This is a genomic window from Nocardia sp. NPDC006982 (assembly GCF_042869435.1).
Classification (GTDB): Bacteria; Actinomycetota; Actinomycetes; order Mycobacteriales; family Mycobacteriaceae; genus Nocardia.
Genome location: NZ_JBIAFV010000003.1, coordinates 169,180 through 223,793 on the forward strand (window position 1 = coordinate 169,180; position 54,614 = coordinate 223,793).

Here is a 54,614-nt window from a genome sequence, read left to right on the forward strand (position 1 = left end):
CGCGGGAATCGCGGCCTGCCTCACGCTCGCGAGGCCGCTGGGTACCGGTGTCCGATGGTGTCTGGCCGCCTTCCACCTGCCACGAGGCCGGAGAACCGCAGTCGATGCCTGACCGGCACGACAGGCAGCGTGCCGCGACACGAGTGCTTCCGAACGACCCGGACTCCTTGTCCTTTTCGTACTTGCGCACCGCCCCGGTTTGCTGCTGCCTGCTCGGGCTGTTGTGTGCGATCCACTCGGGCCCGGCCGACTTTGCCGCCGTTGTCGGCCGGGAAACGTTCATCTGTCGACCGGATGTCGGTCGGTGGTGCGCAGGGGCGCGCCGACGTTGTGCATGTGCTGCAGTGCCTCGCGGTAGGAGGAGATCAGCCTGGTCTCGTGGTATGGCACGCCGATTTCGGCGCAGTAGTCGCGGACGATCACCTGGGCGTGACGCAGATTCGGCGTCGGCATGCTCGGGAACAAATGGTGCTCGATCTGATAGTTGAGCCCGCCGAGGGCGAGATCGGTCAGCACGCCACCTCGCACGTTGCGGGAGGTCAGCACCTGCCGCCGCAAGTAGTCGGGGCGGTCGTCGCCGGTCAGGGTTGGCATGCCCTTGTGGTTCGGGGCGAAGATGCAGCCCATGTACAGGCCGAACAGCGCCTGGTGGACAGCGAGGAAGGCGAAGGCTTTGTCGGCGGGCAGGACCGCGAACAATGCGGCCAGATAGGCGGCGAAGTGGCCGAAGAGCAGCGCGCCCTCCAATCCGCGGTATTTGACCGATCGATTTCTGAGCGCACGTGCGCCGGCCACATGGAGGTTCAGGCCCTCCAGCATCAGCAGGGGGAAGAACAGGAACGCCTGCGCCCTCCCGATGAGACGAGGCAGACCACGGCTGGCCCGCGCCTGCCGTTGTGACCAGACCAGAATGTCAGGCGCGACATCGGGGTCGAGTTCCTCGTGGTTCGGATTGGCGTGATGCCGGGTGTGCTTGTCCTGCCACCAGCCGTAGGCCAGGCCTATGCCGGCGTTGCCGACCACTCGGCCCACGACCTCCGTCGGCCGCCGTAACCGGAAGACTTGGCGGTGCGCGACATCGTGCATGACGAGTGCGACCTGAGCGCACGTCACGGCCATGAGCGCCGCGACCATGAGCGTCCACCAGGAGTCACCGACGAGGACGAACGCCGCCCAGCCTGCCGCGAACGCAATCCCGACGAGGCCGAGCCGGACGGTGTAGTAGACGGGACGCCGGTTCATCAGTCCCGCGTCGGAGATTCGGCGCAACAGAGGGGCATAATCACCGCCGGCGCCGCCGCGCCGCGATGACTGTGGGGCAAAGGCCGGTGTCGTCATAGATCTTCCTGAGAGCTGTGTGGGAGACGCCACCTCCGCCCGTCCTCGATGCCGACCGGTCGATGCCGATCGGAGATCGGGTCCAGCGGCCGCTACTCGGTGTGTCCGGGGCGGGTGACGATTTCGATACACCGAAGCTATCGGCCGGATTCTCATCCCATGTAATCCCTTGGTATGACATGGAATCGGACTGCGGTGTGATATCGGATGTCCACCGCATGCCGAGGATCCGGGATGCAGATCCGGACGTTATCCGCCTGAAGTCCGATGTCGATGGGCCGGCTGCACCGGCAGCGGGCACCATCAGGCCGGGCGCTGACTATCCGCACGGCGGTGGCACAGTGAACCCGAGGCGTGCCGGAGAGAAGAGGAACAGACCATGAGCGGACGTACCCCCAGCCAGTGGGAAGAGCTCACTGCTGCTGACCCTGCGCATTCGACGTGGTACGTGGAGCGGTTCCGAGCAATGGCGGCCGAAGGCACCGATATCGTCGGGGAGGCGCGGCTGATCGACGCGATGCTCGACCGCAGTGGCCGAGTCCTGGATGCGGGGTGCGGTCCGGGGCGTGTGGGTGCCTACTTGCACCGAGCCGGCCACGTCGTGGTCGGCGTCGACGTCGACCCGGTGTTGATCGCTGCGGCGGAGCAGGACTATCCCGGCCCCACCTGGATAGTCGGTGATCTTGCCGAACTGGACTTGCCGCGCCGTGGGATCGCCGGCGACTTCGATGTCATCGTGTGCGCGGGGAACGTGATGACATTTCTGGCGCCGTCCACCCGGGCGGCGGTGCTGGCCGGGTTCGCCCGCCATCTCGCCCCAGCCGGTCGAGTGGTTGTGGGGTTCGGCGCCAATCGTGGTTACGAGTTCCCACAGTTCCTGGCAGACGCCGAGAACGCCGGACTCACAGTGGATTTGCGGCTATCCACGTGGGATCTGCGTCCATTCACGGACGATTCGGACTTTCTAGTGGCAGTGTTCTCGCGCGCAGATTGAAGCCGCCCTGCTCCTAGGCATCGGTACGCCGGTCGCTGATCTTTCGGTTTCAGGCGGCCGCGTGTGGAACGCGTGTCTGCACAGTTTGGATCACGTGGACGCACAGCTCGCCGGACTCGTCGGTGATTCGCACACCCACCACCACCGCGGTGCGGCTGACGCGCACCGGCGCGGCGACCGCAAGCGCCGCGCCGCGGACCGGACGCAGGAAATGCGTCGTCGAATCGGTCGTCGCGGGCAGCGCCCCCGGAGTGGAATTCAGAACCGCGCAGACCGCGGCAGCCGCATCGGCCAACCCCATCAGGGCACCGCCGTGCAGGCCACCCCCTGTTGTCGACAGCTCGACTGTGTGGGTCAGGCGGGCGGTGACCGCGGAGGGTGTGAGTTCGGTGAACTCCACTCCGAGAGTGCGGACGAACGGAGCGAGCCGGTAGACGTCTTCGGCGGTGATGGTCATGGTTGAGCCTCTCATCGTTATAGAGACTTCACTCTACAACGATCTCTGGAGAGTACTCTCTACAGCGTGGTGAGATTCGTACACGACACCGCGGCAATCCTCGACGCTGCTGCGCGGCTGCTGGCCACGCAGGGTCCCGCCGGAGTCACGATGTCCGGAGTGATCCGGGAATCCGGTGCACCGAGCGGATCGGTCTACCATCGCTTCGCCGATCGGCCATCGTTGCTGGCTGCCCTATGGAACAGGGCCATCGGACACCTGCACCGCGACGCCTACACCCTGTTCGACGAAGACGATCCGATCGAGGCCGCCGCCGCGATCACCGGCCACATCGTGCAGTGGTGCCGGAGCAGCCCGCTCGACGCGCAGGTCCTGCTCGCAGGTGTCCACCAATTCGCTCCCCAGAGCTGGCCCGCCACCGCGCGTGCGGAGCGCGCCGCCGAAACATCCCGGTGGGATGCCGCCATCCGCGGACTCGTCCACTCGTTACGCGCCGAAACCGGATTGTCCACGGCAACAATCGTTCTCACCATCGTCGACCTGCCCTACGCCGCGGTGCGTCGATATCTCACAGCCGACCGGCCGATACCCGCAGAACTCGACGTCCAGGTACCCACCATGGTGCGCACGCTGCTGAACAGCATGCCTGCCGCAGAAGACAGAGCGGCTGTTCGACAGGGCTCCGAGAGAACCGCCACCAACGACCGCGGCGGTGAGCCGATCGGCCGACATTGACGATTTTCGGCCAGTTCGGCGACTACTTCCGCTTACGACGCCGCTGGGGCGAGCTCCGGTCCGACATGAGCGTAGTTTCCGGCCATCCGGTCGTCTCGTGGAATGGGAGCGGCGGGAAGTCTCGGGCGCAATCGCGGTCACGGTCGGCAGACGGGTACTGGTGTGGGCGGGCCGGTTCAAACACATCGATGTGCCGATGACGCATCCGCTATGGGCGGCAATCGAATTCAGACTCGATCGACCCGATCGAGTCTGCTTCGTCTACGACCCGGCGACGACCGATCCGCCGGAGCCGGAACGGGTCGAAGTGAGACTGAGAACATCGCAGGCGAAACAACTCGCTCAGCTGATGACACGACCGGCATGAAGCGGGTCACTCAGCCTTGGCGGGTCGGTCGGATGGTCAGGTCTCCGATTTCGACGTCGTCGGGTTGGTCGATCGCGAATGCGATCGCTCGGGCCACCGCCGTGGGGTCGATACCGAGGTCGGCCATGTTCTGCCTGGCCTGCTCGCGCACGGCCGGATCGTCGACGGCGTTGTCGATGAGCTCGGTGCGGACGTAGCCCGGGGAGATCGACGTCGTGCGCAGAACCCCGTCGGTGCTCTCCTGTCGCAGGCCCTCCATGAGGGTGCGTACCGCATTCTTCGTCCCGGCGTACACCGCCTGGGTGGGGACGATCTTCAGGCCGGAGGTCGACACGACCGTGACGAGGTGACCACTGCCCTGCCGACGGAATACCGGCAGGGCCGCGGCGATCCCGTGCAGAATTCCCTTGACGTTCACGTCGACCATGGCCGACCAGCCCTCGACGTCGAGATCGGCGATGGAGCTGATCCTGCTGATCCCGGCGTTGCCCACCAAGACGTCCAGGCGGCCGAAGCGCTCGACGGCGAGGGTGACGAGCGACCGGAGGTCGTCGGGATCGGTGACGTCCACGCGCGTGGCGACCGCCTTGCCGCCGTCGGCTTCGATCTCGGCAACCAGTCGGTCCAGCCGCTCGGTGCGGCGGGCGCCGAGGACTACAGCCGCACCGAGTGAGGCGAGGTGGCGAGCTGTCGCTTCACCGATTCCGCTACTGGCGCCGGTGATGGCGACGACCTTGCCGTGGATGGTCATAAAGATTCTCCGCCTAGAGTGGATACATGTCCGGTTACACCGAAGACCTTAGCGGACAGGTGTCCGCTTCTGTCAAGAGCGGCGGAACGCGGCGTGCTGATGCACAGCGCAACCGCGAACGAATCCTCCAAGCGGCACGCGATCTCGTGCACGAGCCGGGAGAGCTCAAGCTCAACGCGGTCGCGAAGGCCTGCGGTATCGGACAGGGCACGCTGTACCGGCACTTCCCGACACGAGAGGACCTCCTCGCCGAGGTGTACCGCCGTGATGTGGACGAGCTGGTCGCCGCGGCTCCGCGGCTGCTGGCAAATCGCCCGCCGCTGGATGCGTTGGCGGCGTGGTTCGACCGGGTGGCCGCCTACGCGCGGGTCAAGCGCGATGTGTTCGCCGCCGTGGAGGCAGCGACGTGGCGCGACCTCGCTGCTCACAGCCTCGGCCCGATCGGTGAGGCGGTGGAACTGCTGCTGGCCGCCGGTCGCTCGGCCGGCAGCGTCCGCGACGACGCGGAAGCCCGCGACGTCATCGTGCTCATCAGCTGGTTGTCGCGGCTTGACGACGCCGAACTCGACGCGCGGGGGCCGCGGTTGCTGTCGATCCTCGTCGACGGTCTCCGCGCCCACTGCCCCTGAGACGAATACGCCCGAGCGTGCTCAGCGTCCCGCGGCGGTGAGCTGGTAATCCGCTTCGAGCAGCATCCACCCGCTCAGCTGTACCGAGAGATCGCGGCTCAGGTTCGCCGACGAAGCGGTGGACGAATGCGGGAGCGGGGGAAGGGTTCCCGGAGGCTCCGGCACCGCGACCGCGCGGGTCCAGTCCGGACCGAACAGGGGTAGCCCGTCCACCTCGGCGCGATTTTCCCACGCCGCCCGCGCGGAAGCGTGCACGATATTCGCGGCGGTGGTGTCGTCCAAGGCCAAAGCGGCTTCGGCGAGATACCTGGCGAGGATACCCATGAACAACCCGGAGTCGTTCCCGGAAGCCGAGGCGATCACCCCCGCGTCCGTGAGCCGGTCCTCGGTTGCGGCAACGAGCGCTGCCACGCGGCTGCGATGGCTCGATTCGCCGGTGCGCACTGCCAACTCGGTTTCCAGCCCGATGGTCACGCCCTGGCTGTAGGTGTGGACAGTCCGGTCCACTCGTCCGCCGGGCTCATGGACACCGTCGAGGATCAGGCCGCTGTCCGTATCGCGCAATCGCGTGTACAGGAAATCGGCAAGTTGTCTGGCGCGGGACAATTCACCCAAACGCGCCATGGCGATTCCGGTCGGACCGATCGCAGGGGTGTTGTAGAAATCGTCGCCGGACCGCCAGGGCACCGCACCGACGACCGGGTTCCAGCCTTCGATCAAGGCGGCCCGCAAGTCCGCGATGGCAGCGCCGAACCGGACGCCGAGCAGCCGGTCGGCACGTTCGAGCGCCAGCACCAGCCAGGACATATCGTCGTAGTACCGGTTGGTCCAGCCGGTGAGATTGCGGGTCAGAATGCCGCGTGCGAGGGCGACGACCCGGTCGATGCGTTCGGGAGTGCGGGTGCGGTACGCGGCGTCCACCGCACAGTCGAGAAGGTGGGCTTGCCACCAGTAACACCATCGCACGAACGACTGGTCCAGCAAGGACGCCGGCCAGGCGAGGGCGCCCAACCGCATTCCCGACTGTCCCCAAAGCGGGCGCACGTGCCGCTGCACGATCGCCTGTTCCGCCAGCTCGGCCCGCTTCCCGGGCGTCTCGGGCCCGGCTGACACCTTCCGCGTGATCGTCCCCGCCTGCGTCGGCTGCGCCATTGCGGTGAGCGCGATCGAGGCTCCGCCCGCCAACAACACACCGCGCCGGCTGATCACCCTGTTCCGGCGATCCATCCGCTCGGACTCCCTTTACTGAACAACGTTCCCCGCAGCCGGAAACCGCGCAGCTACACCCTATCTCGCAGCGACCACGACCGCGCGCCGCCGACCGGCTACCCCAGGTGCAGGCGTCAACCGCCGAGCGTGGCTGCCGCCGCTGCGAGATCGAAGCACACCGTTTTCGCCGTTGGCTCGTCGAGGCCGTTCTTTCGGACAGCAGTCCTCACCCCTGTGACGGCGATGTCTCCCGGCGGGGCCCGCCTGGAGCGACTGATCGATGCGTGGATCGATTACCTGGTCGAATGCCCTTTTCCCGGAGGGTGTTTCGTCACCGCGGCGTCGACCGAACTCGATGGGCGGCTCGGAATGTTGCGGGACTGGCTGCGTGACGTCGTTGCCGGCTGGCGCACCTTTCTCACCGCCGAAATCGCTGCGGCACAAGACGAAACGGCCGCTTCGCATCGCCGCTCCGACGAGATCGCCACCGTGCTCATCGGCATCTCCATGGCGGTCAACCAGGAAATTCAACTGCTCGACGACGAATCCGCCGCCCAACGTGGCCGCGCGGCCATGCGCAACGCGGCCGGACTGCCTCCGTCACCATAGCTTCGACCACGGTGCCGGCTTCAGCTGTGCTGCCCGGCGGTTCGGCGCCGCTCGGCGCGGTGGGCGAGTGCATCGATGATTCGTTGCCATGCCGGTGACGCCTCGGAGATCCGGGAAGAGATCAGCTGCAGGCTTTCCGGTCGGCTGCTGTCTCGTTCGTGTTCGATCTCCCATGCGTCCAGGTCGTCGATGAGCCGGTCCAGGCGAGGATCGTGCGGATCCCAGTCGACTGCTCGATCGCAGGCCAGGTAGAGGCGCGTCGTCTCCGGGTCGTCGAGGCCTGCGGTCTTGTCCCGTATCCGCTGCGGCATGGCCTGCGGGTCCATAGCCTGCAGCAGGATCCACGAGTCGCGCTCGAGTCGCACCCGCTGTTCACTGACGCCGAGACTACGCATCCGGTTCAGGATGGCGACCACTTCGGGGGGCAGGACAAGGCTTTCACCGCTTGCCAAATCGGCGATGCGGCTGCGGTATTCGGTGAGCTGGTCGATCTTGCGCCGCAATGCATCGTCGATGTCGATGATGGCCGCGGCGAATTCGGCCGGCTGTGCATGGAGCAGCGCATCGATACGGGCCAGCGGAACACCGGCGTCGGCGAGGGTCCTGATCCGGATGAGGTCCACCGCGGCTTGCGCGCTGTAGCGGCGGTAGCCGGAGGCATCGCGCTCGGGCTCGGGCAACAGGCCGACGTGGTGGTAGTGGCGAACGGCGCGCACGGTCACGCCTGCGGTCGCCGCCAGCCGGCCGATGGTCAGCACCGTTCCCCTGTCGTCGTCGGGCATGGTCGTGCCGAGTCTAGGGGGATGGCACGTCGGCGGAGCTTGCGGAGTCGGCGGGGTGGGTGAACTCAGTGGCGCGCCACCCGGTCTATGACGTCGCGGATGGCCTGGACCACGGCATCTGGGCGGTCGAAGCAGAGCCGGTGGTGGAGGGTGTCGGAGAGGATGCGTTGTTCCCCGTGCGAGACCCCGCTCACCAGCGCCGCGTCCATTCTCGTCTTGGCGTCGTTCAGCTCCGGCGATGTCAGCGCCTGCTGGGCAGGGTCGCTGCCCACCACGGTGAGTGCGACCACCGGGACGTCAGGGACGCTCGGCCCCGCTCGCAGTTCGGCGGCGAGGTCGGTCAAGGTGGCACGCTCGGCGATGCCGACCCGCATCCAGTCGTCGCTCACCTTGGCATCGATCAGTGGTTGCCGTATGCGCTCGGGGTAGTCCGCGAGCAATTCGGCGTGTATCTCGCGCAGGGCCGGACGCATCTTTCGTAGCTGCTCCGGATCGGGTCCCATCTGCTCGACGGCGGCCAGACTCGCTGCGGGAGGCATGAATTCGTCCCAGTCGCGGTGCAGGACGTCCAAGCAGACCAGTCCGGCCACCTCCTGCGGGTACAACTGCGCGAACCGATGCGCGTAGAAGCCGCCGAGGGAGTGCGCCGCGAGAACGTAGGGAGCGGTGACGTTCTGGGCGCGCAGCAACTCGCGCAGTTCCGTGGCGACCGCGGCGGCAGTGCGCGGTAGGGCCAGCGAATCGCTGTAGCCCGTGCCGCCACGGTCGTAGACCACAGCGGTGGTGAATTGCGAAACCTGTTGCTGGACACCGAAATAGTCCAGGCCGACCGCGCTCGCGCCGGGCAGGAACACGACGGCCGGTCCGCCGCTGCCCGACCGATGCACGAAAACACGGCGGCCGTCGATTTCCTGGAACCCGCCGATCGGCGGTGCGAGCCGAGTCGAGGAAGTGATGTCATTCGTCATGTGACAAGACTCCAACCCTGACGCAGGGTCAGGGTCAATCCCCTCCGCCGCAGTACCCGACACGTACTCATCAACGCGCTGCCTGCGACAGGTCGGATGGCCTGTGCTCGAAGACGAAGCCGCGCAGTGCCAGAAAGCGCATGACGCCGACCGCCGCCAGGATGGCGACCACGGCGCAGATCTGTGCGATCTCGCCGAGGCCGGGTGCCCAGAACTCGAGACCGGCCAGCGCTGCTGTGCTGATCAACAGGCCGATCAGCGCCAGCCCGCCGCCTTCCCACTGTGCGGTGAACCAACCGACCCGTCCGGCCGCGTGGAAGGTGAGCTGCCGGTGCATTTCGTTCGCGATCACCGTGCTGACAATCGAGCCGGCGATATTGGCGACCAGCGGGCCGATCCCGTTCATGGCCATGAACAGCAGGATGTAGGCAACGTTGCTGGACCCGCCGACCAAGGCGAAGCGGATCAGCTGGGCGAAGGCGTGATCACCGCCGAGATACCGCATCACGCGGGCGAGTCGGTCGAGCCATTCCGTGCGCAGCATCGGGTAGTGGCCGGCACCGATAGTCAGATCGATGCCATCGAGGATCGCCTTGTCCCCGTATGCCTTCCACAACCCGGAAGCTGCAATTGCTGTGCTGTTCACGTGAACACTGTGGCCAGCCCGGCTGATGCCGACCTGACGCCAACCTGACACGCCCACTGATACGCGTACGAACCGAGAACTGGAGCCACGAGGAATTCCTCGCCGCATGCCTGCAACGCGAGGTCGCCGCCCGAGAAGCCCACGGCGGTGAATGCCACATCCGCGCCGCCCGCTTCCGTCACGGAAATCGTCGGCGGAGTTCGACTACGACCATCAACGCGCACTCGCTTCCGGCCAGGAGTGGACCATCACCACGTATCGGGCGGGTTCAAACTTGCCGGCCTCAGCATGCGCCCGCTGGCGGTGTCGCCAGGTGAACAACCCACATCGGCGAATCCGTACGTCGATAAAGACGAATTGCGGCCTGGTTGTCGATTTGACCCTCGCAACGCGGGCAGGACCTCGACGGTGTCCTCATGGGCGGTGGCGCGACCATCGGCTCGGCATTCGCCGCCGGGCTCGTCGAGGTGCTGTCGCTGCACCTCGCGCCCGTCATGCCTGGCGCCGGTACACCGCTGTTCACCGGCGCAGCGTCGCGCACGTTGGTGCAGCGAAGCGTGACCCCGACATCGACGGCCACCCACCTGACCTATGACGTCGTTGTCTGAGCCCCGATGAATACGCCACCTCATCCGAGCCCACAAGATCGGTAGCAGCCTGCGATTTCGGTGTGCGGGAGCGCGTTGGCGAGCAAAATGGCGGGGACGGCACAAGTAGGGAGGTTTCATGGAAACCCATACCGACGAGATCGCCGAAGATATCTACCGCATCTCTACCTTCATTCCCGAGGTGGGGCCGACCGGCTTCACCTTCAACCAGTTCCTCGTCGATGCCGAGGAACCGTTGTTGTTCCACGCCGGTATGCGTGCGTTGTTCCCGCTGGTATCCGCGGAAATCGCGCGGATCATGCCGGTGGAGCGGTTGCGCTGGATCACCTTCGGTCATGTGGAAGCCGACGAATGCGGAGCGATGAACCTCTTCCTCGCTGCCGCACCGAATGCGCAGGTGGCGCACGGTGAGCTCGGCTGCCTCGTCTCGATCGACGATATGGCGGATCGGCTGCCACGCCGGTTGGCCGACGGTGAGGTCATCGATCTCGGCGGCCGTCGAGTACGGCATCTGGATACTCCGCACGCACCGCACAACTGGGAGGCGCGCGTGCTGTACGAGGAGACCACCGGCGTGCTGTTCTGCGGTGACCTGATGACCCAGCTGGGAAGCGGCCCGGCACTGACCGATTCCGACCTGGTCGAGCAGGCGGCCGTCGCGGAGGACGTGTTCCACGCCACCTCGTTGGGGCCCGCCGTGCCCGCCACTCTGAATCGGCTGGCGGAGTTGGAACCCACGACGCTGGCGATCATGCACGGTTCCAGCTTCATCGGAGACGGGGCCACTGCGCTGCGCAATCTCGCCACGGTCTACCAGGACCGCTTGGACTCCTGATCGCCCGGAAGTTCACGGCCGCGGCTGTTTCCGTGCAGCTCGGGGCATCCGGGAATGCCGATGGGCGGACACTTGGCAAATCCGTTGTCGGATAACATGTAGGGTTGTAGCCGCGGGGCACAAAGCCACACCCTCCAGGTCGACCTTCAGTTCCGCATGGATGCGGAGCAGCAGACATCACCCGGACTCGACAACGGCCCCTACCAGGCAGCGGGCCTGAACGGGATCATCCTCCGATCGAACGTGTACGGTCCTGTCCCGTCGCGGTGCGCCGTCAGCCTCACCTACCGGCCGAGTGGCGACGGCCGATTGAACGGTCATCTCATCAGCCTTGCCATTGCTTGGAGCGCGGTCCCGCTCGCCCAGTACGGCGATCCCGATCACCCGACCGACGGCAGTTGGCCACCGCTTCCCTCCGACGCCTGCGCCAACGTCGACGATCTCAGCACTGCCGCGGTGCGGGCCGCGGGCTAACCCGGGCGGACGAGGCCGAGACTCTGTGCTTTGCGCAATGCCGAGATGCGGTCGCGCACACCGAGCTTGCGGTAGATGTTCTCGGTGTGCTTGGACACGGTCGCTTGGGTAATCGCGAGTCGGGTGCCGATGGCGCGAGCGGTCAGCCCATCGCATAGCAGAGTCAGGACCGCGAGCTCACGTGGAGTGATCTTGTGTTCGGCGGGGTCCCCCGGTCCCGTGCCGGTGATGACCGCTGCCTCGTGGGCTTCGACGGTATCGAGCAATGATCTGGCGAGCGTGGCGTATTCGAGGTCGCGATCGCTGAATCCGAGGCCGCTGCGGCTCATGATGACACTGCGGATCCTGCCCGGCCCCGCAGACAGCGGCAAAGCGAGCTGGCGGTCGATACCGATCGCGTCCTTACCCGCTCGATACCCCTCCCCTTTCCACCAGCGGTCGTCGGCGACCTCGTCCATGCTCAGCGGTGTCATGTCCCGAGTGTGTGCGTAGTGCCGCAGCAAGGGATGAGATCGCATGTGCGCGTGGATGAGTGCGTCCAGCGGGGCCTCGTACAACCAGTCCGGGGAACCGGTGAGCGCGTGACCGGTGCCGGCCTCCCAGTTCAGATCGACCAGGACGGCCAGGTCACACGGTAGGTCGGCGGTCAACCTCTGCATCAATAGCGGCCAGACGCGCACCGGCTGCTTCTCGGTGATGATCTCCAGCGCTAGATCGTGAATCTTCTTGGCGTTTCCAACCGGCCGATCGGTCACTCCTGCATTGTGCACCAACGGATCTCGCTTATCAGCCGAAAGGCCGGACTGCTATACGCAAGTCTGCGTATAGCAGCAGGCGCGGCGCGGAAATTACCGTTGTACTGCACGTAATCAGTTGGCCGACAGACGCTTTCGAGTCAATGGGCTCGGCAGCAGGGTGTCGGAAGACTCGAACAGGGGACAATCATGATGCGACGGACCATGGTATCGATGGGGTCGGTGTCGGCGGCGCGCGAAAATGCACGTTTCCGTCGTCAGCGCCTCATGATCTCGGCAGCTACGCTATTGGCTGCTGCGGGAATCGCCGGGACTACTCTCGCTGCCGCACCCACCGCGCACGCGGACGTACCGTCGCTGTACCCGCTTTACACATGGTGGAATCCGGAACGCGGCGACAACTTCACCACCGGCAACCGCAACGACGAAAACAGCGCCACCGCCGCCGCCTACCTGCCCATCCGCAAGGAAGCATTCGTCTACGAGACCCAGCAGCCGGGAACCGTACCGCTGCACCTGTTCTGGAGCAACAGCCGCCAGGACAACTTCAGCACAGCGACACAGGCGGGCATCGATTCCGCCTACAGTGCCGGATACACCTACATCGGCATTCAGGGATATATCAACACCAGCCAGGAGCCCGGTACCAGCCCGCTGTATCAGTTCTGGAGCGAAGCGCGCCAGGACAACATAATCGCAGTCGATCAGACCACCATCGACTCCGCGTACAGCGCAGGCTATGTGCTCATCCGCGTCGAAGGCTACGCGCCGCACTACTGACCCGAGAAGACTGACCACGCCCGGAGGCGATCTGCGGTGGCGGTATAGAAAGTTCCCATGGCTCGCATCGGCGTCACCGGACATATGAACCTCACGGCCGACACCCTCCAGTCCGTGTACGACGAGATCAGGAAAGTCCTTGCCAGACAAGGAGACCCCGACGATCTGGTGGGTGTCAGCTGCATTGCGCGCGGCGCTGACTCGGTATTCGCCCGGGCCGTGCTCGATGCCGGTGGACGGCTGGAAGTAGTGTTGCCGTCGACGAATTATCGACAGCGGAAGGTCGAACCCGACCACGCGGAGCTGTTCGACGAGCTGATCGCACGCGCCGATACCGTGCGCATCATGGACTTCGACGACGCCGGGCGGGAAGCCTACGAGGCCGCCAACGAAGCCGTGCTGTCATCCTGCGATCGGCTCGTCGCGGTTTGGGATGGCGAGGCTGGTAGCGCCGGTGGGACCGGCACGGTGGTCGAGCTGGCGCGAGCCCGTGACGTGCCGGTGGCGATCGTTTGGCCGGATGGAGCCGAGCGAGAGTAACCTACAGATTTGTCTCACCAGGCTCAGCCGAACAGACCGGCGCGCGCCGCGGTCAAAGCCACTGCCGCGGCCGCGTCGGCGGTGCTGTCGTCCACCGGCTCACGGGGGATCAGCACACGGAAATAGATCGGCGCCACAAGAGTTTTGATCAGCTCGGCGGGGTTTGTGCCTGCGGGGAGTTCACCGCGTTCGACCGCGCGCGTCACGACCGGCAGCGCCTTGCGGATTCGGTCACGGAAGGCATGGCGGGTCGGATCGGGCGGCGCGGCGTTGGACAGCATGACAGCGAGGACCGCCCGGCCGGACGGGCTGCTGATCCACGCGACCAGACTGCGCGCCAGCACGCGCAGGTCGTCCTCGACCGAACCCGTATCGGGGATGGGGATTTCCGCTTCGACGCTGTCGGCCAGTGCATCGGCGATCAGTTCGTCCCGGTCGGCCCAGCGCCGGTAGACGGTGGTCTTGTGCACACCGACGCGCTGGGCGACGTTCTCGACGGTGAATGCGGCGTACCCGTGCTCGCTCAACTCGTCGACGGTCGCGGCGAGCACGGCGGCGCGAACCTTCGGTCCGCGGCCGAGGGGTGCGGTCATTGCAACTCCTTGTTGCGATATCGACGCAAGGCAGGCATGCTGACGATATCGCAACTCGATGTTGCGATCTGAGATGGGAGTTCCGATGTTGTCGAAATCCGTCCGGGCGGCGGCGCTACTGTTCCCCGGCCTGCTCGCCGGTGCGTTCGGCTACGGCGCGGTGAACGTGCTGTACGCGTTTCGCGAAGTGCCCCTTGATGTTCGGTTCACTTTTCACACCGCGCTGATGCGCGTCAACGGCCCGGTGATGCAGTCACTGATGGGGCTCGCCGTCCTGAGCACGCTGATCCTGGCGATGCGGTCGAAGTCATCGCCGCGCTGGATCGCGGCGGGTGCCTCAGCGCTGACGTTCATCTCATTCCTGGTGACCCGATTCGGAAACGTGCCGATCAACCAGCAGATCAAACGCTGGGCCGTAGGGACGCCCCCCAGCGACTACGCCGACATCCTGCGACGTTGGGAACTGTTCCATTTCACCCGAACCGGCTGCGCACTTATCGCATTCATCCTCGTGATCACCGTCGTCGTCGGATCCACCCCGACTCACGACGACGCCACACGCACCAGCTCCGCCGCCGACCAGGCCCCGGCCGAGGTCGCTGCAACGTCCCAATGACGCCCCAGGCCGAGCTGTCCGCCTGCACTCCGACGACCCAGGCGAGATCATCTACGACGAACAGGTCGAGGCACTGCGGTCCCATACGGATCGGCGTCACGTTCGCCCGCAGCAGACGGATGAAGGCATCGTCGACTGCGGCCCCGGCATCGCGTCCGGGGCCGCACACGAATCGTTAAGCCAACCCTCGATTACCGGCCTCGGCGAGACCGCCGATTTCGGCGAGTCCGGTCAGGGCCTGCGGTAGAGGGCCCTGATGCAGGACGCCGAGGCGCTGGGTGGCGCGAGTCAGGGCGACGTAGAGTTCGGCTGCGCCACGTGGGCCCTCGGCGAGGATTCGTTCCGGCTCCACGACCAGGACGGCGTCGAATTCCAGGCCCTTCGTCTCCGAGGCAGGCACCGTGCCCGGTACACCCGGTGGCCCGATCACGATGCTGGTGCCATCGCGACCGCCTTCATCGCGTACGAATTCCGCTATGGCATTGGGCAATTCGTCCTCGGACACCTGCCTGGACCAGGGCTGAACGCCGCACGCGCGGACCGACTCCGGTGGTTGGACTCCCGGTGCGAACTCGGCGAGCACCGCGGCGGCGACGGTCATGATCTCCGCCGGGGTGCGGTAGTTCACCGATAGCGACCGATAGACCCAGCGCCCGGGCACATACGGTTCGAACATCGTGTCCCACGATGTCGCTCCGGCCACCGACCTGCGTTGCGCGAGATCGCCTACCACCGTGAAGGATCGGCCCGGGCAGCGCCGCATCAGGACCCGCCAGTCCATTTCGGACAGCTCCTGGGCTTCATCGACCACGACGTGTCGATAAGTCCAATCCCGGTCCGCGGCAGCGCGTTCGACGAGTTCACGGGTGTCGCGCTCGAGGAAGCGCTCGGCGAGGTCCTCGGCGTAGAGCATGTCCTGGGCGAGCAGGCCGATGTCGTCGTTCAGGTCCTCGCGCTTGATGAGAGTGTCGAACACACCTGCGGCGTACTCGGCCTCGGCCTTGCGTTCCCGCTCGACGGCACGCGCGGCGGCCTCGTCGGCCGCCTTGTCGCGGCCGAGCAAGTCGACCAGTTCGTCGAGCAGTGGCACGTCCGACACCGTCCAGGCTTCGCCGTCGGCGCGCCACAGGGACTGGTCGGCACCAGCCGCACGCAGGCGGTCAGCGGACGAATACAGCTGTGCCAGAAATATTTCCGGCGTCATTATCGGCCAGAGTTCATCGAGCGCGGCGGTGAACTGGTCGTTGTCGGCGAGTTCGGCGAGCAGGTCGGACCGCAGGTTCTCCCATGCTTCGCGGTCCTTCCTGGTCAGCCAGCCACGGCCGATCCGGGCAATCGCCCGTTCGGTGAGCACGTAGGTGACGATCTCGCTGAACACCGCGCGGGCCTCGTTGTGCGGCAGTCCGCTCGCACGTGCCTCCTCCCGCGCCCACTCCGCGGTCTCGGTGTCGATCCGCATCGTGACGTCCTGCAGTTCGATCGGCACCGGATGCTCCGGCACCCGCTGACGATCGGCGATGGCCGCCGCGAGCACGTCCAGGATCTTCAGCGAGCCCTTGAGTCGCGCGGCATCCGGGGTGTCCTCGGCGGTGACGTGCAACCCGGGCAGCAGATCGCCAGTGGTCATGAAAACGACATTCGTCTCGCCCAGCGACGGCAGCACGCGGCCGATGTGGTTGAGGAACGCCGGATTCGGCCCGACCACGAGCACACCGTGGCGTTCCATCCGCTCCCGCTGGGTATAGAGCAGATATGCGACGCGGTGCAGCGCCACCACGGTCTTCCCCGTGCCCGGGCCGCCCTCGATCACCAGCACACCCGGGTGATCGAGCCGGATGATCCGGTCCTGTTCGGCCTGGATCGTCGCCACGATGTCGCGCATCCCCACACCGCGCGGCGCGTTGACCGCCGCGAGCAAGGCCGCGTCCCCACGCTCGCCATCACTCGGACGCCCGAGCACCTCGTCGGTGAAATCGACAACTCGACGCCCGTGCGTGTGGAACTGGCGACGTCGTCGCATGTTCTCGGGGGTCGCGGCAGTGGCGACATAGAACGCCCGCGACGCCGGTGCCCGCCAATCGAGCAACAGCGGCTCGTACTCGTTCTCCTCGTCGAAGATGCCGATCCGGCCGATGTAGGAATGTTCGCCCGAAACAGTGTCCAACCTGCCGAAACACAGCCCGTTGTCGGCCACGTCCAGCCGCTTCGCCTCCTTGGCCAGCGTGCGCACCTCGACATCGCGTTCCATGGGTGTTCCGCCGGTTCCCCGCAACGCCGCGGTGTACTTTCCCTTCACACGCGCGCGTTCGGCGTCGAGCCGCGTGTAGAGCCCGGCCACGTAGTCTCGCTCGGACTGCAATTCGTCTTCGTACCCCTGGGTCGCCATATGTCCCTCCCTTTCACGGCTCGACGGGCTCGCCCCATACGTCGACAGCAACACGCGCAATTCGCGACTCCCATTTCCGCAGGTTCTGGCTTCGGCCAGTGATTCTGCGGTACGACCGGGGTCTTGCCGCAAGCCCCCAGGTGCGCTATAGATTGAATATGGAAGGGAGTTTCCTTCCATTCGTCGGTCCGCTATGACGGACAAAATTCTCGCCGTCGTGGTCGCGTTGCCAGACCACGCCCTGGACGCGGCAGTCCGCATGCTCGAGCCATTCTGGATTTCTGAGCCCGATACCTCGCCCCTGCATCGAGTGCTGCGACGGCGTCCTACTTCATGAAGTTCAGCAGGCCGAGTTCCGGTTCGAGTGCGCCGTCCTGGCCGAGCGCCAGGAAGTCTGCTTCTACGGCCGAGCGGTCGAGCTTCCCAGCGCGCACCGCACGGTAGCGCACGAACGACCAGAGGAAGACGTCGAGATTGTCGAAGCGGGTGCCGCCCTCGAGCACCTCCTCCTCGTGGAACCACACGGCCACTTGGCCGTTGGTGAGTACGACATACAGATTGCCACCGCCATCCGCACCGATCGAGTAGACATCGTCGTCGGTCAACTCGGTCGTATAGTCCGAATCGACGATGCCACAGTCGTTTCCGGCGAAATCGAACCCGTAGGACCAGTCGAAGATGTCCAAGAACTGCGGCAGCAGGCCTGACCGCACCCGGCGGTCGAACGCGGCCAGCGCCGCCGCATCCGTGGGGGCCAGGCGCGTGAGAAACGGTTCCACCGGTCGGGTCTGCTCGGGAAGCTGTACGGCTTCGGTAGCGGGGAACCAACGCGCCAGGTCGGTGTCGAGGTCGCGATCGGTGTAGCCGACCAGGTCGGCGAGGGTGAGCGTCACGCACGGATTCTAGAAGTACCTCCGCGCCGTCGATACACGAGAGCTTGTGCGGCACAACAGGCCAACGGTATTACTTCGGAGGTAATCGACGGGCCACATCGGTGCGGGCATGGTGGCAGGTATGAACGATCTCGGGACGATCACCACTCGCACCGTCGTCGAGGAGTTGCTGCGCCGAATCGGTGCGGGCGATCCGGACGCCACCGCCGCGCTCTACGCCCCGGTCAGCGACTGGAAACTGAACTGGCCCGAGAACGAGCACAACCGACCCGCCACCCCATGGATCTGGCACCGCGCCACCCGCGCCGACGCGGCCGAGCATTTTCGCGAGATCGCTCGCCACCACGTGCCCGAGCAGGTCGGCACCGTGATCGAACGCATCCTGGTCGACGGCCCGGATGCGGTGGTGCTCGGCGAAATTCGCCAGACTGCCCGCCCCACTGGACGCGCCTATCGCTCTCGTTTCGCACTGCATCTCACCATCGAAAACGGCCTTATCACCCGCCACCACGTCTACGAGGACAGCCTCGCTGTCGCCCAGGCATTCGACACACAGCTACCCGAGCGCGCTCAAAGCGGCTCGAGCGCACCATAATTCCGCACATCGCTCTGTCCGAAGCGGCCACACAAAGATCAACGCACCGAGAACATTTCGCCCTGCGGCTTCCCGCCACGAGCACGCCTACCAGACATCGAGGATCGCTGAGGCAACGAGAGCGGCCTGGGCCGAGCCGGCCTCGAAACAGGCCGCCCACCGGGTACGGTCGGCGAAGTCGGTGCCCAAAGCTGCGCTGCTCGCCTCATCGGGCACGATGTGCGCCTCGGCATTCGCCACGCTGGTTGGGAAAAGATGACCGAGGGGCTCGATGACTACCAGCGTGTCGGCACCGGTGACGAGGTCGGCGTTGATGCCGTTACGGAATCCCCCATCCAGATAGTGCCTGCCATTGATCTCGACAGGAGTGGTAAGGCCAGGCACGGCGGAGCTCGCCGCCGCAGCCAGATACGGCGCCAACCCGTCGGCCGAGGTGAAGACCACCGGCTCACCGGTCTCGACATCGATGACGGGAATGCGCAGCCCGCCATGCGACCAAGAACTCGCACCGACCAGGTCACGCATCCGGTCGACGTGCACGCGTGCCGGTCCCGCAGCCGCGGCCATCGCAAGACGACCGATCTGCCTGCGCAGTTCGTCCCGGCGCCTTTCCTCCGGCTCATCGCCCGCGGCCCGCGCCAAAGCCATCGCCTGGCCTACCACCTCCGAATCGCCCCCGGGTGGTCCGGATTCCGGCTGCGCCGCACGGGTAGCCAGATCGGCGAGATCCCGCCCGGAGGTCAGCACGACCGCCGCGATGGCACCGGCCGAGGTACCGACAATCGTGTCAGCATCGGCGAGATCAATGCCTGCTCGGCGCAGACCGTGCAGGAACCCGATCAGCCAAGCGGTGCCGACCACACCACCCGGCCCCAGCACGACAGCCCTGCTCTCCCCAGTTCGCATGCAACCACCCTATACAGTCGAACGATCACAGCAAGAGTGGTGATTTTCCTGAGAAAATATGCAGGCCAAGGTGTTTCGCAGTCATCACAGCAGGCGCCGCGCAGCTACCCGACGAACAAGTCTCGCTCGGCACAGCAACGGAATTGCCGCGCCTTATCGGCCTCGCACTCAGGGGCTGAGCTGCCCGATTAGTCGGTCGTTGGTCGGTCGTTGGTGAGTCCGCACAGAGTTGGTGTCAAGCCGTCGGAAAGCCGACACCGATTCTCACGAAGGACATCACCATGAAAACCAACCACCGCGCCAACGCCGTTCGCCGTCTGGTCCCGATCGCCGCGGCCGTGCTGACACTCGGCACAGTCGCGGGTGGCGCGATGATCTCGGCCGCCCCGGCATCCGCGTCACCGAGCTACGACTGCCCGGGCGGAATGTTCTGCGGCTGGGACGGCGCCAATGGCACGGGCAGCATGCTCTTTCAGTACGACGCGGGCTGTTTTCTGCACGACATCGGCAACGGCGGCGTCGGCGACCGTTTGACCTCGTACTGGAACCGCACCGGCGTAACCGTGGCGGTGTACAACTGGACGGGCGAGCGCTGGCAGCTGCTCGCCTCCGTCGCGGACAACGCTCGGGGCACCCTGCCATCCAGCGCGGACAACAAGGCAGACGCGGTGGAGATGTGCCGCTGAACCTCGCCTGTATGTGAGTGCGAAGTGCCCCCGGGAACATCGCACTCACATACCCATTTCACAGGTGGCATCCTCACGAATTCCCATCGGCTGGATAAAGACTCACGATCAAGGGGCACGAAGTCATCACGGAGCGTGTTGTAGCCGGATAGCATCAGTCCGATTCCCACGCTGTCGAGGGCCGCGACCGCCGGGACGCACCTGGAACCATGCGACGCCCACAGGACGGCCTCATAGATGCACGAAGATCCCGACCTTGCCCAAGCACAGGTCTTCTTGGAAATACTGACGAATCGGGCCGAGACGCTGATTCGTGAACTCGGACACGCCCACCGCCTGCACCCGGCATCCCGCGAAGAATTAGTGGTTGAACTGCGCGCCATACAGCGATTCATCGACCGGCTGCACCGCAGGTTCCCAGAAACCTGCCCTGGTCGCTACGCCGGTGAATTGCGACGTTGATCGTCGGCGAACTACCTCGGGGATGCGGCAAGAGATACCGGTGAAAAGCCATGTCGCGAACCGGCTTTTCGAGGAGCGTGTGCTTGGCTGAATTCGTGCGGAAACGGACTTGGCTTTCGGTTACCGGTCTCGTGCTCGTGCTGCTGTGGGGCGAGTGGGAGAACTGGCGCGCTTCCCACCGGCTCGTGCGATCGGTCACGGGCGCCTCCGAGGCCATCGTGGTTCTCGGCTATCGCAATGCGGGCACGCGCGCGAACATCATGAACCGATGGCGCGTGCGAGCCGGTCTGCGGTCCATCGACCCGACCGCGGTCAGCAGTCGTCTCGTGCTCTGTGGAGGGGCATGCGCCGGCCCGCAATCCGAGGCAGCCCTGATGGCCCGCTACGCCACGGAGACCTGCGGGTACCGCGGCGAGCTCGTCCTGGAAGATCAAAGCCGGACCACCTGGGAAAACATCAGTTTCGCGATCCCATATCTGAAGGACAGCGACCGGATCAAGATCGTCTCGATTCCCCTGCACGCCGAGAAGGGGCGACAATATCTCGCCCAGCAACGCCCGGAGCTGGCGTCGCGTCTGGTGCGGGGAGCGGATTACCGGTTCGGTGAGTGGATGGCGGCAAAGCCAGTACTGGCCCTCTACGGCCTGTGGAAGGAAGCTCGCGACCGTACACGGTGACCCACGTGCCGGCCGAGCGGCACTTCAGGATTCACGAGAGCAGTACGGCTCTGGCGAGTTGGGCGGGCGTTCCCGTGGTCGTGTCGACAATCGTGTCGTAGGTGAAGCCGTGGTCGTGAACCGTGCGGAGATGTCCCCGCGCCAACCCGATTTCGTTGCCGCGAGCCAGTTCTCGCTGTTCCGCTACGGCCAGCGGACAGGTGACGCAGACCAGCTGGACGTCCAGTCCCGCCAGCGCATCCATCCACATCGGCAGCAGATCCGGGGTCAGCAGCATTTCGTCGATGACCAGATGATCACCGCCATGGGCGAACTCGGCAGCCGCGGCGCATGCGGACCGCAGCATCCGCAGTCCGACATGGCCATAACGGATGACCACCGACGGGTGGTCATCCGCGTCGCGGCCGGTGCGGTCGTACCAGAATCCGTCACGGCTGAGCGGGCCGCCGCGTCCACCGCCCCAATTCGGCGGCACCAAGCCGAACAGGGTGTACTCGTGGATGTCGCCCCGGGCTCCGCGAACAGGCCTGGCATCGGGCCTTCCTCATTCGGACCGTGGTGGCAACGGCGACGCATCTCGCGATCTAATCGGCCGACGGCTCGGCTACCGCGCCTCGTGTACTTCGGATGATCCGAGCGATTTCTGTGGCGTGGGTGAAGACGAGCCGGTGATCGGCGTCGAGCCAGGTTGTGGCGATCTGCGGGCGATCGCGGACGAGACGCTCGATGCCTGCACGCCAGTTCTGATTGCGCCACGGTGTACGGCCTTCGCTGCCGGCGCCGGCCATCGAGGTCGACATGATCATGCTGATCGGACGGTCGATCTTGCGGTATCGGTCGAGGATTTCGGACCGAACCGCATCGATCTCGAGATTCAGGTCGAGGATGTCCTGTGCGGTGAGCAACACCTGACGCGGAGTGCCCTTGGCCTGCTCGGCCTCGTGCCGCATCGCCGGGTCGTCGAACATCGCGCGGAACTCCGGCAGGTCGGCCTCGGTGATGAACGGTTCCGGCACCGGATTCGCGCCGTCGATGAGAACGAGTTCGGCGATGGTGTCGGGATGCTCGGAGGCGTAGTGCACGGCCAGATCCGCGCCCAGCGAATAGCCCACCAGCACTGGCGCCGAGGGCAGGTCGAGGCGTCCCAGCTCCGCCATGACGGCGGCGAGATCGCTGAGGAATGCCTCGAAGGAGTAACGGTCGGCGGCCGGGGCGAGGCCGTGGCCTCTGAGGTCGAAGGTCACCACGTCGTGGTCGCGCCGCAGCAGCTCGGCCAGTTCGTGCAGGCCGGCCTGTGTGGAGCTCAGCCCAGGGCACAGGACCAGCGGTCTTCCCTCACCTCCGTGAGACACCGGAATCGCGACACCGTCGTGGTGAATTGTGAAGTGCCGCATCGCCCCTGTCTCCTGCCGATCGCCCGTCGCCACCGGATAGTGCACCGTCCCGATGGAGAGGTCTTCGGCCGCCACGTTACTCACATCGACCTGGTGGCTTTTGCCATGTGCCGACAAATCTGTCGGGGCACATCGTTAACCTGCGGATATGGTCAGACCTGAGTCGGCACTGCGCCGCCTGCTGCGTGAAACAGGAAAACTGTTGCAACCGTATGGGTTTGACGGCTCCGACCCCAGGTGGATACGGGTCGAGCCGGGCGGTGTCGCCTCCGTCGGTCGCACCCGAGTTTCCCGCACTTGGACCAGCGGACAGCAGGTGCTCGGATTCGGCTTGGAGCTGAGCGCCACCCCGACGGCCTGGTGGGAATTCCGCAACTGGCGCAACACACAGCTGGGCTTACCGTCCATACCACTGGAAGAGGCCACCGGCCCCGACCTGATCAATACCCAGACCCTGCCCGACGAGCTGACAGCGTTGTGGTCCTTACGGCTCGACCCGGAACAATCCGGCCAGCACGTACTGCAAACCGACATCGACACCATCCGCACCGAACTGCCCCGACGCGTACACACCTTCGCGCGCCGCGCATTACGGCTGGTGGAACCGGACCGGTACCTCGACGAACTACTCACCCAACCCGACCCGCACAGCGGCACCTGGGAAGCGATCGTCGTCCTGCTCGCCGATCGCGGACCGGGACCACAACTCGACGACGCATTCGACCAGCTCCGAAAGCATTTCGCGAAACGAGATGCGTCGGCCTACGCCGAAGATGTCATCGCGTATGCACGAAGCAGAGCCGCCCTGGTTCAATGAGGCCATTCACTAGCTGCAGGAGGGGGCGGATTACTTGATCGACATAATGGAGCAGGCGCAGGCTGTGATCGCGCGGCTACGGGCGGTGGCGGCGGAATCCGATGGGCGGGTCAGGCTGGGCCCCGGCATCGCGGACAAGGTGATGGACAGTTGGCAACTGCCGGTGCCCCCGAATGTTCGGCTGATCGCCAAGGAGATCGGGGCGATCTGGTTCGACGACTACGACGCCATCGAATTCGACCACCCACGCAATGCCGATCCCGAGCCCCGCCCCGCGGAAGCTCCGCAGCGTTACCGCGTCCTGCATACGAATTCCGCAGCCGAAACCTATTGCGCCGAAGTCGATCCCGAAACCGGAGCGTGGGGGCGGATTTTCTACTACTGGGAGGATCACAGCATCACCTGGGTTGCCGAGAACCTCACAGCGTGGCTGCTGTTCGTGGCGCACGGACTGAACCTCGCCTCGCGCATCGACAGCGGCGAAATGGTTCCGGAACTGGCCTCGGCCGGGTACGTGGACGAGGCGGACCTACCACAGCTCACCTTCGAGAACGTATTCCGTGACTGGTTCGGCAGTTACGGCGAATTCTTCGCGCAACGCGACGATCCGCGCGCGGCGATTCCCTACGTCTTGGACTAAGGCGCAGGCTATTTGTGGTAGGCATCGTCGCGGATAACCTGGACGCCGCGCCATCCCCAGTAGACACAGTGGCGCTGGATGAGCCCGTCGGCGATCTCCATCACCTCCACGAAGTCCATTTGCTCACCCGTGGGTGTCCGGCGGGGGTATTCGAAGATCATAGTGCGCGCGCCGTCGGTCAGATAGCCCGTTCGGTAGTAGGTGCGCAGCGGCGGTTTGCGTGCGGCGACTTGTTCGAGCAACGGCCGAAGTTCGTTGTGGCCGTGCACGACTCCGCTCTCGGTTCCCATGGTCAGCGGAACGGCGGGGCTCTCGAGTACTGCGTCCGGGGCGTACAGGGCCAGCAGTCCGTCTACGTCGTCGTCGGATAATGCTTTGTCCCACTCGTAGTAGATCCGTTGTGCTGCTTGGGCAAAGCTCTCGTTGTCGACCATGACTCTCCTTTCCTCGTCGTAGTCGCACCTACCCGGTACACGTCGAGATAATCAGCGGCGGCGGCCTCCCACTGGCTGCAACGTGACTGCACAGACTGGTGCTCATCGGTGCCCGATGCCGATGAACAGGGAGCACGCGGTGGTGACTGATGTGTCTCACCGCTTCGGTCAGCGCGGCATACACGAAGACCCCATCGAAGACCGCGGTGGTGACCCGGGATCGATCGCCGTCAACGGCAGCCTGATCGCGGAGAGTACGCGCCGGAGACCGCTAAACTGCTGATCGAGTCAGCAGTGGTTCGCGTTGCGTATTCATCGGGCGTAGCTCGACCGGCCGCGTGGATTGCTGTCCCGTCGTCGGGAGGTGGTGCGGTGTCTGTTCGTCGAAGCGTGCTGATAGCGGCGGTGCTGTGCGCCCTGCCGGTGCTGGGCGCACAGCAGGTGCAGGCCTCCCCACCGAGTGCGGGCAGCGGCGGTTGCCGCCAGGGCGGTCTGATGACCGGCCGGCTGGTGCCCGGCACCGGTAGCGCGGCGCAGAATATCCGGCGCACTGCCACACTGCGGGATTGCGTCAGCTCGTTGCTTCCGGGTATCGGCTCCGGACAGTTCGATGTGACCATTCCATGGAACGCACCCGGTACACCCATTTCGGCCCAGTTCGCATGGTCGGATGGCAGCATCAGCCCGGCGACCGGGTACGGCAATGGCTTGTGGTTGATCACCGACGGCCCGGCGCGTGGTCATGCGATCCAGGTGATTGTCGCCGATACGTGGAACGGCTGGTATTACAGCTTCGCCGATGTGCCCGTCACATCGGCGATCTTCCAATCCTGAAACTCAGTGCGCGCCGAGCACATCGAGGATCATCGGACGCGCCGACGCGAGCGCTTGCTGCCAATAGGGCCAGGTGTGGGTTCCGTTGATGATGTCGAAGCGCGCAGGAATGCCTAGTTCCGTCATTCGATCACGCAGCATCTGGGCCGACGTCAACGTCATCGCTTCGAGGGCCATTGCATTCACCGTGTTGCCGAGTCCGTACGGCAGGTCGAGCGGTCCGGGCTGGCCATTGCCGGTGGAGACGTAGACCGGCAGCCCGCGCAGCAATTCTGCCTGGTTGGTGGCATCGTTGCGGCTCCAGGCGGGGTCACCGGCCGGACCCCACATATCGTCCACGTTGAAGTTGCCCTCGTCCCACATGGCAGCGCGCATCGCTTCGTTCCAGAGCGGAAAAGTGGGGTGCACGAAGCCGGAAAATGATCCGGCGAACTTGAATTGGTCGCGATGGTGGCCGGCCAGCGTCAGTGCGGCATTGCCGCCCATAGACGCACCGACGATCGCGTTGTTGGTCGGCGAAACGCCGAACCGCGCCAGGTATGCGGGCAACTCCCCGGTGAGGAAGGTTTCCCATCTGTACGTCGTCTGCTGCCCATTGGTACTACTCGGTCGATACCAGTCGGTGTAGAAGCTCGAGCGACCGCCGACCGGGAACACCAAAGTGACATTGTCGCCTGCGAATTGGCGCAGCGCGTCGGTATCGCTGACCCACTGACTGTGATCGGCGGGCGCGCGAAGACCGTCGAGCACATAGAGGGCCGCGCTCCCGCCCCGGGCCGCCCACTGCACCTGGACCTTGATCGGCCCCATGCTCGACGGCACGAACAGGTCCTCGTAACCACCCGCGGGGGTGCGCAATCTCGGTGTGGCGGTGGCAACCGCCGCTCCGATCGACGACAACAGAACAGCTGCGGCCAGCACAGCGCCGGCCTTGCGCAGCCAACCCCAATGATTTCCAGACCGTGCTGCACCCACCCGCACACCTCCTACCGATCGGAAAGATCATCATAGTTTGCGCGACAATCGCTCTCGACTCAGCCGACCGCCTTCTTCACGAGCGTGCCGAGCCGTTCCTCATCGGCGGCCGTCAACTTCGTCAGCGCGAAGGCGGTCGGCCACATGGTGCCTTCATCAAGGGTCGCGATGTCGTTGAAGCCGAACGTCGCGTACCGCGACTTGAATTTCTCGGCGGTTTGGAAGAAGCAGACGACCTTGCCGCCCATGGCATACGCGGGCATACCGTACCAGAGTTTCGGCGTAAGAGCTGGTGCGTTGGCTTTGACGATGGCATGGATTCGTTCGGCCATGATGCGATCCGGTTCTGCCATCTCCGCGATCTTGGCGACCACGTCGGCTTCCCCATCCGCCTTGGCCGACCGCGAGCCGCGGCGCGCGGCGGTCTTCAACTCCTGGGCGTGTTCCTTCATAGCGGCCCGCTCTTCTTCGGAGAATCCGACGGAGGCCCGGTTCTTCGCGGTGGTTGCCTTGGTGGACTTCTGCGCTTGGTTCATTGTCTTTCCTCCGTGATCGTCTCTCTGGGAACGTTTCCAATGCTATGGAGCCGACCCCACGCCGGGCTTCTTGGAAACTGATCAATCGATGCGATCCGAAGATTCGCGCGGCGGACGGAGTGCGTCGCGGATGGTGTCGCGGAGCCAGCGCTGCGCCGAGTCGGCGTCGAGGCGGGCGTGCCAGAGCAATCGCACTTCGACTTCCGGGAGGGGTGCGGGGATCGGAAACCAGCGAAGGCCGAGGGACTGGCCGTACTGTTCGGCGAGCCGCTGCGGGACGAGTCCGATGTACTGACTCGACGCGACCACAAGTGCGACGACGGCGGAAGTAGGCACGACGGCCGCGACGTGGCGTTGCAAGCCCGCGGCGTCGAGTGCATCGTCGAGTGGCCCGCGAGCACGACCGCGGCGGGAGGCCGAGACGTGGGGATATCGGCACAGTTGCCGCAATGTCGGGCGACGGCCCAGCGGGCTGTCGGCCCGGACGATGCCCACTATTCGTTCGCGGTACAGCACAGCCGATCGCATGTCGGGAGCGACCATGTCGCCCGCGCCGATATCCAGATCGACCGAGCCGTCGCGCAGGGCCTCGATGCTCTCGCTGCCCTCCGCGACGAAGCGCAGCGTAACGCCGGGAGCGATCGCGGCCGTAGCATCGACCGCCACCGCCGCCAGGGTCGCGGCCACACCGTCATTGATGCGAATTGTGAAGGTGCGCTGCAATTCTGCGACCGTGACCTCGCGATCGGCGCTGATCAGTGCCGACGCTTCGTCCAGCAGGGACCGTACCCGCGGCGCGGTGCGCAGCGCGAACGGTGTCGGAGCCATCCCACGACCGGCACGCACCAGGATCGGATCGCCCATCGCCCGCCGCAATCGGCCCAAAGCCCGGCTGGTCGCCGGGATGGACAGATGTAGGCGCTCGGACGCCGCCGTGACGCTGCCGTCCTGGAGCAGGGCATCGAATACGCGTAGGAGGTTCAGATCGAGCTGCTGTGGCACAGTTGCATTGTACGCAATAATTGGTTGTGGAAGTTGCGTGGCGCGGAGATTGCCCACGTCCATAACGTCGTGGCCATGCAATTCAATGTCCTGAATCACACTCCGGATCTGCCGACGCGTCCGGCCTTGCAGCGCGGCCTGCTCGCGGTCATCTGCGCGTGCGTCGTGCTCGTCGTCGGCATGGTCGCCGCGATCAATCTCGCCGTCCCGTTGCTCGCCGCCAGCGCACTGCGCCCATCCGCGTCGGCCCTGGTCTGGATCGTCGACACCTATGTGATCGTCTTCGCCTGTCTGGTGATACCCGGCGGTGCGGCGGGAGATCGCTTCGGGCGCAAGGGAATTCTGCTATTCGGACTGGGACTTTTCGCGCTGGGTGCGCTCGCGTCGGCAGCGGCACCGAACGTGGCGTTCCTGCTGGCCGGTCGGGCCGTCACGGGAATCGGCGCTGCCGCCGTACTGCCCAATACGCTCGCCGTCCTGCTGCACGCCGTTCCCGCTGAGCGCAAGAGCGCGACTATCGCGGTGTGGGCATCGATGACGGGTATCGGTGGAGTCGTCGGCAATGTCGGTGGCGGGGCGATCCTTTCCGGCGGTTCGTGGCGTTGGCTGTTCGCCGGTGTCGTGCCGATCGCGCTGGTGCTCGCTGCTCTGGTGGGACGGATCGCACCGGTGTCGCCGCGCCATGATCGTCGGCTCGACCCGCTCGGCGCGGGATTGCTCGTCGGTGCGTCGGTCGCCCTGCTGCTCGGCATCGTCCAAGGGCCAGAGGCAGGCTGGGACAGTGCGATCGTCATCGCTGGATTCGCCTGTGCCGCAGTGTTGTTCACTACATGGACTATTGTCGAGCTGAAAGTCGAACACCCGGTGCTGGATCCGCGGTTGTTCCGCCTCCCGTCCCTGCGCAGCGCCTGCCTCGGCATGACAGCGGTCTTCTTCGGCATGTTCGCGCTGTTCTACGTCAACGCGTCGTTCCTGCAGTACGGCAAGGGATTCGGCGTACTGCAAACCGGTCTCGGGATCATCCCGCTCACCGTCCCGATCATCCTCGGCGCGAAGCATGTCGGACGACTGTCACAGCGGATCGGGCTCGACGCCACCACCGCGCTCGCATTCGTATTCGTAGGCGGCGGACTGCTCGGACTGTCCACGAGCGGCGCACAGACACCCTATGTCGAATACGCCGCGTGGCTCGTCGTAATGGGAATCGGTGTGGCGCTGGCACTTCCGACATTGTCAGGTGCGATCGCCGGGGCGCTGCCGCCGGAGCAGGCCGGGGTCGCGGCCGGATTGCAGTCCACCACCCGCGAATTCGGCAGCGCCCTCGGCGTCGCCGTCATCGGCACGGTGCTCACCGCACGATTCGTCGCCGCACTACCGTCGCAGATCCGCGTCGACCACGATCCGCACACCGTCGCCCAGGCACTCGCCATCTCCGACCGCACCGATGACGTTGTCGCAGCGTTCATTTCGGGTGCAGACAGCGGATTCCGGGTGATCGGCCTGCTCGTGCTCGTCGCGGGTGGGCTCGTCGTGCTGCAGTCGCTACTGTCCCGACGTGGATCCGCTCGACGAGCGCACGCCTCGGGGGCGTGGGCTACAAAGCCGTCCTCCTCCCCTGCGGATCACACGGCATGATTCCCCGAGACCGCCGATCGCCCTCCGGCGCGGAATCTTCCTGCCACACATGCGACATCATCACCGGATAGCGCACCGGCCGGAAGTCCGTGAAGGCGATATCACGGACATGACTGAAATCGCCCCCACCTTCATGGGCCGAAGGCTAACAGGCGGTGGGGGGTGTCGGGCCGTATGTGGTGCGGCCGTTGCGGGCGACGAGGGCGGAGCGGAGATACCACAGTCCGCTGGGTTCGGCGGGGTCGAAGCCGGTGATCTGGGCTATTCGGCGGAGTCGGTAGTCGACGGTGTTCGGGTGGACGCACAGTTTGCGGGCGGCGCGCGTTCGGCTCAGGCCGGTGTCGATGTAGATCTGGAGGGTTTCCAACAGGTCCGGGTGTTCGCGCAGTGGGGTGAGCCGGTTGACGAGGGCGTCGCGGCCCAGCCCAGGGCGGGTCAGTTGATATTGCAGCGCCAGTTCGGTGAATCTGTATGCGCCGGGCTCCAATTCGAGCTGTTGCACGGTGTCGAGGAGTTCGTGGGCATGGCGCGCGGCGGTGGGCACCTCGTCGGGGCGGGCGGTGACAACGGCGACGGTGAGCGGCACCTGTGTGGCCGAGGACATCCGTTGCACCAAGTCGTCGAGTTCGGGATCGGCGGTGGACGGGACGAGAATCGTTCCGCCGTCGACGGATAACAACGACAGCGCCGTTCCTCCGAATATGGTCGCGAGTGCGGCTTGGAGGCGGCGGAGCTTACGACGCGCGACGACTTGTCCGTCGAGCTTCGGATGGCTCTCATCCGGATGCGCCGGAATCGCCACGGCGAGCACCGAGTACTCGTCGGCAATCGGTAAACCGCTTTCCCGCGCCGCCGCGGAATCGAGATGACCGGCGAGCAACGCCGAGGTCAGGCTGTGCGCCGCGGTCTGTTGCTCGGCGGCAACGGCCTTGTGCTCGCGGACGTAGGCCTTGCTGACGGTGGCGGTAATCAGTTTCGACAGCTCCAGCACCGTAGTGGTGCCCCTGACGACGCCGAGTACGTCCGCCGGACCCGTACGAGCGAATATCAGATCCAGTCCGACTTTGAAGCCCTCGTGAACCGCATGCAGAACGGTATCGACGGGGATCCCTTCACGGGTACATCCGGCGGCCGCGATCGCGAGCCGGTCGGTCTCCGTCGGCAGCGCGTCCCCGTTCACGCACTGGATCAGCCATCCCAGGCAGATCCGGACCACGGCCTTCACATCGCGAACCAGCGTTTGTCCCGGCAGCGCGCCGCACTGTTCGTCCGACTCCGCGAGATGTGCCATCACCTCGCGGGTCAACCTATCGATGTCGCGCGTGGACGGCGTAATCGGCCGATCCAGCCCATTGCGTTCGGGCCGAACGAGACTCTCGATCGTCACGTATGACCTCCTACCGGCTGCCTGCTGTGTCAGAAAACGTTAAACCGAGCGGTAGCTCACCTTCTACTCCTCTTTGAACAATCCGCAACGCCCGCAATCACAGTCGGCTACCAGGCATAATGCTGATTCTCGCGCGCCGCCGAGGAGCGCTCACCGACCAATAGATGGGGAGGCGCTCACTTTTGAAGCCACGACCTCAGGCCGTCTTGGCCTTGATTTCGGCCTCGGCCATCGCCGTGATCATCCGCGCGGTCATCTCGATCGCCTCTTTGCGCTCCCGGCTGTCGACCTCGAGCGCCGATGCGCGGAGCACCGCGGCAAAACCGGTGTTGATCAGCACGAAGGTCATCACGTCGTACTCGTGATCGTCACCAGGGCCGAGCAGCTGGATCAGCAGCAGCTTGACCAGCAGCCGCAGCCGCGGCTCGAATTCGGGAATACCGCTGCTGTAGAACTGGACTCCGGCCACCAGCGCGCGCACCAACCGGGCGTTGGCCACCAGTTCGTCGGTGATGACTTCCAGGATGCCGGTGATCAGTTCCAGCATCGGCTTGTCCGACAGCCCGAATACCCGCTCGGTAAAGCGCCTTTCGACGTTTTCGAGCAGGCGCCTGAGCAGCTCTTCGACGATGACCGAGCGGTCGGCGAAGTACCGATAGACGGTGCCGATGCTCACCCCGGCCTCGGCTGCGATCCGGTTCGTCGAGGTGTCGGCGATACCGCGCTCCCCGAAAAGCTTTGCGGCGGCGTCGAGTATGTGTTCTCGGGTCGCCCTGGCGCGTTCCTGTGTCGGACGACGGCGCTGCCCAACGGCTTTCGGCGGCATCGCACCCTCCTGCCGAATTGTCCTGAGAAGATGAGCGTCGCTCAGTTTAACGGCGGCACCAGTTTTCATGCCACCAATTCCCGATCCGACGACGCCGCTATGAGGTGGAATGTGGTGGAGTCACAAGGCCGATGGAGGTGTGATGGTGGTCGGTCGGGTACCGAAGAGTCGTCTCGCGCGGGGCGGCAAGGTGGGCCGATTGGTTGCGGGACAAGCCATGCGTGAAGTCGGCAACCGCCTGTCGATGATCGGGCGCACGGAACAGGCCCGGCAGCTGCTCGCCGAACGGTCCACACTGCGTACCGCACAGCAACTGGTCACCGTGCTCGGCGCCATGAAGGGCGCGGCCATGAAACTCGGGCAGATGCTGTCGGTGCTCGATGTCGATCTGCTGCCGGAATCGCATCGTGAGATGTTCCGCGACAAGCTTGCCGAGCTACGCGATCAAGCGCCCGCATTTCCGTTTCCGGCAATGCGGCAGGTGATCGAGGACGATCTCGGGCCATTGGCGCGGGTCTTCGCCGACTTCGATGAGACCGCGATCGCCGCGGCCTCGATCGGCCAGGTATACCGCGCGAAATTGCACGATGGACGCACCGTCGCGGTGAAGGTCAAATATCCGGGCGTGGACGAGGCCGTCGAAGCGGACATGCGCAATCTGGCGATGATCAGCCGACTCTGGAAATCCATTCTGCCGAGCGCCGCGGATACCGATGTGCTCGACGAAATCGCCCGCAATATCGGCAGCGAGCTCGATTACGTGCGCGAAGCACAGACACAGCATCGCGTCGCCGCTCGCTACCGGAACCATCCCTTCATCACGGTCCCCGACAGCGTCGAGGAACTCTGCGGACACCACGTTTTGGTGACGGAGTTCATCGACGGGAAGTCGTTTCCGCAGATCCAGGACCTGCCCGCGGCCGAGCGCGATGAGATCGGCGAGCTGATCTATCGCTTCTATATCAGTTCCCTGTTTTCGGATTTCGAATTCTGTGGTGACCCGCATCCAGGCAATATCATGCTCGCTGCGGACGGTCGCGTCGGCTTCGTCGATTTCGGGCTCTACAACAATATGGATCCGGTGCACGTCGAACTCGAGCGTGCGTGTCTGCAGGCCGCCGGTGAAAATCGGGCCCAGGACCTTTATGAGACGTGGGTGGGCCGCGGCATTATCGACCCGGACTCGGACGTCACAGCAGCGGAATGCCTGGAGTACGTGTGGGCTGCCGCGGGCTGGCATCTGACCGACCAGGAAATCACCGTCACACCCGAACTCGCCACCGGCGCAGTGGTTCTCGCGGTCGACCCAAGGGCCGCCGAGTTTCGCGGTATGCGACAACAGCGGCTCCCGCCGGAGCATGTCTTCTCGCGGCGAGCAGACCTGTTCACCCTCGCCGTACTGGGCCAATTGGGGACCACGAACAACTGGCACCGAATCGCCCGGGAATGGCTCTACCACGAACCTCCGGCAACCGAGATCGGACGGGCGACAGCGCGGTGGCGCGCCGGCCGGTGACACCTTGGTGGTGATCCGGTCCACCTTGGGGGCACGAGCTCAGCACTCGGGGACCTGATATCGGCGGGCGATGCGGCGCACAGTTAATCAAGTCACCGCAACCGAACCGGAGCCCCCGATGTCGATCACCAGCACCATCGCCACCTCGGCGGAACGTCGTGCCACGGTCTCGACCGAGGACGGCGTGGAACTCGCGGTTCGCGAATACGGCCCGCGAGACGCCGACCTCACCGTCATCCTGCTGCACGGACACTGCCTGCGCACCGCGTCGTGGACCTACGTCCGCCACGCGCTGGTGCGCCAGTACCCCGGCGCCCGGATCGTCTGCTACGACCACCGCGGCCACGGCGATTCCGCCGCAGCCTCCCGGCGGACCTACCACCTCGAGCAGCTCGGCAAGGACCTGCGCGACGTTATCGACGCCGTCGCCCCCACCGGGCCGGTCGTCCTGGTCGGCCACTCGATGGGCGGCATGACGGTGCTCACCTACGCCAGCCAGAACCCGCATGAGATCGGCACGCGCATCACCGGCGTCGCTCTCATCGCGACCGCCGCGAGCGGCATCGCCGACGCCGGTTTCGGCCGTCTGCTGCGCAACCCGGCCGTATCCGCATTCCAGGCGGCCGTCCGACGCGCTCCGGGCCTGATGCACCATGCGAAGCTCATGGCCTGCAAGGTCTTCGCCCCGATCATCCGGACCGCCGAATTCGGCGATCGCAAGGTGAGCTCGCGGGTGCTCGCCCTCGCCAACGCGATGCACAACGAGACACCGATCGTGACGATGGCGAGCTTCCTGAGCGCCTTCATGGTCTTCGACCAGACCGACGCCCTCGCGGTCCTGTCGAAGATCCCGACGTTGGTGCTGTGCGGTAGCGCCGACCTGATGACGCCGCCGTCACATTCCATCTCGATGGCCGCCGCCGTCGAATACTCGGATTTCGTCCTGGTCGACGGCGCCGGCCACTCGGTGATCCTCGAGCAGCCGAGGAAGGTCGCCGAGGCCATCACCCGCCTGATGACGCGCGCCGGCGGGGCCGCGAGCGCGCACCTCACCCTCGTCGCGTAGTCCGCTCAGTGCCGCGAGCTGACATCGCTGCCAGCTCCGGCTCGCTGCCCGGTGCTTCGCGATTCCCGATCGGTCCGAGTCACCGATGGGAAATGGTTGGGCGCAACGGTATCCGGGCTGGTAGCGTGCCGGAGGCCGTGACATCGCGCGAGGAGGTGAGACCCATGAACGCTGTATCCATGTGGGTGCTCCCCCTCGGGTTCACGGTCGGGCGATTGAGGTAGCTGTCGCCGGGAGTGCCGCTACAAGGCAATCCCGAAAGGCAACAACCAAATGCATTTCACCTCGCAGAAATCGTCGAACGGTGTCATCGAACGCGACTTCATCCTGGGTGAGGTTCCCGGCGTGCTCTGGTCACCTGAGTCCGGGGCGGCGGGTGCACCCCTGGTCCTCATGGCGCACGGCGGCGGCCAGCACAAGAGAGCACCCGGCGTCCTGGGCCGTGCCCACCGCTTCGTGACCGCCTGCGGTTTCCGTGTCGCCGCCCTCGACGCGCCTGGACATGGCGACCGGCCCCGAACGGCGACCGACGAACAGCAGGTAGCCGCTTTACGGCAGGCTCAGGCGGCGGGCGAACCCATCGGCCCGATCGTCGTCGGGATCCACCTCGACCTGGCGGCACGTGCCGTACCCGAATGGCAGGCGACCATCGACGCTCTCCAGAAACTGCCGGAGATAGGCACCGAAGCGCCGATGGGCTTCTGGGGCATCATGCAGGGCACCGGGATCGGCGTGCCGTTGACGGCGGTCGAACCCAGGATCAGCGCCGCGGTCTTCGGTTGCCTCGGGCACGAAACCCTGACCGAGGCGGCGGCACAGATCACCGTCCCGATCGAATTCCTGCTCCAGTGGGACGACGAACTCGTCGACCGCCGATCCGGGCTCGCGCTGTTCGACGCCTTCGCCTCGAAGGAAAAGACGTTGCACGCCAATGCGGGCGGACACGCCGCGGTACCCAGGTTCGAAGTCGACAGCGCGGTCCGCTTCTTCGCCCGGCATCTCGGCCCGGTCGACTCATCACCGGCCTGACGTAACGGGTATCGGCGAACGGCTTTCGTGCCGGTCGCCGATACCCGTCGCCCGATCCGCCGGCGGCAGCACGGCGACACCGAGGCAGGCGAGCGCGGCGGCGAGACCCGAGGATTCGGCTCATCAGTAACCGACGGTGAAATGTTTTGTATCGCATGGGATTTCGAGTTCGTCGACGACTGCCACGGCGAGGTCTTCGGCCGAGATTCGGGATGCGCCGTCGGCATCGGTGATGAGGGTGGTGGTGCCGCGCCGGTATTTTCCGGTCCGCGATCCGGGTTCGAGGAGGGCGGGCGGACTGAGATAGATCCAGTTGGCCGCGTGAGTTCGGCAGGCTTCCAGTTGCGCGACACTTGCGGCGGCGATGGGGCGGATCGCGGGCGGCACATGCTCCGGGCTGTCGATGACGAGCCGGTCTGCGCGTCCGGGGATCTGCAGCGGTGCGGCGCCGCCGACGACGAGGATGCGCGCTTGGACTGCCGCGGCCGCGTCGAGCAACGCCGTCGTGGTTGCGGCGACGGCGTTTTCCTGTCCTGGCGCCGGACGGGTCGCCATCACGATCGCGTCGCTACCGTCGAACAGTCGGCTCATCTGGTCGGCGTCATGCGCGACGGCGACCACTCCAGCGGGCAGCGTGGTCGGCCGCTCTTTCCGGAATACGGCGACGAGTTGATGGCCTCGGCTCGCGGCTTCGTCGACGACGCGTGAACCGACCATGCCTGCGGCTCCGACGACGGCAATCTTCATCGAGGTGTCCTTTCCAGGGCGGGAACGGGGAGTTGTCCCGCGACTATGGCGGCGAGTGAGAGCGCGAACCCAACGAGTTGGATCGGGCCGAGTGTCTGGCCGAGCAGGACGGCGCCGAGCACGGCGGCTACCAGCGGCGAGAGCAAGGAGAGAATCGAGACGGAGTTGACGGGCAATGTGGTGATGCCGCGGAACCACAGGACGTAGGCGATCAGGCCGCCGATCAGACCCAGCCAGAGGTAGCCGAGGACGGCGTCCGAGTCGATCGCAGCAGGTCCGCCCTCGAAGACGAAGGTGACGGGCACCAGGAACAGACCGCCCGCGGTGAGTTGCCAACCGGCGAAGGCGGTAGGGCTCACCTCGACGGGCCGTCCCCAGCGTTTGGTGAGCGTCACGCCGAGCGCCATCGTGGCCGCGCAAGCCAGACCCGCGACGATCCCGATGCCGTCGAGTGCCGCATTGGGCCCGATCACCACCAGGCCGACGCCGACCACCCCGATTGCACCCCAGCCGATCCGCCATGCCGATGGGCTCTCGTGCAGAACTGTCACGGCCAGGATCGCCACGATGAGCGGCTGAGCTGCCGCCAAGGTCGCGGCAACACCGCCGGGCAGGCGTTCGGCCGCGACGAACAGCAGCGGGAAGAACAGCCCGATATTCAGCACACCGAGCACCGCGGCCTTCCCCCACCAGGTCCCGCGCGGCAGCGTCCGGGTGACCGCCAACGCGATCAGACCGGCGGGCAGCGCACGCAACAGTCCTGCGAAGAGTGGATGTCCCTGCGGGAGAAGTTCGGTGGTGACGACATAGGTGGTGCCCCACGCCAAAGGCGCGAGCGCCGTCAGTGCGACGCGAGGCAAATTTCCCTTCGAAGCACCGGAAACCCGCAGTGCTACTGAACTTTTCACACTCGCAGTCTCACCCGGCCGCGATCAATGAGTCCAACACATGTTTGTCACTGGATCAATCTCGATTCAAGATTGATCCATGGAGCTCCAGCAGATGCGCTACGTCGTCGCGGTCGCCGAGACGAATAGCTTCACCAGGGCCGCCGAACGATGTCTGGTAGTCCAGTCCGCCCTCAGCCACCAGATCGCGCGCCTGGAACGCGAACTCGGCGCGCGCCTTTTCGAGCGCACCAGTCGCCGGGTGCGGCTGACACCGGCCGGTGCGGCGTTCCTCCCCGCCGCTCGTCAATGTCTCGACGCCGCCGAGCGCGCAGCCGCTGAGGTCGCCGCGGCAATCGGTGAGATACGCGGGCGGCTGGCCGTCGGCCTGATCCCGACCGTCGCCGCGGTCGACATCCCGGGTTCACTGCGTGATTTCCGTCGGCAGTACCCGCAGGTGCGCATCGACCTGCGGGTGGGCGCGAGCGACGACCTCATCGAACAGGTCAGGGACGGCGCCATCGACGTGGCCTTCCTCGGGCTGCCGACCACGGCGCAACCCCAGGGCGTCGCCGTTCACGAACTCGCCCGTGATCGACTCGTCGCCGTGGTCGCCCCGGACCATCCCCTCGCCACCGAAACACTGGTCGAACTGCACAGACTGTCATCCGAGGTTTTCGTGGACCTCCCAGCCGGCACGGCCGGGCGAATCCAATCCGACCAGGCCTTCGCGGCCGCCGGTCTCGACCGTGACGTCGCCTTCGAAGTGACCAGCGCCGACTACATCGCCCGACTCGTCGGGCCGGGTCTAGCCGTGGCCATGCTCCCCGCCGCCTACGCGCCCCAGCTCACCGGCGTTGTCACCATCGAGGTCACCGACGCGCCGGCCCGGGTCGAGTACGTCATCTGGAGCCGTGCAGGCCGCACGCCCGCGGCGACCGCCTTCCTCGCCGTTCTCGGCATCCCGGCGCACACGGGCGACTGAAACATCAGCCGGATGTTCCACAGCTCACATCGTGGGACATGCCCTTGCATCCAGAACAGTTGTGATTACACAATCATTGTGTGAATACAACTGTTGAAGAGCTGACGCCGCGGCGCAAGTTGGTGGTACTGGCGACGTGTTGCCTGAGTCTGCTGATCGTGTCGATGGATTCGACGATCGTGAATGTCGCCGTGCCTGCGATTCGAGCGGATCTGGATGCGCCGCTGGGTCGGCTGCAGTGGATCATCGATATCTACACGCTCACGCTCGCGAGTCTGCTGATGCTCGCCGGTGCGACTGCGGATCGGTTCGGGCGGCGGCGGGTGTTCCGGATCGGGTTGACGGTCTTCGCACTCGGGTCGCTGGCCTGCAGCCTGGCGCCGAATATCGAAACCCTCATCGGTGCAAGGTTTTTGCAGGCCATCGGCGGATCGATGCTGAATCCGGTTGCGATGTCGATCATTACGCAGGTCTTCACCGGGAAGGTGGAACGTGCTCGTGCGGTGGGTATTTGGGGTGCGGTGGTCGGTATTTCGATGGCGCTCGGGCCGATGGTCGGTGGTGTACTGATCGATGCGCTGGGGTGGCCGTCGGTGTTCTGGATCAATCTGCCGATCTGTGCGCTCACGCTGGTTCTGACGACTCTATTTGTGCCGGAATCGAAGTCGGCCACGGTGCGCGGACTCGATCCGATCGGGCAGCTGCTGGCGATCACATTTCTGTTCACGGTGGTATTCGGGCTGATCGAGCGGTTGCCGATGGTCTTCGTGGTATCGACGGTGGCCTTCGCGGCCTTCCTGTGGCAGGAATCGCGGCGCTCGGATCCGTTCATCGATCTGCGCTTCTTCCGCAGTGTGCCGTTCGCGTCGGCGACGGTGACCGCGATCTTCGCCTTCGCGGCGCTCGGCGCTTTCCTGTTCACCTGCTCGCTGTATCTGCAAGAGCTGCGCGGTTATTCGGCGGTACACACCGGGGCGCTATATCTGGCCATGGCGGTCGCGACGCTCATCTTCTCGCCGCTGTCGGGGCGTCTGGTCGGGCGCTACGGAACCAAACCCTCACTGCTCGCGGCGGGCGTCGCGATGACCATCGCCGCCGTGCTGCTCACTCGACTCGATGTGACAACTCCGGTCTGGCATCTGCTCATCATCTTCGCGATCTTCGGAATCGGATTCGGCATGGTCAATGCACCGATTACGACGGCGGCGGTCAGCGGGATGCCACTGGATCGCGCGGGCGCCGCGGCGGCCGTCGCCTCGACCAGCAGGCAGGTGGGCGTGAGCATGGGTGTCGCGCTGTGCGGCGCGCTGACCGGTGCCGGTCTGTGGTGGCTGATTGCGGTTTTCACCGCCGGAATCGCCATACTCGGCATAGTCGCGAACACCCGCTGGGCCGCGCGGTCCCGCGATCGCGTCGCCCCGATATTGGAAGAGAGGGTCCCCGCACATGCCGGATGACGTACCCACCGCCGACGAGGTGTGGGCCCAGCTCACCAACCTGGTGATGGATACCCGCGACTCATGGAAGCGGGCGGTCAGCGAAAGAACCGGCTTGCCGTTCAGTCGAATTCGTATTCTGCGCCGCCTGCGTCCCGGCCCGCTCACGCTCAACCAGATCGCGCAGGCGACCGGCATGGATGCGCCCGCGACCACGGTCGCGGTCAATAATCTCGACGAACTCGGCCTCGTAGTGCGCGAGATCGACCCGACCAACCGCCGCCGCAAACAGGTCTCCATCACCTACGCCGGTCGCGCCGTACTCGCACAGGCCATGGCCACCCCCGACCCCGCCCCGGCCGCCGTCGCCGCCCTCTCCCCCGACGACCTGCGCTCGCTGCATCAGCTCTTACGCAAGCTCGAGCACTGACCGCCGACGCGTTTCACCATTTCGGAGCGGCACACTGTGCTTCAATCGTATGTAGAACGTGTTCCAGCTCTGGGAGGTGGCCATGGCCACGCCGTCGATTCCCGCCGGATTCGATTTCACCGACCCGGACCTGTGGGCGAAACGCAGACCCACCGCGGAATTCGCGGAGCTGCGCCGAACCGCACCGGTCTGGTGGTGCGCCCAGCCCGACCGCTCCAGCGGCTTCGATGACGGCGGCTACTGGGCGGTCACAAAACTCGAACACATCAAAGAGATCTCGAAACATCCGGAGATCTTCTCCTCCACCGCGAACAGCGCGATCATCCGCTATCAGTCCAGCATCACCCGCGAACAGATCGATATGCAGCGGCTGATTCTGCTCAATATGGACCCGCCGGCCCACACCAAGAATCGGCGCATCGTGTCCAAGGGCTTCACACCACGCGCGGTGGAGGGTCTGCGGGCGGCGCTCACCGAGCGGGCGGCCCGGATCGTGCACGAGGCCAAGAAGTCCGGCAGCGGTGATTTCGTGGAGCAGGTCGCCTGCGAATTGCCGCTGCAGGCCATTGCCGAACTGCTCGGGGTGCCGCAGCAGGATCGCAAGAAGCTGTTCCACTGGTCCAATCAGATGATCGGCGCCGACGATCCGGAGTACGCCACCGATGCGCCGACCGCACAGTTGGAATTGACCGGCTATGCCTGGACCATGGCCGAGCAGCGGCGCGCCTGCCCGGCGGACGATATCGTGACGCAGCTGGTCAATGCCGATATCGACGGTGAGCATCTGGGTTCGGACGAGTTCGCGTTCTTCATGATCCTGCTGTCGGTGGCCGGTAATGAGACCACCCGCAATTCGATCACCCACGGCATGAAGGCCTTCGTCGACAACCCGGACCAATGGCAGCTCTATAAGGAGCAGCGGCCGCGCACCGCCCCGGATGAGATCGTGCGCTGGGCCACCCCCGTCTCGGTATTCCAGCGCACCGCGACGCGCGATGTGGAGCTCGGCGGGCAGTTGATCCGCAAGGGCCAGCGCGTCGGATTGTTCTACAGCTCGGCCAATTTCGACGAGGACGCCTTCGAGGATCCATTCAGGTTCGATATCCTGCGCGACCCCAATCCACACGTCGGATTCGGCGGCGCGGGCACGCACTACTGCCTCGGCGCGAACCTGGCCCGGCTCGAGATCGATCTGATGTTCAATGCCATCGCCGACACCATGCCCGAATTGAGTCAGATCGCCGAACCCGAGCACCTGCGCTCCGGATGGCTCAATGGCATCAAACGGTGGGAAGTACGTTTCGATTGATGCACGCGACCTCGGCAAAGCCGTTGCGAGCGCGCATCATGTAACTATGGAACCTGAACCAGTGCGGGTGCGGGTGATCCTGTTGTTCGGCGATCGGGCGCAGGTGCAGACACCATGGCATCCAGCACATTCGCCGATGTGGATACCGGCTGCCGATATCGCCGAACAGGCCGGGCTGCCACAGAACGAATTACCGGGACGGGAGTTCTGGGCCTCCGGTGATGAGCACGGGCTGACCGGTTTTCGGCTGGTCTTCGATCCACGGCTCTGAAACGCGTCCGAATCTCGCAGTGCGGCACACACATCCGCGTGCCGCGAAAGCGCCCGGAAGTCGTGAACTAGTTCGCCACCATGTCGTACTTCAGTAGTTCGAAGCCGGTGGGCACGGTGGCACTCATCGAGATGCGATCCCCGGACCAGGTACCGACCGGTGCGGCATCGCCGCCGGCGCAATCCGCGCCTTCCGCAGTGAGCATCGGCAGCGGATGGATGCGGTGGCGGTCGTCGCCGTGGCGGACCGTCGCCTTGTCCACGTAGGTGCGTTTGTCGTGATTGAGGATGTAGCGGCCGATGAAGCCGTTCTGCGGCGCGACCAGCGGGGCGACGGAGGCGGCCTTGTCGTAGAGGCTGGTCTGCTCCCCCACCTGCGGTCCGGCCCACACCACCCGCGTCGGCACCGTCAGCAGGCGCTCCACGCCCTGGACGAAGTCATCGCCGATCCAGGCGCGTCTCAGGAATCGGATCTTGGGTTCCAGATACCCGATCAGCTTGTGGTCGGCGTCCAGGAAGACGGCTCTACAGAACGGCCCCACGGGTGTGATTTCCTCTCTGGGATAACGGCTTTCGGATAATCTAGCCTGCGCGCGTCGTTACGGCTCGGCGGGTGGTTACAGTCGAGTTACCGGCACGTTCAGGTCTGGCTCGAGATAACTCGGGACCGCTGCTTCGATGCGCGAGATAGGCTCGGCTGATGCGATACGCCATTTCGGTTCCGCAGCTCATTCCCGACGGATCATTCCAACCGGAAAATCTGCGAGCCTACCTGGATCGAGCCGAGGCGCTCGGCTTCGAGAGCGCATGGACGACCGAGCAACTGCTCGGATCCGCGCCCAATCTGAGTCCGATCGAGTTGTTGACCTTCGCGGCCGCATGCAATGAACGGTTGCGCTTCGGATGCGCGGTGTTCGTGACGCCGCTGCACAATCCGGTGCACCTCGCCAAACGCATCAGCACGCTGGACCAGCTCACCCGGGGCCGGCTCGAGATCGGCGTCGGGATCGGCGGACGCAACCGGATGTTCTCCGCCTTCGACGTCGACCCCGCCGACAATCTGGTGACCCGCTTCAACGAGGGCCTGCGCGTTATGAAGGCACTGTGGACCCAGCCGCGTATCGATATCGACGGCGAGTTCTGGCAGCTGGCCGGCGCCACCATGGAGCCGAAACCGTTCCAGAAGCCTTATCCGCCACTGTGGTTCGGCGGCAGCACACCCGCGGCACTGCGGCGGGCGGTCCGGCACGGCAACGGATTCTTCGGCGCCGGATCGAGTACGACGGCCAAATTCGCCGAACAAGTCCGGTACGTGCGCGAGACCCTGGCCGAAAATTCCGGCGCACCATCGGATTTCCGCATTGCCAAACGCGTCTACATCGCGGTCGACGACGACCCGGCACGGGCCGAACAGCGCATGGCAACCGCCCTGTCCGACTTCTACGGCGAATTCGGAAAAACCCTGCTGCCCGTCGCCGTACACGGCACGCCCAAGGACTGCATCCAGGGCCTACGCGAGGTAGCCGACGCCGGGGCCGAAATGATCCTGATCAACCCGCTGTTCGACGAGGCCGCTCAAATGGAGCGCATTGCCGCGGAGGTGTTGCCGCACGTCGACTGAGCGGGTGCGGTAACGCCAAGATGCCGGCGAAATTCTGACCTCGCGTCAGCGCGCGTCGGGAGCTTCGGCGGGTTCGTAGCCGAGCCGGACGTCGTGGGTTACTTCGCCGCCGGAGACTGTTACCCGGGTGGTGACGGGCGGGTATCCGCGAGCTATTACGGTGTAGTGGCCTTCGGGGAGGTCGGTTACCAGGTAGCGGCCGTTGGCGTCGGTGCGGGCGGTGGCGGTGAGATCGCCGGATGCGTCCAGGACGGTGATCTGGATGTCCGGGACGGCTCGGTTGCCGTCGGCCCAGGCGGATCCGGCCAGCACGGCCATCGATGCCATATCGATGTCGTGATGCAGGAGACCGCTGTCGGGGATGGTGAGGGTGGTGGCGCTGGGGCGCATATGTTCGGCGACGGCCACCAGCGTGTAGGTGCCCGAGACGACACCATGACAGACATACGCGCCGTCGCCCGCGGTGATGGCCGCGCCGACGACCTCACCGTGGATATCGGTCAATGTGACGGTGGCACCCGGCAGCGGGGTACCGCGACCGGCCGAACGGACCACACCGGACAATTCGCCGGAGCCGGTGAGGGTCAGGTCGAGCAGCTGTGGGCGCTGTCCGATGGCCACGCTGACCGCCTCCGGCCGATGTCCGGTCGCCGATGCGATCAAGACGTAGTTGCCCGCGGCCGGCGCCTCGATCCGGTATCCGCCGTCGGCATCGCCGCTCGCGCGCGAAACCTGGTGTCCCCGTTGGTCGATCAGGGTCAGCACGGTGCCGGGTACCGGTCTGCCGTCCTCGCGTCCGATCCGGCCGCCGATCGATGCGCCTTCGTATTCGAGGCTCGAATGCGACTGCGGCACAACGGCGGCCACATACACACCATTGCCATCGTGATCCACCGAAATTCGGCCGACCGCACCCGCCAGCACCGGCTCGGGTTCGGAAAGCACCTCGGCGGCACCCTCCCAAACCTGCGCCTCAGCCCAACTCGCCTCGGCCTCTGGGGGCACCTGCTCCACAGCGGGTACCGGATTGTCTTGCAGCGGAATCTCTTTCATGAACATCAACACCAGGCACGCCAGCAGCGCCACCCCTGCCGCGGCATAGAAGACGCCGTGCATCGCATCGGTGAACCCGATCAGAATGGGCACTCTCAGCTCGTCGGGCAGCGCCGCGATTCCGCTGGTATTGCTCTGCATGGTGCTCAACTGCGCGGCATCGAAGCCGGGAGGCAGCGCACCACCGAATGCGTCGATGATCCGGTGCGGCAACAGGTTGAACAGGATGGTCAGGAATACCGCGACACCGAGGGTGCCGCCCATCTGCCGGAAGAAGGTCGCCGACGCGGTCGAAACACCCATATCCGAACGCGGACCGGCATTCTGCGCCGCGATGATCAGGGTCTGCATGCAGCAACCGAGCCCGAATCCGATGACGCCGCCGTAGACCAGCGGCTGCCATAGCGGACTGTCGTAATGCACGCGGCCGTAGAGCGCCGCGCCGACCGCGATGATGAATGTCCCGATCACCGGCAGGATCTTGTAGCGCCCGGTCAATTTGGTGGTCAATCCGGCCAGCTGCGAGCCGAACATGATCCCGAGCACCAGCGGGAGCATCAGCAGACCCGATTTGGTCGGCGAATATCCGCGCACCACTTGGAAGTACTGCGGCACCATGACGATCGCGCCGAACATCGCGATACCGACAATGAAGCCGCCCGCGATGGTCACGCTGAAGGTCGAATTCTTGAACAGCCGCAGGGGAATCAGCGCCGCATCCTTCATCAGGAATTCGACGAGCACGAACAGCACCAGCCCGCCCGCACCGATTCCGTAGCAGATCAGCGACCGCTGCGAACTCCAGCCCCAATCCCGGCCCTGTTCGGCGACGATCAGCAGGGGCACCACACAGATCGTCAATGCGACCGCGCCGAACCAGTCGATGCGGTGATCCTGGCGCTGATGCGGAGTATTGAGCACCTTGGCGACCACGCCGAGCGCGAGCACGCCGATCGGCACGTTGACCAGGAACACCCAGCGCCAACCCTCGAGGCCCCAGAGTTGGTCGTAGTTCGAGAAGAAGCCGCCGAGCACCGGCCCGAGCACGGTCGCGGTACCGAAGACCATCATGAAATAGCCCTGGTAGCGCACCCGCTCCCGGGCCGGCACGATATCGCCGATGATGGTGAACGCCAACGACATCAACCCGCCCGCGCCCAACCCCTGGAAGGCGCGGAATCCGGCGAGTTCGTACATCGAGGTGGCGAAGGTGCAGGCCACCGAACCGATGACGAACAGTCCGATCGCGATGAGGTAGAACGGCTTTCGGCCGTAGATATCGGCCAGTTTGCCGTAGAGCGGGGTGGTGATCGTCGCGGTGATCAGATATGCCGTGGTCGCCCAGGCCTGTTCGTCGAATCCGTCCAGGCTGTTGGCGATCCGCACGATCGCGACGCTCACGATGTTCTGATCCAGCGCGGCGAGGAACATGCCGAGCAGCAGTCCCGACAGGATGGTCAGGATCTGCCGGTGCGACAGTGATGTACTCTCACCGGCATCCAGGTCCGGCGACTTTGCCGGGGCCTGGACGGTCGAATTCGTCATAGTTTGAGCCCTAGTTCTGATCGGCTATCCGTGTTGGAAGTGTCTCGAAACCTGAGTCGAGCCGGTCGAGCAGTTGGCACACTGCGCCACAAGCGATCTGCCCCCACACGCCGATCACCCGTAACTAGTTGCGCTCGCTAATATACATACGGCCGCTCAGGGCGAAACGGCCTGGTCGGATCATCCCGACATCCAATGCCTCAGCGCCCGAGCGGATCAGGGCGGCACTGCACCGGATCGCTGGCTACGGCTCGGCCGCAGCCGAAAATCATGACGGGCTCGGCGTGATTCGACGGATCCCAGATCTGGTCGACGCTGAGCAGACCGACCCACTTGTCGACGGTCACCCGACCAGACCGCGCGCCGAGGCTGACCGAGAAATCGAGTACGCCGCTGCTCGACTCGATCTCCGGCTGCTTGGGCAGGTCACGCAGCGCAGCCCACACGGCAGCCGCACTGATCGGAATCTGTTCTGTCCAAATGCCTGCGACCGCGGGAATCAGCGACTGCACCGCTCGCGCGAACAGCCCGACCGCGTCGTAACCCAGGATGACCTGTTCACCCAACGGATGCAGTTGGCGGCGCTCGCCGGCAGGTTCGCCGGACTCGGCACAAGCGTCCCAACTCGGAATGTCGGGGTCCAAGGTGGCGGCCAAATTGTAGAACTCGAAGCGGCTGCGGATGCCCTGACCTTTGTTCGCGCAGGTCACGAGGCCGGATTTGGCGACGTAGATCACGGTCTCATCGGCAATCAGTGGCCGTGAGTCAACCACTGTGTTCCGGGACCGGTCCCCGCAAACCCTTGGCATACTTGGATCTATGTTTGTCAATAGGGGTTGAACTGGTCGCGCCAGCGCGAATTCAGTTCGTCGGCAAGGAGTCCGGGGGCCGAGATCTTGTCCGGGTTGCCGTCGGAGGTGTAGCGCTGGGCCGGATGCTGGTCGAGGCGGTCGAGCCAGTAGGCGGACGCGAAGTCGACCTCGGCCTTGCCCGACCGGATGCGCGGCACGCCAGCAGGATCGACCTGGCCGAATGGAGAGGGTGCGGGTTCGGCGCCGACCAGCAGCACGGCCTCGAACGCGTAGTGCGTGCCGTCCCAACTTCCCGCGCTGGCGAGTGCGCGATCGGTCGGGAGGATGCCGAGCGGCAAGGCCATCGTGCGCACCCGATTACCGGGGGCCGCGGTTGTGATCGCGCGCAGGTTCTCGACCAACTCGCGCTGCACTCCGGCGCTGTCCAAACGACCGAGGTTGGCGTGGCTCGCGGTGTGCGCGCCGATTTCGTATCCGTGGGCGGCCAGCCAGGGCAGTGCGCGCGGGTCACCGGCGAACGGCTCGTTATTGACGTAGAAGGTTGCGGTGGGCCGGAAGTCCGGATTGCGCGCGCCGAACTCCTCGAGAATCCCGATCGCGGTGTCCGGGGCCACCTTTGCGTCCTCGGTGAACCGAAGTTGGGTGATGGTGGAGTCATCGAAGGTGAGCACCACCGGGTGGGTGCCCGCGGGGATGTCGATATGGCCGCAGATGTAATCGGCGACGGTCACGGGTCGGTAGTTCTCGCGGTGCAACCGCTCGAGTTCGGCGCGGAACTTCTCCGGAGTCTGGTCGTATTCGCCGACCGGAGTCGGTGTCACCTGGTGGTACATCAGGATGGGAACGAGTCCGAGTTCGTTGGCTCCCACCGCAATCGGATCGAGCGTCGGTGTGGTCATCGGAACCTTTTCGATGGCCGCCGGTACCGGAGCCGGCGCCGCACCACATGCGGTGGCCGTTGCGAATATCAAGGCCGACAGGACAACCCGAGTTCCGATAGCCGAGCACCGCACCACCGATCGAACGGTACGCGGTCGCACGGAATCTCGGTTGCGAATCGGCATAACCACGCCCGATGGAGCTGTCCGAGGTAGATAGTTAGGCAATAGCGACGGATGAAAGTTGGTGTGCGCGTTGGACAAATTGGTCCCGATCACCGGGCGATGGCGGCTCGCGGCAATAGCGGTTATCGGAGTTTTATCAATCCTCATCGCATCCGTGATCATCGGCGCCAATCGATCCGAGCCCGCAGGTTTGGCACTGGCCGGATTACCGGACGGAGTCGTCGGTGCCGGCACGCTGACCGGTCTGGTATTGCGCGTGGACGCCCACGGCCACAACCCGAACGATATGCGGCTCGAACTCGACGGTAAGGCGGTGAACGGCACGGTCGAAGGCGATTCGGTGGCGTACCGGCCCGGACCGCTCACCGATGGTGATCACAAGTTCACCGCAGAAATACCACGCGGGGGCATCCTCGGCCTGTTCAGCGCCGGTCCGGGAGTTACCGCGACCTTCACCGTGGATACCGACGCGCCGAAACTCGAGGTGACCCAGCCGGGTACGGCCGGATCGTATCGTCAGCCGATCACGTTGCGCGGCAAGGAATCCGGTGCGATGCAGGTCTCCGTCGGCACCCAGTCGGTGACACCCGCCGCGGACGGCACCTTCGAGATCACACTGCCGCGCACACCGGTCGGCGGTGCGGTGACCGCGGTCGATGCGGCGGGAAATAAGGCGACGCAGGCGATTACGACCTCGGTCGATATGCCCCGGGTCAAGGCCGTGCATATCACGGCGTACGGGTGGGCATACGACGGTTTACGCGAGCCCATTCTGGATATGGCCCGTGCGGGGCGCATCGACACCGTTCAGCTCGATATCAAGGATGAGGACGGGGTCATCAGCTACGACTCGCAGGTCCCGCTGGCGCGGCAGGCGGGTGCGGCCACCAATATCTACGATGTGCGCGCCGCACTGCGGCAATTACACGAGATGAATCTGCGGGTGGTCGGGCGGATCGTGGCGTTTCGCGATCCGACCATGGCCGAATGGGCATGGCACGCAGGACATCCGGACTGGGTCATCCAGAATCCCTCTGGTCAGCCGTATGCCAGCAAGTACGGGGCGATCGCTTTCACCAACTTCGCAAATCCCGAAGTCCGCAAGTACAACATCGATCTCGCGACCGAGGCGGCCGAACTCGGCTTCGACGGAATAATGTACGACTATGTCCGGCGGCCGGACGGTGCGCTGTCGCAGATGCAGTTCCCGGGGCTGACCGTCACGCCCAGTGCATCCATCGCCGAGTTCCTGCACGAGAGCCGGGATCCGGTACGCGACAAAGGCGCGAATCTAGGTGCCGCCGTGTTCGGCATCGCGGCGACGCGCCCGGATGAGATCGCACAGGACATTCCGGCCATCGCTCGGAATGTCGACTATGTGGCTCCGATGCTCTACCCGTCGCATTGGAATGCCGGTGAATACGGTGTGGCGAACCCCAATGCCCAGCCGTACGACATTATTTTCCGATCGCTGGCCGACTTCTTCAAGCAAACCGAAGGTACCGGCGCGAAAGTCATTCCGTGGCTACAGGATTTCAGCCTGGGGGTGAACTACGGTGATGCCGAGGTCAAGACGCAGATCGATGCCGCGGCAGCCGCGGGGACGAACAGCTTCATTCTGTGGAATGCGGCGTCGCGGTACCACTCGTTGGCTGTCGTGCCCGGTTGATTCCTACTGGTCCGCGTGGCAGGTGACGTCGGCGGCGGGCAGGGCGCCGTCGGCGTAGTAGGTATTGATCGCATTGTTGACGCAGGCGCTCAGGTCGGGACGGAAAGTCATGTGAATGCGGACGTCCTGCAGTGTGACCATGCGGGATTCGGATAGGTGCCGATGCAGTCGGACACCGTGGGTATACGGGGTTCGAGCGTCACCGGTCGCCTGCAGGATGAGGGCGGGAACCGAATTCCGCACGGTGGTGGCGGGTTCGACAGGCCGGGGCCAGAATGCGCACGGCTGGATATTGTTGGCCAGCGGACCGAATACCGGCTGCGTCGCACGGCTGGCTTCGATATTGCTCGCGTACCACGCCGGATCTGTCGGTGCCGCGGCATCACCGCAGGCGATCTGGGCCAGGACGGAGTTCTCCTCGGATCGCAAGGCCTGCAAGACGATTTGCAGGCGTGGCGCCCGCGCCGCCACGGGTGGGCCGCCCACAGCGTCGGCGATCTCACGCAATGTTTCGGCCAATGCTTGGTTACGCCGGAAATCGGTCACCATGTTGTGCAATAGAAATGGCAGCCAGTGATCGTCGATCGGGAAGTCGTCGATCACGATCGGTTGCCGTGCCGCTGCGGCGAGCAGCTCGGTCAGCGCTGCACGCACTTCGGTCGGGGTCGAACCGAAGTGATACGTATCATCCTGTCCCGCAGCCCAATTCGACCATTCGTCGATCGCCCGCTCGTCCGACGGACCCCAGTCCTGGACGAGGCCGGTCCAATACCGATCCGGATCGATGGCGCTGTCGAACACCATCCGGTCGCTGCGTTCTGGAAACATCTGGGTGAATACCGCACCGAGGTAGGTGCCGTAGGAAACGCCGTAATAGCTGAGCTTCGGCTCGCCCAGCGCCACTCGGATGACATCCATATCGCGAGCGGTATTGCGGGTGGTGAGCTGCCGCACCTTCACCGGATCATCGGCCAGACAACCCTCGGCCATATCCGCCGCCAGCGCGGTTTCCCGTGTGAAGCCCCGCGAAGTCAGACCCGCCGAATGGATCATTTCGCCCACCGGCCAACCGCAGCGCGGCGTGCGCCCGGAGTCGCCGACACCACGCGGATCCATACCGATCAGATCGAAACGGGCCCGCACCTGCGGGCTGAGCACGTCGCCGAGCAGGTCCACGGTGTCCAGACCCGATGCGCCGGGACCACCCGGATTGGCCAGCAGGACGCCATGGCGCTGATCCGGATCGGTGGCCCGGACCCGGGATATCGCGATCTTCAGCTTGCGATCGTAGGGCCGCAGATAATCGAGCGGCACCAGCACATCCGCGCATTCGGCCCCGGCCTTGTCCAAATCCTCGATACCGCAGGCGTGCCAGTGCAGTCGCTGGTGATAGAACCGGTACGCGGGATCGGCCTGCGCCCCGGGCACGGTGATCAGCGCCGCCCCGGCTGCTACAACCACCAACCACCGCACAAGCCTCGCCGACAACCCACTCGCCTCTCACCGCCAAATCCCGCAACTTCGTACCACACCGCGCCGCAGAGCACCCTTGCCACATTTGGTGGTGCCGCCGATACTCCAAGGGGACCGCGCCACCGCCGGTGCCGCATCGAGGGGAGGAATCAATGCTTCGAAATCAATTGAATTCACTACGGACAGTGGAGGATTCGCTTGCCTACGGGCACCCGTACGAAACTTCCGACGGCACCACGATCATCACCGTCACCAGGACCGGCGGTCTGCTGCGCACCGCTCGTCCGGTGGGTGCTTTCGTGGTCCACAACGGCGAGGTCAGCTGGACGCCCGCGGTCGATGCGACCCGGATCGCGCTGATGGGTGAATTGATCGGTCTGCTGGCCGCGGTCATCGCCACGCTCGCGGTGCTGCGTAGGCCACCGTGGCCGGATCTATCGCGGGTGGTGGCAATCGGACGGGACTCGCGACACACTTGATCCCGTGAATCGCATGCCACTCGGACATATCGACCGGGGCGGTCCGCCGTGACCGCACTCGCACGCGGGGAAAACCGCCCCGCGCCCGGCGACCGGATGATCGTGACCGTCACCTGCGCAGCGCCGGTCGATGTGTCGGCGCTGCTACTCGGGGCCGACGGACGGGTCCGCTCCGATGCCGACTTCGTCTTCTTCAATCAGCCGGCCGGACCGGGTGTCACCTATCGGCACGGCCGCGGCGCCGGCGATATGGTCGATGTACAGACCTCCGCACTGCCCGCCGATGTCGACAAGGTCGTGGTCACGGCCAGCCTCGACGGCAGCGGGCCGCCGACCTTCGCGGGCGCGAGTTCGCTGACCGCGACGATCGGATCCGACGCCGCAACGCTGACCTTCCCGATGACCGGACTGAGCACCGAGACCGCCGTGGTGTGCGTGGAGATCTACCGGCGCGGCGGTGCGTGGAAGGTGCGCGCGGTCGGGCAGGGCTATGACAACGGGTTGGCCGGAATCGCGACGGCGTTCGGCGTGAATATCGACGACGAACCCGAAGCACCGACACCCGCCGCGGCCCAGCCGCAGACTCCGATGCCGCCGCAATATTCAGCCCAGCCGCAGTACCAAGCTCCGGTGCCCCCCGCTGCGCCGCCACCGCAATACCCGGCCCAACCGCAGTACCAGGCTCCGGCTCCGCCCGCCTATCCCCCGTCGGGCGCCGTGCCGCCCCAACCGATTGCACCCCAGCAAGGAGCACTGCCCATGCAGAGCGAACTGTTCAATCCGAGCCACGCCGAGGTCAACGGCATGGGCATCCAGAAGCAGGGCGGCAAGATGATCAAGGTCGCCGTCAATGGCGAGACCATGGCGCGGGCCGGCTCGATGGTCGCCTATCAGGGCGACCTGCACTTCAAGGCGCTCGGTTCGGGCGGTATCGGCCGTGCGATCCAGCAGCGGCTGACCGGTGAGGGAGTGCCGCTGATGCAGGTGTCCGGTCGCGGCGATCTGTTCCTCGCCGATGCCGCCGCCGACGTGCACACCGTCGATCTCGACGGCACCGATGGGCTCACGATCAACGGCTCGAATGTGCTGGCTTTCGATACCTCGCTGTCTTACAACATCCAAAGGGTCCAGGGCGCGGCCGGTTTCGCCAGTAACGCCGGCTTCTTCAACTGCGTGTTCACCGGGCGCGGTCGCATCGCCATCACCACCCACGGCTCGCCCGTCGTCCTCAATGTCGACCAGCCCACCTACGCCGACCCGCAGGCCGCGGTGGCCTGGTCGTCGAGCCTGTCCACCGGCATCAAGCGCAACGACTCCTTCGGCCTCGGCCGCCTCATCGGCCGCAGCACCGGCGAGGGTCTGACGCTGTCGTTCTCCGGGCGCGGCTTCGTCATCGTGCAGCCGTCGGAACTGCCGCCGGGCGGTTTCCTCGGCGGCACCGGTGGTGGTCAGGAGGCCGGACAAAGCGGCGGCGTGCTCGGCGGCTTGTTCGGATAAACCTCCCGCGCTGGAACCGGCTGCGCGACAGCCGGTTCCAGTGCTGTGGATCAGTTCAGCAGACCGCGCCGGACCAAGAGCGGTTCGATTTCGGGGGCGCGGCCGCGGAAGGATTCGAAGGCCTCGAGCGGGTCGACCGAGCCACCGCGCGAGAGCAGTTCGCGGCGGAAGGCCTCACCCTTTTCCTGGATGGAGGCGTCGCCCTCGTCGAACCACTCGACGGTGTCGGCGTCCAGCACCTCGCTCCAGATGTAGGAGTAGTAGCCCGCCGCGTAGCCGCCGGAGAAGATGTGGGCGAAGTAGCCGGTCCGGTAGCGCGGCGGAATCGCGCCGATGGCCAGACCCGCCTTCCGCAGAGCTTCCTCCTCGAACGCCTCCGCATCGGTGTCGGCCAGCGCCTCGGGTGCGGGCACGCGATGCCACGCCCAGTCCAGCAGTGTCGCGCCGAGGTATTCGACGGTTTTGAAGCCCGTACCGAAACGTGCGGCCTCGGCCATCCGCTCCACCAGTTCGGTGGGCATCGGCTCACCGGTCTCGAAATGCCTTGCGTAGTTGGCGAGTACCTCCGGTCGCGACATCCACATCTCGTTCACCTGGGACGGGAATTCGACGAAGTCTCGCGGTACTTCGGTGCCGGAGAAGAAGGGGTACATCACATCCGAGAACAGTCCATGCAGTGCGTGCCCGAACTCGTGGAAGAGCGTGCGCACATTGTCCCAGGTGAGCAGGGCGGGTTCGCCGACGGACGGCTTCACGATATTGAGGTTGTTGACCACCACCGGCCGCTTCCCCAAAAGCCGTGACTGGCTGACCAATGCGTTCATCCACGCCCCGCCGCGCTTCGACGGTCGCGCGAAGAAGTCACCGAGGAACAGTCCGAGCGCATTACCGTCCGCATCGAAGACTTCGAAGATCCGCACTTCCGGGTGATACCCGACCAGATCCTTGCGCTCCTGCACGGTGATCCCGTACACCTGCTCGGCGGCGAAGAAGACACCGTCGCGCAATACCCGTTCGAGCTCGAAATAGGGGCGCAACGCTTCCGCATCCACCGAAAACCGTTCGGCCCGAACCTTTTCCGACCAGAACTGCCAATCCCACGAGCGCAGCTCCTGCCCACCCATGGCTTGGGCCAACTCGGCCGCCTCACGCTCCGCATTGGCCACCGCGGGCGCCACCAAACGCCCGAGCATTTCCTCCACCGCCGCAGGGGTTTTCGCGGTCTGATCCTCGACCACATATGCCGCATGATCCGAATAGCCGAGCAGCGCGGCACGTTCCGCTCGCAATGCCGCGATACGCACGGCGAGCGCGCCGTTGTCACCCAACCCGCGCCCCAGTGAAGCCGCCATCACGCGCTGCCGCACATCTCGGTCGGCCAGTTCCGCCAGCACGGGCTGGTTCGAAACGTTCTGCAGCCGAAGCGCCCATGCGCCATCGCGCCCCAACTCGCGAGCGTTCTCCGCGGCGGCTGCCACGGCGGCGTGCCCCAGCCCCGCCAATTCCGTCGCCGACTCGACGACCACGGTCGCACCATTGGTCGCCGCCAAAATGTTCTGCCCGAATTCCGTTGCTGCCGCAGCGAGTTCGGCATTCAACTCACGCAACCGCGCCTGCCCGGCCGCGTCCAGCCGGGCCCCGGCCCGCACGAACCGAATGTGATATCGCTCCAGCAGCCGCGCTTGCTCGGGATCCAATCCCAATTCCTCCCGGCGGGCGTAGAGCGCCTCGACCCGCGCAAAGAGTTGGGGATCCAAATAGATCGCGTCCCGATGCACTGCCAGCTTCGGCGATACTTCGGCTTCGATCGCGTCGGTGGTCTCGCTGGAATCGGAGCTCGTGATATTGAAGAACACCTTCGCGACCCGAGTGAGCATCACCCCCGAACGCTCCAACGCCGCAATGGTATTCGCGAAACTCGGCTCCTCCCCGCACGAGGTGATGGCGGCAACCTC

General features: G+C 65.3%; 60 protein-coding genes and 1 pseudogene (2 of these 61 only partly in view). 33 read left to right on the forward strand and 28 right to left on the reverse strand.

All coding sequences use genetic code 11. The features are described 5' to 3' along the window. A protein-coding gene (locus ACFYOW_RS14060; RefSeq protein ID WP_387287813.1) for a hypothetical protein crosses the window boundary here: on the forward strand, nucleotides 1-112 show its end. The gene continues 152 nt to the left of window position 1, outside the view; only the last 112 of its 264 coding nucleotides appear in the window; the start codon falls outside the window, past its left edge; the stop codon is at nucleotides 110-112. 167 nt (nucleotides 113-279) lie between these two features. On the opposite strand, the gene ACFYOW_RS14065 is transcribed toward ACFYOW_RS14060, so the two are convergent. After that, on the reverse strand, nucleotides 280-1,338 hold the full coding sequence (locus ACFYOW_RS14065) for a fatty acid desaturase family protein (RefSeq protein WP_387287815.1): 1,059 nt from the start codon (nucleotides 1,336-1,338) through the stop codon (nucleotides 280-282). 379 nt (nucleotides 1,339-1,717) lie between these two features. On the opposite strand from ACFYOW_RS14065, the gene ACFYOW_RS14070 reads away from it, so the two are divergent. Then, nucleotides 1,718-2,332, forward strand: a complete 615-nt coding sequence (locus ACFYOW_RS14070; protein WP_387287817.1) for a class I SAM-dependent methyltransferase — start codon at nucleotides 1,718-1,720, stop codon at nucleotides 2,330-2,332. A 49-nt stretch (nucleotides 2,333-2,381) separates the two neighbouring features. On the opposite strand, the gene ACFYOW_RS14075 is transcribed toward ACFYOW_RS14070, so the two are convergent. Beyond that, nucleotides 2,382-2,789, reverse strand: a complete 408-nt coding sequence (locus ACFYOW_RS14075) for a PaaI family thioesterase (RefSeq protein WP_387287819.1) — start codon at nucleotides 2,787-2,789, stop codon at nucleotides 2,382-2,384. A gap of 66 nt (nucleotides 2,790-2,855) precedes the next feature. Here ACFYOW_RS14075 and ACFYOW_RS14080 point away from each other — a divergent pair, with 66 nt between their 5' ends. Together ACFYOW_RS14080 and ACFYOW_RS14085 are read left to right on the forward strand one after the other, a co-directional pair. Continuing rightward, entirely contained in the window at nucleotides 2,856-3,524 is a 669-nt protein-coding gene (locus ACFYOW_RS14080; protein WP_387287821.1) for a TetR/AcrR family transcriptional regulator, read from the forward strand. Between the two features lie 97 nt (nucleotides 3,525-3,621). Beyond that, nucleotides 3,622-3,891: a hypothetical protein gene (locus ACFYOW_RS14085; protein ID WP_387287823.1), complete on the forward strand. Its 270-nt coding sequence runs from the start codon at nucleotides 3,622-3,624 to the stop codon at nucleotides 3,889-3,891. 10 nt (nucleotides 3,892-3,901) lie between these two features. On the opposite strand, the gene ACFYOW_RS14090 is transcribed toward ACFYOW_RS14085, so the two are convergent. Next, the gene (locus ACFYOW_RS14090) at nucleotides 3,902-4,642 is read right to left on the reverse strand and encodes an SDR family oxidoreductase (protein WP_387287825.1); all 741 of its coding nucleotides are present in this window, start codon (nucleotides 4,640-4,642) and stop codon (nucleotides 3,902-3,904) included. A gap of 26 nt (nucleotides 4,643-4,668) precedes the next feature. On the opposite strand from ACFYOW_RS14090, the gene ACFYOW_RS14095 reads away from it, so the two are divergent. Further along, nucleotides 4,669-5,271 (forward strand): TetR/AcrR family transcriptional regulator, encoded by a 603-nt coding sequence (locus ACFYOW_RS14095; RefSeq protein WP_387287827.1) that lies wholly within the window; start codon nucleotides 4,669-4,671, stop codon nucleotides 5,269-5,271. Between the two features lie 21 nt (nucleotides 5,272-5,292). On the opposite strand, the gene ACFYOW_RS14100 is transcribed toward ACFYOW_RS14095, so the two are convergent. Further along, on the reverse strand, nucleotides 5,293-6,498 hold the full coding sequence (locus ACFYOW_RS14100; protein WP_387287829.1) for a glycoside hydrolase family 76 protein: 1,206 nt from the start codon (nucleotides 6,496-6,498) through the stop codon (nucleotides 5,293-5,295). A 225-nt stretch (nucleotides 6,499-6,723) separates the two neighbouring features. Between ACFYOW_RS14100 and ACFYOW_RS14105 the strand changes: the two genes are divergently transcribed. After that, complete coding sequence (locus ACFYOW_RS14105) at nucleotides 6,724-7,089, forward strand: TetR family transcriptional regulator C-terminal domain-containing protein (RefSeq protein WP_387287831.1); 366 nt, start codon at nucleotides 6,724-6,726, stop codon at nucleotides 7,087-7,089. A gap of 20 nt (nucleotides 7,090-7,109) precedes the next feature. Here the strand turns inward: ACFYOW_RS14105 and ACFYOW_RS14110 are convergent, their stop codons facing one another. The 3 genes from ACFYOW_RS14110 to ACFYOW_RS14120 form a co-directional block, all read right to left on the reverse strand. Then, on the reverse strand, nucleotides 7,110-7,871 hold the full coding sequence (locus ACFYOW_RS14110; RefSeq protein ID WP_387287833.1) for a MerR family transcriptional regulator: 762 nt from the start codon (nucleotides 7,869-7,871) through the stop codon (nucleotides 7,110-7,112). Between the two features lie 65 nt (nucleotides 7,872-7,936). Further along, nucleotides 7,937-8,839 (reverse strand): alpha/beta fold hydrolase, encoded by a 903-nt coding sequence (locus tag ACFYOW_RS14115; RefSeq protein ID WP_387287835.1) that lies wholly within the window; start codon nucleotides 8,837-8,839, stop codon nucleotides 7,937-7,939. 70 nt (nucleotides 8,840-8,909) lie between these two features. Then, a complete protein-coding gene (locus ACFYOW_RS14120; RefSeq protein WP_387288807.1) occupies nucleotides 8,910-9,383 on the reverse strand; it encodes a GtrA family protein in 474 nt (157 codons plus the stop codon). A gap of 164 nt (nucleotides 9,384-9,547) precedes the next feature. Here ACFYOW_RS14120 and ACFYOW_RS14125 point away from each other — a divergent pair. The 4 genes and pseudogenes from ACFYOW_RS14125 to ACFYOW_RS14140 all read left to right on the forward strand — a co-directional run. Next, nucleotides 9,548-9,711 (forward strand): annotated as a pseudogene (locus ACFYOW_RS14125) (ATP-binding protein); the annotation flags it as partial. Between the two features lie 190 nt (nucleotides 9,712-9,901). Beyond that, nucleotides 9,902-10,093, forward strand: coding sequence for a dihydrofolate reductase family protein (locus tag ACFYOW_RS14130; RefSeq protein ID WP_387287837.1), 192 nt, complete (start codon nucleotides 9,902-9,904; stop codon nucleotides 10,091-10,093). 118 nt (nucleotides 10,094-10,211) lie between these two features. Beyond that, complete coding sequence (locus ACFYOW_RS14135; protein WP_387287838.1) at nucleotides 10,212-10,928, forward strand: MBL fold metallo-hydrolase; 717 nt, start codon at nucleotides 10,212-10,214, stop codon at nucleotides 10,926-10,928. Nucleotides 10,929-11,084: 156 nt separating this feature from the next. Next, complete coding sequence (locus tag ACFYOW_RS14140) at nucleotides 11,085-11,402, forward strand: hypothetical protein (protein ID WP_387287840.1); 318 nt, start codon at nucleotides 11,085-11,087, stop codon at nucleotides 11,400-11,402. Here the strand turns inward: ACFYOW_RS14140 and ACFYOW_RS14145 are convergent. Next, nucleotides 11,399-12,157: a response regulator transcription factor gene (locus tag ACFYOW_RS14145; RefSeq protein WP_387287842.1), complete on the reverse strand. Its 759-nt coding sequence runs from the start codon at nucleotides 12,155-12,157 to the stop codon at nucleotides 11,399-11,401. The genes ACFYOW_RS14140 and ACFYOW_RS14145 overlap by 4 nt on opposite strands. Before the next feature lie 213 nt (nucleotides 12,158-12,370). On the opposite strand from ACFYOW_RS14145, the gene ACFYOW_RS14150 reads away from it, so the two are divergent. Next, complete coding sequence (locus ACFYOW_RS14150) at nucleotides 12,371-12,937, forward strand: hypothetical protein (protein ID WP_387287844.1); 567 nt, start codon at nucleotides 12,371-12,373, stop codon at nucleotides 12,935-12,937. A gap of 57 nt (nucleotides 12,938-12,994) precedes the next feature. Beyond that, on the forward strand, nucleotides 12,995-13,477 hold the full coding sequence (locus ACFYOW_RS14155; protein WP_387287846.1) for a hypothetical protein: 483 nt from the start codon (nucleotides 12,995-12,997) through the stop codon (nucleotides 13,475-13,477). A gap of 23 nt (nucleotides 13,478-13,500) precedes the next feature. Here ACFYOW_RS14155 and ACFYOW_RS14160 read toward each other — a convergent pair whose 3' ends face one another. Next, nucleotides 13,501-14,070, reverse strand: coding sequence for a TetR/AcrR family transcriptional regulator (locus ACFYOW_RS14160; protein ID WP_387287848.1), 570 nt, complete (start codon nucleotides 14,068-14,070; stop codon nucleotides 13,501-13,503). 85 nt (nucleotides 14,071-14,155) lie between these two features. Between ACFYOW_RS14160 and ACFYOW_RS14165 the strand changes: the two genes are divergently transcribed. Further along, a complete protein-coding gene (locus tag ACFYOW_RS14165; RefSeq protein ID WP_387287850.1) occupies nucleotides 14,156-14,686 on the forward strand; it encodes an anthrone oxygenase family protein in 531 nt (176 codons plus the stop codon). 175 nt (nucleotides 14,687-14,861) lie between these two features. Here ACFYOW_RS14165 and helR read toward each other — a convergent pair whose 3' ends face one another. Together helR and ACFYOW_RS14175 are read right to left on the reverse strand one after the other, a co-directional pair. Continuing rightward, nucleotides 14,862-17,072 carry an RNA polymerase recycling motor ATPase HelR gene (gene helR / locus ACFYOW_RS14170; protein ID WP_387287852.1) on the reverse strand — a complete coding sequence of 737 codons (2,211 nt, stop codon included), beginning with the start codon at nucleotides 17,070-17,072 and terminating at the stop codon, nucleotides 14,862-14,864. Between the two features lie 326 nt (nucleotides 17,073-17,398). Continuing rightward, a complete protein-coding gene (locus tag ACFYOW_RS14175; protein ID WP_387287854.1) occupies nucleotides 17,399-17,965 on the reverse strand; it encodes a hypothetical protein in 567 nt (188 codons plus the stop codon). 121 nt (nucleotides 17,966-18,086) lie between these two features. On the opposite strand from ACFYOW_RS14175, the gene ACFYOW_RS14180 reads away from it, so the two are divergent. Next, nucleotides 18,087-18,560: a nuclear transport factor 2 family protein gene (locus tag ACFYOW_RS14180; protein ID WP_387287856.1), complete on the forward strand. Its 474-nt coding sequence runs from the start codon at nucleotides 18,087-18,089 to the stop codon at nucleotides 18,558-18,560. A gap of 87 nt (nucleotides 18,561-18,647) precedes the next feature. Here ACFYOW_RS14180 and ACFYOW_RS14185 read toward each other — a convergent pair whose 3' ends face one another. Next, a complete protein-coding gene (locus ACFYOW_RS14185) occupies nucleotides 18,648-19,466 on the reverse strand; it encodes a patatin-like phospholipase family protein (RefSeq protein WP_387287858.1) in 819 nt (272 codons plus the stop codon). A gap of 281 nt (nucleotides 19,467-19,747) precedes the next feature. Here ACFYOW_RS14185 and ACFYOW_RS14190 point away from each other — a divergent pair, with 281 nt between their 5' ends. The 3 genes from ACFYOW_RS14190 (at nucleotide 19,748) to ACFYOW_RS14200 (ending at nucleotide 21,291) form a co-directional block, all read left to right on the forward strand. Next, nucleotides 19,748-20,152: a peptidase inhibitor family I36 protein gene (locus tag ACFYOW_RS14190; RefSeq protein ID WP_387287860.1), complete on the forward strand. Its 405-nt coding sequence runs from the start codon at nucleotides 19,748-19,750 to the stop codon at nucleotides 20,150-20,152. 237 nt (nucleotides 20,153-20,389) lie between these two features. Then, nucleotides 20,390-20,614, forward strand: coding sequence for a hypothetical protein (locus tag ACFYOW_RS14195; protein WP_387287862.1), 225 nt, complete (start codon nucleotides 20,390-20,392; stop codon nucleotides 20,612-20,614). Nucleotides 20,615-20,697: 83 nt separating this feature from the next. Continuing rightward, the gene (locus tag ACFYOW_RS14200) at nucleotides 20,698-21,291 is read left to right on the forward strand and encodes a YdcF family protein (protein WP_387287864.1); all 594 of its coding nucleotides are present in this window, start codon (nucleotides 20,698-20,700) and stop codon (nucleotides 21,289-21,291) included. 31 nt (nucleotides 21,292-21,322) lie between these two features. On the opposite strand, the gene ACFYOW_RS14205 is transcribed toward ACFYOW_RS14200, so the two are convergent. Together ACFYOW_RS14205 and ACFYOW_RS14210 are read right to left on the reverse strand one after the other, a co-directional pair. Then, on the reverse strand, nucleotides 21,323-21,766 hold the full coding sequence (locus tag ACFYOW_RS14205; protein WP_387288809.1) for a chloramphenicol phosphotransferase: 444 nt from the start codon (nucleotides 21,764-21,766) through the stop codon (nucleotides 21,323-21,325). Between the two features lie 109 nt (nucleotides 21,767-21,875). Further along, entirely contained in the window at nucleotides 21,876-22,769 is an 894-nt protein-coding gene (locus ACFYOW_RS14210) for an alpha/beta fold hydrolase (RefSeq protein WP_387287866.1), read from the reverse strand. A gap of 64 nt (nucleotides 22,770-22,833) precedes the next feature. Here ACFYOW_RS14210 and ACFYOW_RS14215 point away from each other — a divergent pair, with 64 nt between their 5' ends. Continuing rightward, nucleotides 22,834-23,502 (forward strand): hypothetical protein, encoded by a 669-nt coding sequence (locus ACFYOW_RS14215; protein WP_387287868.1) that lies wholly within the window; start codon nucleotides 22,834-22,836, stop codon nucleotides 23,500-23,502. Nucleotides 23,503-23,536: 34 nt separating this feature from the next. After that, the gene (locus ACFYOW_RS14220; RefSeq protein WP_387287870.1) at nucleotides 23,537-24,142 is read left to right on the forward strand and encodes a hypothetical protein; all 606 of its coding nucleotides are present in this window, start codon (nucleotides 23,537-23,539) and stop codon (nucleotides 24,140-24,142) included. Nucleotides 24,143-24,150: 8 nt separating this feature from the next. Here ACFYOW_RS14220 and ACFYOW_RS14225 read toward each other — a convergent pair whose 3' ends face one another. Beyond that, on the reverse strand, nucleotides 24,151-24,576 hold the full coding sequence (locus tag ACFYOW_RS14225) for a nuclear transport factor 2 family protein (RefSeq protein WP_387287872.1): 426 nt from the start codon (nucleotides 24,574-24,576) through the stop codon (nucleotides 24,151-24,153). A gap of 372 nt (nucleotides 24,577-24,948) precedes the next feature. On the opposite strand from ACFYOW_RS14225, the gene ACFYOW_RS14230 reads away from it, so the two are divergent. Continuing rightward, the gene (locus tag ACFYOW_RS14230; RefSeq protein ID WP_387287874.1) at nucleotides 24,949-25,410 is read left to right on the forward strand and encodes a hypothetical protein; all 462 of its coding nucleotides are present in this window, start codon (nucleotides 24,949-24,951) and stop codon (nucleotides 25,408-25,410) included. 3 nt (nucleotides 25,411-25,413) lie between these two features. Here ACFYOW_RS14230 and ACFYOW_RS14235 read toward each other — a convergent pair whose 3' ends face one another. The 3 genes from ACFYOW_RS14235 to ACFYOW_RS14245 all read right to left on the reverse strand — a co-directional run bounded on the left by ACFYOW_RS14235 (nucleotide 25,414) and on the right by ACFYOW_RS14245 (nucleotide 27,923). Next, nucleotides 25,414-26,385 carry an alpha/beta hydrolase gene (locus ACFYOW_RS14235; protein WP_387287876.1) on the reverse strand — a complete coding sequence of 324 codons (972 nt, stop codon included), beginning with the start codon at nucleotides 26,383-26,385 and terminating at the stop codon, nucleotides 25,414-25,416. Nucleotides 26,386-26,444: 59 nt separating this feature from the next. Continuing rightward, nucleotides 26,445-26,921, reverse strand: coding sequence for an iron chaperone (locus ACFYOW_RS14240; RefSeq protein ID WP_387287878.1), 477 nt, complete (start codon nucleotides 26,919-26,921; stop codon nucleotides 26,445-26,447). Between the two features lie 81 nt (nucleotides 26,922-27,002). Further along, nucleotides 27,003-27,923, reverse strand: a complete 921-nt coding sequence (locus ACFYOW_RS14245) for a LysR family transcriptional regulator (RefSeq protein ID WP_387287880.1) — start codon at nucleotides 27,921-27,923, stop codon at nucleotides 27,003-27,005. 75 nt (nucleotides 27,924-27,998) lie between these two features. Between ACFYOW_RS14245 and ACFYOW_RS14250 the strand changes: the two genes are divergently transcribed. Beyond that, a complete protein-coding gene (locus tag ACFYOW_RS14250) occupies nucleotides 27,999-29,558 on the forward strand; it encodes an MFS transporter (protein WP_387287881.1) in 1,560 nt (519 codons plus the stop codon). Between the two features lie 145 nt (nucleotides 29,559-29,703). Here the strand turns inward: ACFYOW_RS14250 and ACFYOW_RS14255 are convergent, their stop codons facing one another. Together ACFYOW_RS14255 and ACFYOW_RS14260 are read right to left on the reverse strand one after the other, a co-directional pair. Next, complete coding sequence (locus ACFYOW_RS14255; RefSeq protein WP_387287883.1) at nucleotides 29,704-30,945, reverse strand: PucR family transcriptional regulator; 1,242 nt, start codon at nucleotides 30,943-30,945, stop codon at nucleotides 29,704-29,706. A gap of 196 nt (nucleotides 30,946-31,141) precedes the next feature. After that, nucleotides 31,142-31,771 (reverse strand): TetR/AcrR family transcriptional regulator, encoded by a 630-nt coding sequence (locus tag ACFYOW_RS14260; RefSeq protein WP_387287885.1) that lies wholly within the window; start codon nucleotides 31,769-31,771, stop codon nucleotides 31,142-31,144. A 145-nt stretch (nucleotides 31,772-31,916) separates the two neighbouring features. Between ACFYOW_RS14260 and ACFYOW_RS14265 the strand changes: the two genes are divergently transcribed. From ACFYOW_RS14265 to ACFYOW_RS14275, 3 genes are all read left to right on the forward strand, one after another. Continuing rightward, nucleotides 31,917-33,287 carry an ABC1 kinase family protein gene (locus ACFYOW_RS14265; RefSeq protein ID WP_387288811.1) on the forward strand — a complete coding sequence of 457 codons (1,371 nt, stop codon included), beginning with the start codon at nucleotides 31,917-31,919 and terminating at the stop codon, nucleotides 33,285-33,287. A gap of 118 nt (nucleotides 33,288-33,405) precedes the next feature. Further along, nucleotides 33,406-34,353, forward strand: a complete 948-nt coding sequence (locus ACFYOW_RS14270) for an alpha/beta fold hydrolase (RefSeq protein ID WP_387287887.1) — start codon at nucleotides 33,406-33,408, stop codon at nucleotides 34,351-34,353. A gap of 273 nt (nucleotides 34,354-34,626) precedes the next feature. Then, the gene (locus ACFYOW_RS14275; protein WP_387287888.1) at nucleotides 34,627-35,382 is read left to right on the forward strand and encodes an alpha/beta hydrolase; all 756 of its coding nucleotides are present in this window, start codon (nucleotides 34,627-34,629) and stop codon (nucleotides 35,380-35,382) included. Between the two features lie 123 nt (nucleotides 35,383-35,505). Here ACFYOW_RS14275 and ACFYOW_RS14280 read toward each other — a convergent pair whose 3' ends face one another. Further along, a complete protein-coding gene (locus tag ACFYOW_RS14280; protein WP_387287890.1) occupies nucleotides 35,506-36,129 on the reverse strand; it encodes an NAD(P)-dependent oxidoreductase in 624 nt (207 codons plus the stop codon). Next, the gene (locus tag ACFYOW_RS14285) at nucleotides 36,126-37,037 is read right to left on the reverse strand and encodes an EamA family transporter (protein ID WP_387287892.1); all 912 of its coding nucleotides are present in this window, start codon (nucleotides 37,035-37,037) and stop codon (nucleotides 36,126-36,128) included. Before ACFYOW_RS14285 ends, ACFYOW_RS14280 begins: the two co-directional genes overlap by 4 nt. Nucleotides 37,038-37,116: 79 nt before the next feature. Here ACFYOW_RS14285 and ACFYOW_RS14290 point away from each other — a divergent pair, with 79 nt between their 5' ends. The 5 genes from ACFYOW_RS14290 (at nucleotide 37,117) to ACFYOW_RS14310 (ending at nucleotide 41,447) form a co-directional block, all read left to right on the forward strand. After that, nucleotides 37,117-38,001 (forward strand): LysR family transcriptional regulator, encoded by an 885-nt coding sequence (locus ACFYOW_RS14290; RefSeq protein ID WP_387287894.1) that lies wholly within the window; start codon nucleotides 37,117-37,119, stop codon nucleotides 37,999-38,001. Between the two features lie 80 nt (nucleotides 38,002-38,081). Next, nucleotides 38,082-39,458 (forward strand): MFS transporter, encoded by a 1,377-nt coding sequence (locus ACFYOW_RS14295; protein ID WP_387287895.1) that lies wholly within the window; start codon nucleotides 38,082-38,084, stop codon nucleotides 39,456-39,458. Further along, nucleotides 39,448-39,867 carry a MarR family winged helix-turn-helix transcriptional regulator gene (locus ACFYOW_RS14300; protein ID WP_387287897.1) on the forward strand — a complete coding sequence of 140 codons (420 nt, stop codon included), beginning with the start codon at nucleotides 39,448-39,450 and terminating at the stop codon, nucleotides 39,865-39,867. The genes ACFYOW_RS14295 and ACFYOW_RS14300 overlap by 11 nt, the downstream gene beginning before the upstream one ends. A gap of 82 nt (nucleotides 39,868-39,949) precedes the next feature. Further along, nucleotides 39,950-41,176, forward strand: a complete 1,227-nt coding sequence (locus ACFYOW_RS14305; RefSeq protein ID WP_387288813.1) for a cytochrome P450 — start codon at nucleotides 39,950-39,952, stop codon at nucleotides 41,174-41,176. A 46-nt stretch (nucleotides 41,177-41,222) separates the two neighbouring features. Beyond that, a complete protein-coding gene (locus tag ACFYOW_RS14310) occupies nucleotides 41,223-41,447 on the forward strand; it encodes a hypothetical protein (RefSeq protein ID WP_387287899.1) in 225 nt (74 codons plus the stop codon). 67 nt (nucleotides 41,448-41,514) lie between these two features. Here the strand turns inward: ACFYOW_RS14310 and ACFYOW_RS14315 are convergent, their stop codons facing one another. Beyond that, complete coding sequence (locus ACFYOW_RS14315) at nucleotides 41,515-41,988, reverse strand: hypothetical protein (RefSeq protein ID WP_387287901.1); 474 nt, start codon at nucleotides 41,986-41,988, stop codon at nucleotides 41,515-41,517. Nucleotides 41,989-42,146: 158 nt separating this feature from the next. Between ACFYOW_RS14315 and ACFYOW_RS14320 the strand changes: the two genes are divergently transcribed. Then, entirely contained in the window at nucleotides 42,147-43,067 is a 921-nt protein-coding gene (locus tag ACFYOW_RS14320) for an LLM class flavin-dependent oxidoreductase (RefSeq protein ID WP_387287903.1), read from the forward strand. 45 nt (nucleotides 43,068-43,112) lie between these two features. Here ACFYOW_RS14320 and ACFYOW_RS14325 read toward each other — a convergent pair whose 3' ends face one another. The 3 genes from ACFYOW_RS14325 to ACFYOW_RS14335 all read right to left on the reverse strand — a co-directional run bounded on the left by ACFYOW_RS14325 (nucleotide 43,113) and on the right by ACFYOW_RS14335 (nucleotide 47,376). Next, nucleotides 43,113-45,665 carry an MFS transporter gene (locus ACFYOW_RS14325; RefSeq protein ID WP_387287904.1) on the reverse strand — a complete coding sequence of 851 codons (2,553 nt, stop codon included), beginning with the start codon at nucleotides 45,663-45,665 and terminating at the stop codon, nucleotides 43,113-43,115. 200 nt (nucleotides 45,666-45,865) lie between these two features. Then, nucleotides 45,866-46,438: a hypothetical protein gene (locus tag ACFYOW_RS14330; RefSeq protein ID WP_387287905.1), complete on the reverse strand. Its 573-nt coding sequence runs from the start codon at nucleotides 46,436-46,438 to the stop codon at nucleotides 45,866-45,868. Between the two features lie 53 nt (nucleotides 46,439-46,491). Beyond that, nucleotides 46,492-47,376 (reverse strand): polysaccharide deacetylase family protein, encoded by an 885-nt coding sequence (locus ACFYOW_RS14335; protein WP_387287906.1) that lies wholly within the window; start codon nucleotides 47,374-47,376, stop codon nucleotides 46,492-46,494. A 235-nt stretch (nucleotides 47,377-47,611) separates the two neighbouring features. Here ACFYOW_RS14335 and ACFYOW_RS14340 point away from each other — a divergent pair, with 235 nt between their 5' ends. Beyond that, a complete protein-coding gene (locus ACFYOW_RS14340) occupies nucleotides 47,612-49,210 on the forward strand; it encodes a putative glycoside hydrolase (protein WP_387287908.1) in 1,599 nt (532 codons plus the stop codon). Nucleotides 49,211-49,213: 3 nt separating this feature from the next. On the opposite strand, the gene ACFYOW_RS14345 is transcribed toward ACFYOW_RS14340, so the two are convergent. Further along, a complete protein-coding gene (locus tag ACFYOW_RS14345; protein WP_387287909.1) occupies nucleotides 49,214-50,671 on the reverse strand; it encodes an alpha/beta fold hydrolase in 1,458 nt (485 codons plus the stop codon). A gap of 164 nt (nucleotides 50,672-50,835) precedes the next feature. On the opposite strand from ACFYOW_RS14345, the gene ACFYOW_RS14350 reads away from it, so the two are divergent. Both ACFYOW_RS14350 and ACFYOW_RS14355 read left to right on the forward strand, forming a co-directional pair. Continuing rightward, nucleotides 50,836-51,162 (forward strand): hypothetical protein, encoded by a 327-nt coding sequence (locus ACFYOW_RS14350; RefSeq protein ID WP_387287911.1) that lies wholly within the window; start codon nucleotides 50,836-50,838, stop codon nucleotides 51,160-51,162. Nucleotides 51,163-51,258: 96 nt separating this feature from the next. Beyond that, nucleotides 51,259-52,659, forward strand: a complete 1,401-nt coding sequence (locus ACFYOW_RS14355; protein WP_387288815.1) for an AIM24 family protein — start codon at nucleotides 51,259-51,261, stop codon at nucleotides 52,657-52,659. A gap of 50 nt (nucleotides 52,660-52,709) precedes the next feature. Here ACFYOW_RS14355 and ACFYOW_RS14360 read toward each other — a convergent pair whose 3' ends face one another. Continuing rightward, nucleotides 52,710-54,614: the 3' portion of a M3 family metallopeptidase gene (locus tag ACFYOW_RS14360; RefSeq protein ID WP_387287913.1), read on the reverse strand. 120 nt of this gene lie beyond the right edge of the window; the window shows 1,905 of its 2,025 coding nt (coding positions 121-2,025); the start codon falls outside the window, past its right edge; it ends in the stop codon at nucleotides 52,710-52,712.

Excerpts from the sequence above, each read along its gene's own strand:
- helR (WP_387287852.1), bottom strand. The coding sequence starts at position 17,072 with ATGGCGACCCAGGGGTACGAAGACGAATTGCAGTCCGAGCGAGACTAC.
- ACFYOW_RS14165 (WP_387287850.1), top strand. The coding sequence starts at position 14,156 with ATGTTGTCGAAATCCGTCCGGGCGGCGGCGCTACTGTTCCCCGGCCTG.
- ACFYOW_RS14290 (WP_387287894.1), top strand. The coding sequence starts at position 37,117 with ATGGAGCTCCAGCAGATGCGCTACGTCGTCGCGGTCGCCGAGACGAAT.
- ACFYOW_RS14250 (WP_387287881.1), top strand. The coding sequence starts at position 27,999 with ATGCAATTCAATGTCCTGAATCACACTCCGGATCTGCCGACGCGTCCG.
- ACFYOW_RS14215 (WP_387287868.1), top strand. The coding sequence starts at position 22,834 with ATGGTCAGACCTGAGTCGGCACTGCGCCGCCTGCTGCGTGAAACAGGA.
- ACFYOW_RS14180 (WP_387287856.1), top strand. The coding sequence starts at position 18,087 with ATGAACGATCTCGGGACGATCACCACTCGCACCGTCGTCGAGGAGTTG.
- ACFYOW_RS14185 (WP_387287858.1), bottom strand. The coding sequence starts at position 19,466 with ATGCGAACTGGGGAGAGCAGGGCTGTCGTGCTGGGGCCGGGTGGTGTG.
- ACFYOW_RS14320 (WP_387287903.1), top strand. The coding sequence starts at position 42,147 with ATGCGATACGCCATTTCGGTTCCGCAGCTCATTCCCGACGGATCATTC.
- ACFYOW_RS14195 (WP_387287862.1), top strand. The coding sequence starts at position 20,390 with ATGCACGAAGATCCCGACCTTGCCCAAGCACAGGTCTTCTTGGAAATA.
- ACFYOW_RS14140 (WP_387287840.1), top strand. The coding sequence starts at position 11,085 with ATGGATGCGGAGCAGCAGACATCACCCGGACTCGACAACGGCCCCTAC.
- ACFYOW_RS14335 (WP_387287906.1), bottom strand. The coding sequence starts at position 47,376 with ATGACCACACCGACGCTCGATCCGATTGCGGTGGGAGCCAACGAACTC.
- ACFYOW_RS14110 (WP_387287833.1), bottom strand. The coding sequence starts at position 7,871 with ATGCCCGACGACGACAGGGGAACGGTGCTGACCATCGGCCGGCTGGCG.
- ACFYOW_RS14130 (WP_387287837.1), top strand. The coding sequence starts at position 9,902 with ATGGGCGGTGGCGCGACCATCGGCTCGGCATTCGCCGCCGGGCTCGTC.
- ACFYOW_RS14100 (WP_387287829.1), bottom strand. The coding sequence starts at position 6,498 with ATGGATCGCCGGAACAGGGTGATCAGCCGGCGCGGTGTGTTGTTGGCG.
- ACFYOW_RS14300 (WP_387287897.1), top strand. The coding sequence starts at position 39,448 with ATGCCGGATGACGTACCCACCGCCGACGAGGTGTGGGCCCAGCTCACC.
- ACFYOW_RS14325 (WP_387287904.1), bottom strand. The coding sequence starts at position 45,665 with ATGACGAATTCGACCGTCCAGGCCCCGGCAAAGTCGCCGGACCTGGAT.
- ACFYOW_RS14280 (WP_387287890.1), bottom strand. The coding sequence starts at position 36,129 with ATGAAGATTGCCGTCGTCGGAGCCGCAGGCATGGTCGGTTCACGCGTC.
- ACFYOW_RS14090 (WP_387287825.1), bottom strand. The coding sequence starts at position 4,642 with ATGACCATCCACGGCAAGGTCGTCGCCATCACCGGCGCCAGTAGCGGA.
- ACFYOW_RS14135 (WP_387287838.1), top strand. The coding sequence starts at position 10,212 with ATGGAAACCCATACCGACGAGATCGCCGAAGATATCTACCGCATCTCT.
- ACFYOW_RS14155 (WP_387287846.1), top strand. The coding sequence starts at position 12,995 with ATGGCTCGCATCGGCGTCACCGGACATATGAACCTCACGGCCGACACC.
- ACFYOW_RS14190 (WP_387287860.1), top strand. The coding sequence starts at position 19,748 with ATGAAAACCAACCACCGCGCCAACGCCGTTCGCCGTCTGGTCCCGATC.
- ACFYOW_RS14305 (WP_387288813.1), top strand. The coding sequence starts at position 39,950 with ATGGCCACGCCGTCGATTCCCGCCGGATTCGATTTCACCGACCCGGAC.
- ACFYOW_RS14065 (WP_387287815.1), bottom strand. The coding sequence starts at position 1,338 with ATGACGACACCGGCCTTTGCCCCACAGTCATCGCGGCGCGGCGGCGCC.
- ACFYOW_RS14115 (WP_387287835.1), bottom strand. The coding sequence starts at position 8,839 with ATGACGAATGACATCACTTCCTCGACTCGGCTCGCACCGCCGATCGGC.
- ACFYOW_RS14075 (WP_387287819.1), bottom strand. The coding sequence starts at position 2,789 with ATGACCATCACCGCCGAAGACGTCTACCGGCTCGCTCCGTTCGTCCGC.
- ACFYOW_RS14355 (WP_387288815.1), top strand. The coding sequence starts at position 51,259 with ATGATCGTGACCGTCACCTGCGCAGCGCCGGTCGATGTGTCGGCGCTG.
- ACFYOW_RS14095 (WP_387287827.1), top strand. The coding sequence starts at position 4,669 with ATGTCCGGTTACACCGAAGACCTTAGCGGACAGGTGTCCGCTTCTGTC.
- ACFYOW_RS14310 (WP_387287899.1), top strand. The coding sequence starts at position 41,223 with ATGGAACCTGAACCAGTGCGGGTGCGGGTGATCCTGTTGTTCGGCGAT.
- ACFYOW_RS14225 (WP_387287872.1), bottom strand. The coding sequence starts at position 24,576 with ATGGTCGACAACGAGAGCTTTGCCCAAGCAGCACAACGGATCTACTAC.
- ACFYOW_RS14260 (WP_387287885.1), bottom strand. The coding sequence starts at position 31,771 with ATGCCGCCGAAAGCCGTTGGGCAGCGCCGTCGTCCGACACAGGAACGC.
- ACFYOW_RS14275 (WP_387287888.1), top strand. The coding sequence starts at position 34,627 with ATGCATTTCACCTCGCAGAAATCGTCGAACGGTGTCATCGAACGCGAC.
- ACFYOW_RS14105 (WP_387287831.1), top strand. The coding sequence starts at position 6,724 with ATGTCTCCCGGCGGGGCCCGCCTGGAGCGACTGATCGATGCGTGGATC.
- ACFYOW_RS14270 (WP_387287887.1), top strand. The coding sequence starts at position 33,406 with ATGTCGATCACCAGCACCATCGCCACCTCGGCGGAACGTCGTGCCACG.
- ACFYOW_RS14240 (WP_387287878.1), bottom strand. The coding sequence starts at position 26,921 with ATGAACCAAGCGCAGAAGTCCACCAAGGCAACCACCGCGAAGAACCGG.
- ACFYOW_RS14120 (WP_387288807.1), bottom strand. The coding sequence starts at position 9,383 with ATGCTGCGCACGGAATGGCTCGACCGACTCGCCCGCGTGATGCGGTAT.
- ACFYOW_RS14160 (WP_387287848.1), bottom strand. The coding sequence starts at position 14,070 with ATGACCGCACCCCTCGGCCGCGGACCGAAGGTTCGCGCCGCCGTGCTC.
- ACFYOW_RS14070 (WP_387287817.1), top strand. The coding sequence starts at position 1,718 with ATGAGCGGACGTACCCCCAGCCAGTGGGAAGAGCTCACTGCTGCTGAC.
- ACFYOW_RS14150 (WP_387287844.1), top strand. The coding sequence starts at position 12,371 with ATGGGGTCGGTGTCGGCGGCGCGCGAAAATGCACGTTTCCGTCGTCAG.
- ACFYOW_RS14350 (WP_387287911.1), top strand. The coding sequence starts at position 50,836 with ATGCTTCGAAATCAATTGAATTCACTACGGACAGTGGAGGATTCGCTT.